The 57,671-nt window shown below is 61.0% G+C and carries 49 protein-coding genes and 1 pseudogene (2 of these 50 cut by a window edge); 30 read left to right on the top strand and 20 right to left on the bottom strand.

The window, feature by feature from the left end:
• A protein-coding gene (locus KW849_RS06450) for a LysE family translocator (RefSeq protein ID WP_218428629.1) crosses the window boundary here: on the top strand, positions 1 to 181 show its 3' end. Its footprint begins 407 nt before the window's first position; the window shows 181 of its 588 coding nt (coding positions 408-588); its start codon lies beyond the left edge, outside the window; the stop codon is at positions 179 to 181.
• A 215-nt stretch (positions 182 to 396) separates the two neighbouring features.
• Here the strand turns inward: KW849_RS06450 and KW849_RS06445 are convergent, their stop codons facing one another.
• Positions 397 to 1,242, bottom strand: coding sequence for an AraC family transcriptional regulator (locus KW849_RS06445; protein WP_218428628.1), 846 nt, complete (start codon positions 1,240 to 1,242; stop codon positions 397 to 399).
• 33 nt (positions 1,243 to 1,275) lie between these two features.
• Entirely contained in the window at positions 1,276 to 1,779 is a 504-nt protein-coding gene (locus KW849_RS06440; RefSeq protein WP_218428627.1) for a VOC family protein, read from the bottom strand.
• A gap of 340 nt (positions 1,780 to 2,119) precedes the next feature.
• Here KW849_RS06440 and KW849_RS06435 point away from each other — a divergent pair, with 340 nt between their 5' ends.
• The 5 genes from KW849_RS06435 to KW849_RS06415 all read left to right on the top strand — a co-directional run bounded on the left by KW849_RS06435 (position 2,120) and on the right by KW849_RS06415 (position 7,315).
• Positions 2,120 to 3,274, top strand: a complete 1,155-nt coding sequence (locus KW849_RS06435; protein WP_218428626.1) for an NnrS family protein — start codon at positions 2,120 to 2,122, stop codon at positions 3,272 to 3,274.
• A 171-nt stretch (positions 3,275 to 3,445) separates the two neighbouring features.
• Positions 3,446 to 3,901: a (2Fe-2S)-binding protein gene (locus KW849_RS06430; protein ID WP_218428625.1), complete on the top strand. Its 456-nt coding sequence runs from the start codon at positions 3,446 to 3,448 to the stop codon at positions 3,899 to 3,901.
• Between the two features lie 7 nt (positions 3,902 to 3,908).
• Positions 3,909 to 6,077 (top strand): xanthine dehydrogenase family protein molybdopterin-binding subunit, encoded by a 2,169-nt coding sequence (locus KW849_RS06425; RefSeq protein ID WP_218428624.1) that lies wholly within the window; start codon positions 3,909 to 3,911, stop codon positions 6,075 to 6,077.
• A gap of 1 nt (position 6,078) precedes the next feature.
• Positions 6,079 to 6,660, top strand: a complete 582-nt coding sequence (locus KW849_RS06420) for a hypothetical protein (RefSeq protein ID WP_218428623.1) — start codon at positions 6,079 to 6,081, stop codon at positions 6,658 to 6,660.
• A 73-nt stretch (positions 6,661 to 6,733) separates the two neighbouring features.
• Positions 6,734 to 7,315, top strand: a complete 582-nt coding sequence (locus KW849_RS06415) for a GGDEF domain-containing protein (RefSeq protein ID WP_218428622.1) — start codon at positions 6,734 to 6,736, stop codon at positions 7,313 to 7,315.
• A gap of 141 nt (positions 7,316 to 7,456) precedes the next feature.
• Here KW849_RS06415 and KW849_RS06410 read toward each other — a convergent pair whose 3' ends face one another.
• On the bottom strand, positions 7,457 to 7,882 hold the full coding sequence (locus KW849_RS06410) for a VOC family protein (RefSeq protein WP_218428621.1): 426 nt from the start codon (positions 7,880 to 7,882) through the stop codon (positions 7,457 to 7,459).
• A 112-nt stretch (positions 7,883 to 7,994) separates the two neighbouring features.
• On the opposite strand from KW849_RS06410, the gene KW849_RS06405 reads away from it, so the two are divergent.
• Positions 7,995 to 8,849, top strand: a complete 855-nt coding sequence (locus tag KW849_RS06405; protein WP_218428620.1) for a LysR family transcriptional regulator — start codon at positions 7,995 to 7,997, stop codon at positions 8,847 to 8,849.
• A gap of 131 nt (positions 8,850 to 8,980) precedes the next feature.
• Here KW849_RS06405 and fabI read toward each other — a convergent pair whose 3' ends face one another.
• The 8 genes from fabI to gloB form a co-directional block, all read right to left on the bottom strand.
• Positions 8,981 to 9,775: an enoyl-ACP reductase gene (gene fabI, locus KW849_RS06400; RefSeq protein ID WP_218428619.1), complete on the bottom strand. Its 795-nt coding sequence runs from the start codon at positions 9,773 to 9,775 to the stop codon at positions 8,981 to 8,983.
• 20 nt (positions 9,776 to 9,795) lie between these two features.
• Complete coding sequence (locus KW849_RS06395; RefSeq protein ID WP_218428618.1) at positions 9,796 to 11,406, bottom strand: ABC transporter ATP-binding protein; 1,611 nt, start codon at positions 11,404 to 11,406, stop codon at positions 9,796 to 9,798.
• Between the two features lies 1 nt (position 11,407).
• Positions 11,408 to 12,427, bottom strand: coding sequence for an ABC transporter permease (locus tag KW849_RS06390; RefSeq protein WP_108215892.1), 1,020 nt, complete (start codon positions 12,425 to 12,427; stop codon positions 11,408 to 11,410).
• Between the two features lies 1 nt (position 12,428).
• Complete coding sequence (locus tag KW849_RS06385) at positions 12,429 to 13,502, bottom strand: microcin C ABC transporter permease YejB (protein WP_008051869.1); 1,074 nt, start codon at positions 13,500 to 13,502, stop codon at positions 12,429 to 12,431.
• A 4-nt stretch (positions 13,503 to 13,506) separates the two neighbouring features.
• Positions 13,507 to 15,348, bottom strand: coding sequence for an extracellular solute-binding protein (locus KW849_RS06380; RefSeq protein WP_218428617.1), 1,842 nt, complete (start codon positions 15,346 to 15,348; stop codon positions 13,507 to 13,509).
• Positions 15,345 to 17,165: an extracellular solute-binding protein gene (locus KW849_RS06375; RefSeq protein ID WP_371319115.1), complete on the bottom strand. Its 1,821-nt coding sequence runs from the start codon at positions 17,163 to 17,165 to the stop codon at positions 15,345 to 15,347. The genes KW849_RS06380 and KW849_RS06375 overlap by 4 nt, the downstream gene beginning before the upstream one ends.
• A gap of 307 nt (positions 17,166 to 17,472) precedes the next feature.
• A complete protein-coding gene (locus tag KW849_RS06370; protein WP_218428615.1) occupies positions 17,473 to 18,903 on the bottom strand; it encodes a transglycosylase SLT domain-containing protein in 1,431 nt (476 codons plus the stop codon).
• Between the two features lie 99 nt (positions 18,904 to 19,002).
• Positions 19,003 to 19,770: a hydroxyacylglutathione hydrolase gene (gloB, locus tag KW849_RS06365; protein WP_218428745.1), complete on the bottom strand. Its 768-nt coding sequence runs from the start codon at positions 19,768 to 19,770 to the stop codon at positions 19,003 to 19,005.
• A gap of 65 nt (positions 19,771 to 19,835) precedes the next feature.
• Between gloB and KW849_RS06360 the strand changes: the two genes are divergently transcribed.
• The 5 genes from KW849_RS06360 (at position 19,836) to KW849_RS06340 (ending at position 25,253) form a co-directional block, all read left to right on the top strand.
• Positions 19,836 to 20,594, top strand: a complete 759-nt coding sequence (locus tag KW849_RS06360) for a class I SAM-dependent methyltransferase (protein WP_218428614.1) — start codon at positions 19,836 to 19,838, stop codon at positions 20,592 to 20,594.
• A gap of 92 nt (positions 20,595 to 20,686) precedes the next feature.
• Positions 20,687 to 21,139 carry a ribonuclease HI gene (gene rnhA, locus KW849_RS06355; RefSeq protein WP_108215886.1) on the top strand — a complete coding sequence of 151 codons (453 nt, stop codon included), beginning with the start codon at positions 20,687 to 20,689 and terminating at the stop codon, positions 21,137 to 21,139.
• Positions 21,140 to 21,358: 219 nt separating this feature from the next.
• The gene (gene dnaQ, locus KW849_RS06350) at positions 21,359 to 22,117 is read left to right on the top strand and encodes a DNA polymerase III subunit epsilon (RefSeq protein ID WP_218428613.1); all 759 of its coding nucleotides are present in this window, start codon (positions 21,359 to 21,361) and stop codon (positions 22,115 to 22,117) included.
• Between the two features lie 251 nt (positions 22,118 to 22,368).
• On the top strand, positions 22,369 to 24,624 hold the full coding sequence (locus KW849_RS06345; RefSeq protein WP_218428612.1) for an Orn/Lys/Arg decarboxylase N-terminal domain-containing protein: 2,256 nt from the start codon (positions 22,369 to 22,371) through the stop codon (positions 24,622 to 24,624).
• 14 nt (positions 24,625 to 24,638) lie between these two features.
• On the top strand, positions 24,639 to 25,253 hold the full coding sequence (locus tag KW849_RS06340; RefSeq protein ID WP_218428611.1) for a GNAT family N-acetyltransferase: 615 nt from the start codon (positions 24,639 to 24,641) through the stop codon (positions 25,251 to 25,253).
• On the opposite strand, the gene KW849_RS06335 is transcribed toward KW849_RS06340, so the two are convergent.
• Entirely contained in the window at positions 25,219 to 26,112 is an 894-nt protein-coding gene (locus KW849_RS06335) for a LysR substrate-binding domain-containing protein (RefSeq protein ID WP_218428610.1), read from the bottom strand. The two genes, KW849_RS06340 and KW849_RS06335, sit on opposite strands and share 35 nt — an antisense overlap.
• An 88-nt stretch (positions 26,113 to 26,200) precedes the next feature.
• A complete protein-coding gene (locus KW849_RS06330) occupies positions 26,201 to 26,428 on the bottom strand; it encodes a hypothetical protein (RefSeq protein WP_108215881.1) in 228 nt (75 codons plus the stop codon).
• A gap of 175 nt (positions 26,429 to 26,603) precedes the next feature.
• On the opposite strand from KW849_RS06330, the gene KW849_RS06325 reads away from it, so the two are divergent.
• Positions 26,604 to 27,164: an NADPH-dependent FMN reductase gene (locus tag KW849_RS06325; protein WP_218428609.1), complete on the top strand. Its 561-nt coding sequence runs from the start codon at positions 26,604 to 26,606 to the stop codon at positions 27,162 to 27,164.
• 75 nt (positions 27,165 to 27,239) lie between these two features.
• Here the strand turns inward: KW849_RS06325 and KW849_RS06320 are convergent, their stop codons facing one another.
• Positions 27,240 to 28,190: a DUF1853 family protein gene (locus KW849_RS06320; protein WP_218428608.1), complete on the bottom strand. Its 951-nt coding sequence runs from the start codon at positions 28,188 to 28,190 to the stop codon at positions 27,240 to 27,242.
• A gap of 117 nt (positions 28,191 to 28,307) precedes the next feature.
• On the opposite strand from KW849_RS06320, the gene KW849_RS06315 reads away from it, so the two are divergent.
• The 8 genes from KW849_RS06315 to KW849_RS06280 all read left to right on the top strand — a co-directional run bounded on the left by KW849_RS06315 (position 28,308) and on the right by KW849_RS06280 (position 40,465).
• Positions 28,308 to 29,198: an NAD(+) kinase gene (locus KW849_RS06315; RefSeq protein WP_218428607.1), complete on the top strand. Its 891-nt coding sequence runs from the start codon at positions 28,308 to 28,310 to the stop codon at positions 29,196 to 29,198.
• Positions 29,198 to 30,169: a metallophosphoesterase gene (locus tag KW849_RS06310; RefSeq protein ID WP_218428606.1), complete on the top strand. Its 972-nt coding sequence runs from the start codon at positions 29,198 to 29,200 to the stop codon at positions 30,167 to 30,169. Before KW849_RS06315 ends, KW849_RS06310 begins: the two co-directional genes overlap by 1 nt.
• On the top strand, positions 30,166 to 31,035 hold the full coding sequence (locus tag KW849_RS06305) for a rhomboid family intramembrane serine protease (protein WP_218428605.1): 870 nt from the start codon (positions 30,166 to 30,168) through the stop codon (positions 31,033 to 31,035). Before KW849_RS06310 ends, KW849_RS06305 begins: the two co-directional genes overlap by 4 nt.
• A 32-nt stretch (positions 31,036 to 31,067) precedes the next feature.
• Complete coding sequence (locus tag KW849_RS06300; RefSeq protein ID WP_218428604.1) at positions 31,068 to 31,328, top strand: YeaC family protein; 261 nt, start codon at positions 31,068 to 31,070, stop codon at positions 31,326 to 31,328.
• Entirely contained in the window at positions 31,325 to 32,155 is an 831-nt protein-coding gene (locus KW849_RS06295; RefSeq protein WP_218428603.1) for a DUF2797 domain-containing protein, read from the top strand. The genes KW849_RS06300 and KW849_RS06295 overlap by 4 nt, the downstream gene beginning before the upstream one ends.
• Before the next feature lie 10 nt (positions 32,156 to 32,165).
• Positions 32,166 to 34,823, top strand: a complete 2,658-nt coding sequence (pepN, locus tag KW849_RS06290) for an aminopeptidase N (protein ID WP_218428602.1) — start codon at positions 32,166 to 32,168, stop codon at positions 34,821 to 34,823.
• 2,162 nt (positions 34,824 to 36,985) lie between these two features.
• On the top strand, positions 36,986 to 38,038 hold the full coding sequence (locus tag KW849_RS06285; RefSeq protein ID WP_218428601.1) for a YCF48-related protein: 1,053 nt from the start codon (positions 36,986 to 36,988) through the stop codon (positions 38,036 to 38,038).
• Between the two features lie 42 nt (positions 38,039 to 38,080).
• The gene (locus tag KW849_RS06280) at positions 38,081 to 40,465 is read left to right on the top strand and encodes an RND family transporter (RefSeq protein ID WP_218428600.1); all 2,385 of its coding nucleotides are present in this window, start codon (positions 38,081 to 38,083) and stop codon (positions 40,463 to 40,465) included.
• Positions 40,466 to 40,667: 202 nt separating this feature from the next.
• Here the strand turns inward: KW849_RS06280 and KW849_RS06275 are convergent, their stop codons facing one another.
• Positions 40,668 to 41,387, bottom strand: coding sequence for a FadR/GntR family transcriptional regulator (locus tag KW849_RS06275; protein WP_156385876.1), 720 nt, complete (start codon positions 41,385 to 41,387; stop codon positions 40,668 to 40,670).
• Positions 41,388 to 41,580: 193 nt separating this feature from the next.
• Positions 41,581 to 43,317, bottom strand: a complete 1,737-nt coding sequence (locus tag KW849_RS06270) for an IlvD/Edd family dehydratase (protein ID WP_218428599.1) — start codon at positions 43,315 to 43,317, stop codon at positions 41,581 to 41,583.
• 193 nt (positions 43,318 to 43,510) lie between these two features.
• Between KW849_RS06270 and KW849_RS06265 the strand changes: the two genes are divergently transcribed.
• From KW849_RS06265 to KW849_RS06230, 9 genes are all read left to right on the top strand, one after another.
• Positions 43,511 to 44,818: an MFS transporter gene (locus tag KW849_RS06265; RefSeq protein WP_218428598.1), complete on the top strand. Its 1,308-nt coding sequence runs from the start codon at positions 43,511 to 43,513 to the stop codon at positions 44,816 to 44,818.
• Between the two features lie 133 nt (positions 44,819 to 44,951).
• The gene (gene araD1 / locus KW849_RS06260; protein ID WP_218428597.1) at positions 44,952 to 45,944 is read left to right on the top strand and encodes an AraD1 family protein; all 993 of its coding nucleotides are present in this window, start codon (positions 44,952 to 44,954) and stop codon (positions 45,942 to 45,944) included.
• A 10-nt stretch (positions 45,945 to 45,954) separates the two neighbouring features.
• On the top strand, positions 45,955 to 47,535 hold the full coding sequence (locus KW849_RS06255) for an aldehyde dehydrogenase (NADP(+)) (protein WP_218428596.1): 1,581 nt from the start codon (positions 45,955 to 45,957) through the stop codon (positions 47,533 to 47,535).
• Positions 47,536 to 47,670: 135 nt separating this feature from the next.
• Positions 47,671 to 48,009, top strand: coding sequence for a DUF5629 family protein (locus KW849_RS06250; protein WP_218428595.1), 339 nt, complete (start codon positions 47,671 to 47,673; stop codon positions 48,007 to 48,009).
• Positions 48,002 to 49,171, top strand: coding sequence for a lactonase family protein (locus KW849_RS06245; RefSeq protein WP_218428744.1), 1,170 nt, complete (start codon positions 48,002 to 48,004; stop codon positions 49,169 to 49,171). The genes KW849_RS06250 and KW849_RS06245 overlap by 8 nt, the downstream gene beginning before the upstream one ends.
• A gap of 156 nt (positions 49,172 to 49,327) precedes the next feature.
• Positions 49,328 to 49,507 (top strand): hypothetical protein, encoded by a 180-nt coding sequence (locus KW849_RS06240; RefSeq protein ID WP_218428594.1) that lies wholly within the window; start codon positions 49,328 to 49,330, stop codon positions 49,505 to 49,507.
• Between the two features lie 204 nt (positions 49,508 to 49,711).
• Entirely contained in the window at positions 49,712 to 49,837 is a 126-nt protein-coding gene (locus KW849_RS31270) for a hypothetical protein (RefSeq protein ID WP_256357088.1), read from the top strand.
• 115 nt (positions 49,838 to 49,952) lie between these two features.
• Positions 49,953 to 50,165 carry a hypothetical protein gene (locus tag KW849_RS06235; protein WP_218428593.1) on the top strand — a complete coding sequence of 71 codons (213 nt, stop codon included), beginning with the start codon at positions 49,953 to 49,955 and terminating at the stop codon, positions 50,163 to 50,165.
• The gene (locus KW849_RS06230; RefSeq protein WP_108215863.1) at positions 50,162 to 50,419 is read left to right on the top strand and encodes a hypothetical protein; all 258 of its coding nucleotides are present in this window, start codon (positions 50,162 to 50,164) and stop codon (positions 50,417 to 50,419) included. The genes KW849_RS06235 and KW849_RS06230 overlap by 4 nt, the downstream gene beginning before the upstream one ends.
• A 168-nt stretch (positions 50,420 to 50,587) precedes the next feature.
• On the opposite strand, the pseudogene KW849_RS06225 reads toward KW849_RS06230, so the two are convergent.
• From KW849_RS06225 to KW849_RS06210, 4 genes and pseudogenes are all read right to left on the bottom strand, one after another.
• A pseudogene (locus KW849_RS06225) lies at positions 50,588 to 51,184 on the bottom strand (glutathione S-transferase).
• Positions 51,181 to 54,822, bottom strand: a complete 3,642-nt coding sequence (locus tag KW849_RS06220) for an AAA family ATPase (protein WP_218428592.1) — start codon at positions 54,820 to 54,822, stop codon at positions 51,181 to 51,183. Before KW849_RS06220 ends, KW849_RS06225 begins: the two are co-directional and overlap by 4 nt.
• Positions 54,819 to 56,063 (bottom strand): exonuclease SbcCD subunit D C-terminal domain-containing protein, encoded by a 1,245-nt coding sequence (locus KW849_RS06215; protein WP_218428591.1) that lies wholly within the window; start codon positions 56,061 to 56,063, stop codon positions 54,819 to 54,821. The genes KW849_RS06220 and KW849_RS06215 overlap by 4 nt, the downstream gene beginning before the upstream one ends.
• A gap of 256 nt (positions 56,064 to 56,319) precedes the next feature.
• Positions 56,320 to 57,671, bottom strand: the 3' portion of a protein-coding gene (locus KW849_RS06210; RefSeq protein WP_218428590.1) for a BatD family protein. Its footprint extends 298 nt past the window's final position; 1,352 of the gene's 1,650 nt are visible here — the last part of the coding sequence; its start codon lies beyond the right edge, outside the window — the gene reads right to left on this strand; the stop codon is at positions 56,320 to 56,322.

Genomic DNA, 57,671 nt, shown 5'->3' with positions numbered 1-57,671 from the left:
GCGGCTGGTGTGGCAGTTCGCGGCGATTTATCTGGTGATCTGCTATGTGTCGGTCGGTTGCTGGGCGTATGCCGGGACGTTTTTGCGCGGTTTTCTGAATAATGCGGCGGGGATGCGTCTGTTCAATCGGCTGATGGCGTTGTTGCTGGTGGTGAGTGCGGTGTATCTGTTGCTGCCGTAACGGCCGGATGCTGTGGCGAAAATGCTTGCAGCACAGCTTTTGTGGCGAGGGGGCTTGCCCCCGTTGGGCGGCGAAGCCGTCGCAAGACCTGTATGCAAGGTTTGTCTGAACAAAAGCGGGGGCCGCTTCGCAGCCCAACGGGGGCAAGCCCCCTCGCCACAGACTCAACCAAGCCACAGACTCAACCAAGCCACAGATTCAGTCAGGCCACAGACTCAGCCAGTGCCACACCCCCGATACTGCCCCGGTGTCGCCGCCAGGTGCTGTTTAAACGCCCGTTGAAAGTGCGCCTGATCGGCGAACCCCGCTTCCAGTGCCACGTCCGCGATCAGCTCGCCGCTGCGCAATTGGTCCTGGGCGAACTGGATGCGCCGGTTTACCAGGAACGCGTGGGGCGTCATGCCGTAATGCTGTTTGAAGGCGCGGATCAGGTAGGACGGTGACAGTTGCGCCGCCTCGCAGATGTCTTCGAGCTTGAGGGTTTGCGTGCAGTGGTCGCGGATGTAATCGGCAGCACGCTCCAGCTTGAAATTGGGTTCACGCAGCGGTGGGTCGATCGGGTTCAATCGCTGCTGCACATCAGTGAAAAACTCCACGGCCGCGCTGTGCTTGCACAAGACATCGTGCTGCGGATCGACCAACACTTCATACAGGCCCGCGAGGCCGGCAAACAGGTCAGTGTCCCGCGTATGGGTCACCGAGAAGCGGCGAAACGCAGCGTCATCGCTGAACCCGAGCTGATGCTGCAAATCGGCCAGCCACGGCGTGTCGACGTACAGCATCAGGTACGACCAGGGTTGGTCTTCGATCGGGTTGCAGGCGTGGACGTCGCCGGGGTTCATCAGCACGACCGTGCCGACGCTGATCTCGAAGGCCGACTGCTCATGGAGATAGGTGCTGCGCCCGGCGGTGATCGCCCCGATGGAAAAGTGCTCGTGGGCGTGCCGGGTGTAGCAGACTTCGCGCCCGTCGGCGATGGAGCGGGCTTCGATGAAGGGCAGGGCGTCATCGCGCCAGAAGCGCGGGGCCTTGTCGGCGTTCTTGGCAACGGCGTGCTTCATGCTCACTCCTGGGCAGGTCAGTGTCCGAGTGTATTAGCTCTCGCCGTCAAAGGCTCGTTGCAGTGCAGCGATATCGAGTTTTTTCATCTGCATCATCGCCTGCATGGCCCGTTGGGATTTTTTCGTGTCGGGGTCTTTGATCATGTCCATCATCGCCACGGGCACGATCTGCCATGACAGCCCGAACTTGTCCTTGAGCCAACCGCATTGCTGGGCCTCGGGCGCGCCACCGGCCGACAGGTTGCCCCAGTAATGGTCGACTTCTTCCTGGGTCAGGCAATTGACCTGAAACGACACCGCCTCACTGAACTTGAATAACGGCCCGCCGTTGAGACCGGTGAAACTCTGCCCGTCGAGTTCGAAGCTGACGGTCATGACCGAACCTTCCGGCCGGCCATGGAGCTCGAAACCGGCATGGCCGTAGTAGGTGACGGCAGTGATTTTCGAATGGTCGAAGATCGAACAATAGAATTTCGCTGCCTCTTCGGCCTGATCGTCGAACCACAGGCAGGGTGTGAGTTTTTGTACGCGTTGCATGGTGCCAACTCCTCTGCAGATTGCGCATGTCCCGGACTTTCAGCGTAGTCAGCCTCTGGTCGCTCGGCCGTACCGTAGATCTAGAAAATTGCCGCAGGGTCGCTAAGGTGTAGTCGAAATGACTTTGTGTTGAGTCAAACAGACTATCTGTGTATCGAGTCTTTATGACTCGTATGAGCGCAAATACCTGGATCTGAAGGGGTAAATACCTGGCACGGGACTTGAACAGATAAACGTACAACTGAACGCCTTCAGGAGTACGCAAAATGTTCAACTTCTTCAGCAACCCTCAGAACGTTCTTCATCTGTCGAGCCGAGGCCTGGCCCGGATGGTGGCTTGATGCGCCGGTTTGCCGTTGCACCGGTTTTCAGTCTGGGCTTTCGACCGTTCTTTCTGGTCGGGGCCGGTTTCGCCGCCATCGCCGTGGCGATCTGGGCCTTGTGGTTGTACGGCCGCTTGCCCGGTGCGCAACCGTTGGGCGGCATGCTCGCCTGGCATCGACATGAAATGCCTTTCGGATTTGCCTCGGCCATCATTGCCGGGTTCCTCCTGACCGCGGTGCCCAACTGGACCGGCCGGCCGGGGCTCAAGGGCTGGCCGCTGATCGGCCTGGTGCTGGTGTGGCTGCTGGCGCGGCTGACCTGGTGGTTGCCCGTGCCGGCGCCCTTGCTGCTGGCCTTGCAAGTCCCGTTTCTGCCGCTGTTGGGGTGGGTGTTGGGATGCGATCTGCTGGCTGCGGGCAAGCGCGAGAATTATCCGATTCTGTTGATGGTGACGCTGCTGGCCGGGTGCCAGGCGCTCACGTTGTTGGGGATCGCCGTCGATGACGCCAATCTGCAACGCCATGGCGTGCTGGCTGCCTTGTGGCTGGTGGGCGCGCTGATGAGCGTGATTGGTGGGCGGGTGATCCCGTTCTTCATTCAGCGCGGCTTGAACCGTTCGGCAACGCCAGCGGCTCATCCGTTGCCGGGCAAGGTGTTGCTGGTCAGCGCCATGTTGGCGGCGGTGTCCTTTGCCGCGGGATTGAACGACGTCCCCCGTGTGTGGCTGGCGCTGTTGTTTGCATTGATCAGCGGTTTGCATCTGCTGCGATTGTGGCGCTGGCATGATCGTGGCCTGTGGCGCGTGCCGCTGCTGTGGTCGCTGTACCTGGCTTACGCCTGGCTCGCGGTGGCGACGCTGGCGATGGCGCTGTGGCACCTGGGCTGGATGCCGCAGCAAAGCCTGGCCACCCATTCGCTGGCCGTCGGCGGTATCGGCGGGTTGATTCTCGCGATGATCGCGCGGGTCAGCCTGGGGCATACCGGGCGAATGTTGCAGCCGTCCAGGGCGATCGTTGCGGGGTTTGTCCTGTTGTTGCTGGCGAGTGCGTGTCGGGTATGGCTGGTGCCTTTTTCCGGTTTCGGATTGGCGCTGTCGGCACTGTTGTGGTGTAGCGCCTTTGCAGTTTTTGTCTGGCGCTACACCGGCATTTTAATGGGGCCAAGGCTCTAGCGAACGTTTCCTGGCCGCCCGTCGAGGCGGCCTTTTGATGACCGGTGGTCGATGCGCCACGGCCTGCCGGTAAATTTGCGCTTAGCTGAAGGGATAGCCCGAGGCGCGCGCAGGTTGTACAAGGCCGCAGCGACGCCCCTTCAGATCACCGTGAGTCTGAGGAATTGCGCCATGCTGACCCTGAACATCAATGGCCAGGATCAGGAGCTGGATGTCCCCGCCGACATGCCGCTGCTCTGGGTCTTGCGCGATGTCGCCCACCTCACCGGCACCAAATTCGGTTGTGGCATAGCCCAATGCGGAGCCTGCACCGTGCACGTCGATGGCGCGCCGCTACGCTCCTGCATCACACCGGCCACCGCCGTGGCCCATGGACAGAAGATTCTCACCATCGAAGGTCTGTCTGCAGACGGTTCGCATCCGGTGCAACAGGCCTGGGCAGAGCTTGACGTGGTCCAGTGCGGTTACTGCCAGTCCGGGCAGATCATGTCGGCGGCGGCGTTGCTGGCGAAAATTCCGCAACCGACCGACAGCGACATCGATCAGGCACTGTCCGGCAACATCTGCCGCTGCGGCACTTACCCGCGGATTCGCGCGGCGGTCAAGCGCGCCGCCGCGCTGGGTTGAGGTGGCCATGAACAGCATCAACGCGTTATCTCGCCGTGGTTTTCTCAAGGGCAGTGCGTTGCTGGGTAGTGGACTGGTGGTCGCCTTTGTCATTCCTGGCGCTCATCGGTTCGCCATGGGCGCAGAGAACCAGGGCAATGTGTTTGCGCCCAACGCCTTCCTGCGCATTGGCAATGATAACAGCGTCACCGTGTTGCTCGGCCATTCGGAAATGGGCCAAGGCATCTGGACCGGCCTGACCATGCTGGTCGCCGAAGAACTCGACGCCGACTGGTCGAAAATCCGCGTCGAGCATTCCCCGGCATCGGCCGCCGATTACGGCATGCCCGGGTTTGGCGGGATGCAGATCACCGGTGGTTCGACCTCGACCTGGATGGAGTTCGACCGCTATCGCCAGGCCGGCGCGGCGGCACGCTTGATGCTGATCGACGCGGCGGCCAAGCGCTTCAACGTCGCTCCATCCGAGATTCATACCGAATCGGGCGTAGTCATTGCCGGTGAGCATCGTGCAACTTATGGCGAGTTGGCCGATGACGCCGGGCAATTGCCACGGCCGGACCCAGCCTCGATCAAGCTCAAGGACGCCAAAGACTGGCGGCTGATCGGTAAACCCACCAAGCGTCTGGACACGCCGGAGAAAATCACCGGCCGGGCGAAATTCGGCATGGACGTGCAGTTTGACGGGCTGATGACTGCGATGGTCGCCCGTTCACCCAGCTTCGGCGGTAGCGTCAAATCCTTCGAAGGCGCCGAAGCGCTGGCGATTCCGGGGGTGCACAAAGTGGTGCAAGTACCGACAGGCATCGCGGTGATCGCCGATCATTTTTGGGCGGCGAAGCTGGGGCGCGATGCGCTGAAAATCGAGTGGAACCCGGGGCCGAATGCCGGGCTCAATAGCCAGGCGCTGCTGGAAAGCTTTCGCAAACTTGCTGCCACCCCCGGCCTGAACGCCGGTCAGGCCGGTGATACCCAGGCTGCGCTGGCGAAAGCGGCCAAGACGATTGACGCTGAATACAGTGTGCCTTATCTGGCGCACGCGCCGATGGAGCCACTGAACTGCACGGTGAGCATCACCAAGGACAAGTGCGAAATCTGGACCGGCACCCAGTTCCAGACCCTGGATCAAATGGTCGCCGGGAAAATCACCGGGCTCAAACCCGAACAGGTCGAAATCCATACCCAGTTTCTCGGTGGCGGCTTCGGGCGTCGGGCCAATCCGACCTCGGACTTCGTCAGCGAAGCGGTGTACGTCGCCAAGACCGCCGGTGCACCGGTGAAAACCGTTTGGGCGCGGGAGGACGACATCCGCGGTGGCTATTACCGCTCGGCGTTCCTGCACCATGCGCGCATCGGGCTGGGTGCCGGCGGCCTGCCGCTGGCCTGGAAACATGTGCTGGTCGGGCAGTCGATCATGGCCGGGACTTCCCTTGAAGCGAGCATGGTCAAGGACGGGATCGACAAGACCTCCGTCGAAGGCGTGGCCGACAGCCCTTACTTTGAAGGACTGGCCAATCACCAGATCGAACTGCACTCACCGAAAACCGGGATCAGCGTGTTGTGGCTGCGTTCGGTGGGGCACACCCACACTGCGTTTGTCATGGAATCGCTGATCGATGAGCTGGCTACGGCGGCCGGCAAGGATCCAGTGGAATATCGACGCACCTTGCTCAAGGACCATCCGCGCCACCTCGGTGTGCTGAACCTCGCGGTGGATAAGGCCAACTGGACCGCGCCGCTGCCGGACGGCCATGCACTGGGTGTGGCGGTGCATGAATCGTTCGGCAGTTACGTGGCCCAGGTGGCCGAGGTGTCCCAGGACAACCTCGCCATCCGCGTGCACCGGGTGGTGTGTGCGGTGGACTGCGGCATTGCGGTCAACCCGCAGAGCATCGCTGCGCAAATGGAGTCGTGCATTACCTTTGGCCTGAGCTTCGCCTTGCACAGCAAGCTGACGCTCAAGGACGGGCAGGTGGTGCAGTCCAACTATCACGACTATCAGGTGCTGCGGCTCAACGAAATGCCGGTGGTCGAAGTGCATATCGTACCCAGCAGCGACAAACCCGGCGGTATCGGCGAAGCCGGTGTGCCACCCACGGCACCGGCGGTGGCCAACGCGGTGTTTGCCCTGACCGGGCAGCGCCTGCGGGAGCTGCCGTTGCAGCTGTCGGGGGTGTGAGATGAAACGACATCATTGGTTGCTTGGGACGGTGATCCTGATCTGTCTCATCGCCTACGCATCGCACGTGTTCGCCGAAGACCGCGAGGCCTTGCAGGCGTTCGACACCGTGCAGAAAGTCTTCCAGAGCCCGCGTTGTCAGAACTGCCACATTCCCGGTGATTCGCCGCTGCAATTCGATGCCGGCGTGCCCCACGCGATGAATGTCGTGCGCGGCATGGACGGCAAGGGCTCGGCCGGGTTGCCCTGTGCAACGTGCCATGCCCAAAGCAATCCGCCCGCCAGTTACGGTCCGCACGCGCCGCCCGGGGCGCCACACTGGAGCCTGCCGCCGGCAGCACAGCGGATGGCCTGGATTGGCCTGCCGGCCGACCGGCTGTGCGCGATGATCAAGGATCGCTCCAGCAACGGCGACCGGGATTTCGCCGCGCTGATCAAACACGTCAGCGACGACAAACTGGTGCTGTGGGGCTGGAGTCCGGGCGGCAATCGCGCGCCGGTGCCGGTACCACACGATATCTTCGTCACCCGGTTCAAGCGCTGGGCCGATGCAGGAGGGCCGTGCCCTGTGGCGGGTAGCTGACCAGCGGCACGCTAACAGGGAGTCAATGCGGGCATGGGCGACTCTAATGAACATATCCGCCAAGGAGTGAACGATGTTGATTTCAGGTAAAGCGGGCAAATCGGGTCGATCCGCAAACCCGTTGCTCACGCCACAGCAAGAACGTGAACGGTTGCGGGATCTGGCGCGTCAGGCCGAGCAAGAGCTGGCGGGCGTGCAAATGGCGAGCATGGACGAGCTGACGCTGCTGTCCAATCGCCATGGCTTCACCGAACTGGCCAGGCTCGGGCTGGATGCTTGCCGGGAGCTGGAGACGTCGGCGACGCTGCTGTTCTTCACCCTCGATGAATTCAAACACATCTGCTATCTGTATGGCCGGGCCAAAGGTGACGATGCGTTGAAGACATTCGCCGATGTCCTGCGTATCGGTTTTCGTGAAAGCGATGTAGTCGGCCGACTCGAAGGCGACCGGTTCGTGGCGTTGCTGACCGGTTCCAGCGTCGTGGAGATTGAGGCGATCAAGGCCCGGCTCAATGAGATTCTCGATGAGCGCAACGCCACGGCGCATCGCAGTTATGACATTCGGTTCAGTGTTACCCAGGTTGAATATGACCCCGTTGTTCATGACTCAATCGAGGAACTGCTGGGTGAGGCCGAGCGGGTGATGAGCCGTTAGGTCGGAGTTGTGTTGGCGGGCCTCATCGCGAGCAGGCTCGCTCCTACAGGGTTTTATAGTGAACCGGCAATTTGCGAACAACGCCGGTCATTGTAGGAGCGGGCTTGCCCGCGAAGGCGGCCTGACAGGCACCGCATATCCTCACTTGGCAAACAACTGCCCAATGTCCTTGAACGCCTTGAACTCCAGCGCATTACCGCAAGGATCAAACAGAAACATCGTCGCCTGCTCACCCACCAGCCCCTGAAAACGAATCCCCGGTTCGATCACGAAGCGAGTCTCCAGCGACTTCAGCCGCTCGGCCAGCGCCTCCCATTCCGCCATCCCGAGCACCACGCCAAAATGCGGCACTGGCACATCGTGACCATCAACGGCATTGGTGTGCGCGGCTATTTGCGCAGGGCTTTTCGGTGCCAGGTGAATCACCAGTTGATGACCGAAGAAATTGAAATCCACCCAATGGTCGCTGGAACGACCTTCTTCCAGACCAAACACTGAACCATAGAAATGTCGGGCGGCCGGCAAGTCGTAGACCGGAATGGCCAAGTGAAAAGGGGACAGTTGCATCAGGCGAACCTCGGTGTGGGTGGGAATGTGTCGAGTTTAGCTCTGTGCTTTTTGATTGAAAGACGATAATTTTTGCGTCGAGCTCAAATTATTTCGATCAATCGAGGCCGCCATGCTGCGAGAACTGAAAACCTTTATCGCGGTGGCGCGTTACGGCACGTTTGCCGCTGCGGGCATGCACATCGGCCTGACGCAATCGGCGGTCAGCGCGCAGATTCGCAACCTGGAACAGGCCCTTGGCATCCGTCTGTTCGACCGCACCGGGCGTCAGGCGCTGCTCAACGCGGCGGGGCAGCGTGCGTTGCCGATGGCCAGGGAAATGCTCGAGACCTTCAGTCGCATGGCCGTCAGTGACGATGTCAGTGAGTACCGTGGCGAACTGAAAATTGGCGCGGTGGCGACCGCCCAGACCGGGCTGCTGCCCCAGGCGCTGGTGCGCTTGCGCCAACAGGCGCCCTTGCTGGAGCCCAAGCTGGTGCCCGGTGTGTCGCTGAATCTGTTGAGTCAGGTGGACACGGGAGAAGTGGACCTGGCGATCCTGATCAAACCGCCGTTCGAGTTGCCCAAGGAATTGTCCGCGCAGGTGATTCGCCGGGAGCCGTTCGTGCTGATCATACCGGCGGATCTGGACGGTGATGATCCGTTGCAACTGCTGGCCCGGCACCCGCATGTGCGCTACGACCGCAATTCGTTTGGCGGGCGGCTGGTGACGCGGTTTCTGCGCGAACAGAAGATTGAGGTGCAGGTGGCCCTGGAGCTGGATGAACTGGAGGCGATTGTGAAAATGGTCGAGTGTGGCTTGGGGGTTTCGCTGCTGCCAGAGGCGGGACTTTGGCTGGAGCATGGGGCGAAGGTCAGGGTGATCCGCTTGGGCGAGTTGACGTTTTACCGGGAGATTGTCTTGTTGCAGCGCTACAGCCAGCGAAATCAGCCGATTCAGCGGTTGTTTGCGAACTGCTTGCCCTGAAGATCAAAAGATCGCAGCCTGCGGCAGCTCCTACAGAGATTAATGTAGGAGCTGCCGCAGGCTGCGATCTTTTGATTGTAGTGCCCATAAAAAACCCGCCAGAGGAGGCGGGTTTTTTGGCTGACCGAAGATTACTCTTCGAGGCTGCCCATGGCCGTGGTGTTGAAGCCACCGTCCACGTACATGATTTCACCGCTGATGCCGGACGCCAGGTCCGAGCACAGGAAGGCGCCGGCGTTGCCGACTTCGTCGATGGTGACATTGCGACGCAGCGGGGTTTGCGCTTCGTTGGCGGCCAGCATCTTGCGGAAGTTCTTGATGCCGGAAGCGGCGAGGGTGCGGATGGGACCTGCCGATACACAGTTGACGCGTGTGCCTTCCGGGCCCAGGGAGCCGGCCAGGTAACGTACGCCGGCTTCCAGGGAAGCCTTGGCCATGCCCATGACGTTGTAGTTCGGCATGGTGCGCTCGGCGCCCAGGTACGACAGGGTCAGCAGGCTGCCGTTGCGGCCTTTCATCATTTCACGGCCAGCCTTGGCCAGGGCCACGAAGCTGTAGGCGCTGATGTCGTGAGCGATGCGGAAACCTTCACGGGTGGTGGCTTCGGTGAAGTCGCCGTCCAGTTGGTCGCCCGGTGCGAAGCCTACGGAGTGCACGATGCAGTCCAGGCCGTCCCACTTCTTGCTCAGTGCTTCGAAGACCTTGGCGATTTCTTCATCGCTGGCCACGTCGCACGGGAAGCACAGCTCAGGGCTCGACCCCCAGCCTTGTGCGAACTCTTCGACACGACCCTTGAGTTTGTCGTTCTGATAAGTGAAGGCAAGCTCAGCGCCCTCGCGATGCATGGCGGCAGCGATGCCGGATGCGATGGACAGCTTGCTGGCGACACCGACGATCAGTACGCGCTTACCGGCGAGAAAACTCATGTGTTGCTCCTCTTTTCAGGTTATTGCGCAGTGGCCGGAGCCAGAAAAGCGGCTTCCAGCAACTGCTGTGTATACGGATGTCGGGGGGCGGCAAAAATGCTTTGCGCGTCCCCCTGTTCGACCACTTGGCCATGCTTGACCACCATCAACTGGTGGCTCAGCGCTTTCACCACAGCCAGGTCATGGCTGATAAACAGATACGTCAGGTTGTACTTGGTTTGCAGCGAACGCAAAAGCTCCACTACCTGGCGTTGTACCGTGCGGTCGAGGGCCGAAGTCGGCTCGTCCAGCAAAATCAACGCCGGTTTTAACACCAATGCCCGGGCAATGGCGATTCTCTGCCGTTGCCCGCCGGAAAATTCGTGGGGGTAGCGGTGCCGGGTTTCCGGATCCAGGCCTACCTCCTTGAGTGCTGCAATGATCGCTTGTTCCTGTTCCGCTCCGGTGCCCATCTTGTGGATCCGCAGGCCTTCGCCAACGATGTCATTCACGCACATCCGTGGGCTCAGGCTGCCGAACGGGTCCTGAAACACCACTTGCATCTCCCGCCGCAGCGGCCGGACCTGTTGCTGCGTCAGGCAGTCTAGCTGCTGGCCTTCAAAACGAATCGCGCCTTTACTGGCGATCAAGCGCAATATCGCCAGGCCCAAGGTCGATTTGCCGGAACCGCTTTCGCCCACGATCCCCAGGGTCTGGCCCTGGAGCAGGTTGAAATTGATGCCGTCGACCGCTTTGACGTAATCCACCGTGCGTTTGAGCAGGCCTTTCTTGATCGGAAACCAGACTTTCAGGTCCTCGACCGCCAGCAACGGCGGGCCGATCACGTTGCTTGCAGGCTTGCCGCCGGGCTCCGCTGCCAGCAGTTCCCGAGTGTACGGATGCTGCGGCGCGCGGAACAGCTCTTCGCACGATGCCTGTTCGACGATGCAACCTTGCTGCATGACACATACGCGATGCGCAATTCTTCGCACAAGGTTCAAATCGTGGCTGATCAGCAGCAGCGCCATGCCTAATCGGGCCTGCAGTTCCTTGAGCAATTCGAGGATTTTCAGCTGTACGGTCACGTCCAGCGCGGTGGTCGGCTCATCGGCGATCAGCAGTTCCGGCTCGTTGGCCAGGGCCATGGCGATCATCACCCGCTGACGCTGGCCGCCGGACAGCTCGTGGGGCAGGGCCTTGAGGCGCATGTACGGCTCGGGAATGCCGACCATCTCCAGCAGCTCCAGGGTGCGTTTGGTCGCGACCTTGCCGGTCAGGCCCTTGTGGATGCCCAGCACCTCGTTGATCTGCTTTTCGATCGAGTGCAGGGGATTGAGCGAGGTCATCGGCTCCTGGAAGATCATCGCAATGCGGTTGCCGCGAATGTGACGGATGGTTTTTTCTTTCAGGTCCAGCAGGTTCTGCCCGGAATATTCGATGGTGCCGGACGGGTGCCGGGCGAGCGGGTAGGGTAGCAGGCGCAGGATCGAATGTGCGGTGACCGATTTACCGGAGCCGCTCTCGCCGACCAACGCCAGGGTTTCACCGCGCTTGATGTCGAAGCTGACGCCTTCGACCGCCCGCTGGCAGCGATTGCCGACGACAAAATCGACGGCCAGGTTGCGCACTTCGATCAGATTGTGCTGATTCATTTCACTTCCTCGGGTCGAAGGCATCGCGAGCTGACTCGCCGATGAACACCAGCAAACTCAACATCAAGGCCAGCACCGCAAAGGCGCTGATGCCCAGCCAGGGCGCCTGCAGGTTGGATTTGCCCTGGGCCACCAGTTCACCCAGGGACGGGCTGCCTGCCGGCAGGCCGAAGCCGAGGAAGTCCAGGGCGGTCAATGTGCCGATGGCGCCGGTGAGGATGAACGGCATGAAGGTCATGGTCGAGACCATCGCGTTGGGCAAAATGTGGCGGAACATGATCGCACCGTTCTGCATGCCCAGGGCGCGGGCGGCGCGTACGTATTCCAGGTTACGCCCGCGCAGGAATTCGGCGCGTACCACGTCCACCAGGCTCATCCACGAGAACAGCAGCATGATCCCCAGCAGCCACCAGAAATTGGGTTGCACGAAACTGGCGAGGATGATCAGCAGGTACAACACCGGCAGCCCGGACCAGATCTCCAGGAAGCGTTGCCCGGCCAGATCCACCCAGCCACCATAGAAACCCTGCAAGGCCCCGGCGAACACACCGATGATCGAACTGAGCACGGTCAGGGTCAGGGCGAACAGCACCGAAATGCGGAAGCCGTAGATCACCCGGGCCAGCACATCGCGGCCCTGATCGTCGGTGCCCAGCAGGTTGTCTGTCGAGGGCGGGGCCGGGGCCGGGACTTTCAGGTCGTAGTTGATGCTCTGGTAGCTGTAGGGAATCGGCGCCCACAGCACCCAGGCGTCCTTGGCCTTGAGCAGTTCGCGGATGTACGGACTCTTGTAATTGGCTTCCAGTGGAAATTCGCCACCGAAGGTGGTTTCCGGGTAACGCTTGAGCGCCGGGAAGTACCAGTTGTTGTCGTAATGCACCGCCAGCGGCTTGTCGTTGGCGATCAGCTCGGCGCCCAGGCTTGCGCCAAACAGGATCAGGAACAGCCACAGCGACCACCAGCCACGCTTGTTGGCCTTGAACAGTTCGAAGCGTCGGCGATTGAGAGGGGACAGGTTCATCTCAATGCTCCCGGCTTTCGAAGTCGATACGCGGATCGACAAAGGTGTAGGTGAGGTCGCCGATCAGTTTCACCACCAGCCCCAGCAAAGTGAAGATGAACAGCGTGCCGAACACCACCGGGTAATCACGGTTGATCGCCGCTTCGAAACTCATCAGGCCGAGGCCGTCGAGGGAGAAGATCACCTCCACCAGCAACGAGCCGGTGAAGAAGATGCCGATCAGGGCCGAGGGGAAACCGGCGATCACCAGCAGCATGGCGTTGCGGAACACGTGGCCGTAAAGCACGCGGTGGTTGGTCAGGCCCTTGGCCCTGGCGGTGATCACGTACTGCTTGTTGATTTCGTCGAGGAAGCTGTTCTTGGTCAGCAGGGTCATGGTCGCGAAGTTGCCGATCACCAGTGCGGTCACCGGCAGCGCCAGGTGCCAGAAGTAGTCGAGGATCTTGCCGCCCATGCTCAGTTCATCGAAGTTGTTCGAGGTCAGCCCGCGCAACGGGAACCAGTCGAGGTAACTGCCACCGGCGAATACCACGATCAACAGGATGGCGAACAGGAATGCCGGGATCGCGTAGCCGACGATGATCGCCGAACTGGTCCAGACGTCGAAGTGGCTGCCGTGCCGCTTGGCCTTGGCGATCCCCAGCGGGATCGACACCAGGTACATGATCAGCGTGCTCCATAGTCCGAGGGAGATCGAGACCGGCATCTTTTCCTTGATCAGGTCGATGACCTTGGCGTCGCGGAAGAAGCTGTCGCCGAAATCCAGCGATGCATAGTTCTTGACCATGATCCACAAACGTTCCGGCGCCGATTTGTCGAAGCCGTACATGTGCTCGATTTCCTTGATCAGCGCCGGGTCCAGGCCCTGGGCGCCGCGATAGGCGGAACCGGCCACCGAGACTTCGGCGCCGCCGCCAGCGATGCGGCTGGTGGCGCCTTCGAAGCCTTCGAGCTTGGCGATCATCTGCTCCACCGGCCCGCCCGGGGCGGCCTGGATGATCACGAAGTTGATCAGCAAGATGCCGAACAGGGTCGGAATGATCAGTAGCAGTCGCCGAAAAATATACGCCAGCATCTGATTACTCCGTGCCTGCAGGATCGGCCTGCAGTGTGGTTTCGACTTCTATCGCCGGCTTGATGTCCGGCTTGACCCACCAGGTGGCCGTGCCGATGTCGTATTTAGGCGAGACCTTTGGATGGCCGATGTGGTTCCAGTACGCCACGCGCCAAGTCTTGATGTGCCAGTTGGGTATTACGTAATAGCCCCATTGCAGCACCCGGTCCAGCGCGCGGGCGTGGGCCACCAGGCTGTTACGCGAATCGGCGTTGATCAGTTGCTCGACCAGTTGGTCGACCACCGGATCTTTCAGGCCCATGGAATTGCGGCTGCCGGGCTTGTCGGCGGCGTCCGACATCCAGAATTCCCGCTGTTCGTTACCTGGCGAGTTGGACTGCGGGAAGCTGCCGACGATCATGTCGAAGTCCCGGGAACGCACGCGGTTGATGTATTGCGAGACGTCGACCCGGCGGATCACCAGATCGATGCCCAGATCACTCAGGTTGCGCTTGAACGGCAGCAGCACCCGTTCGAATTCGGTCTGGGCCAACAGGAACTCGATGACCACCGGTTTGCCGGTGGCGTCGACCATCTTGTCATCGACGATGCGCCAACCGGCCTCCTGCAGCAGTTGATAGGCTTGCCGTTGCTGGGCGCGGATCATGCCGCTGCCGTCGGTGGTCGGGTTCTGGAACGCTTCGCTGAACACTTGCGGCGCCAGCTTGCTGCGCAACGGCTCGAGGATCGCCACCTGTTCGGCATCAGGCAGGCCGGTGGCGGCCATTTCCGAGTTCTCGAAGTAACTGCGGGTACGCACATAGGCACCGTTGAACAGTTGCTTGTTGGTCCATTCGAAGTCCAGCAGCAGCGACAAGGCCTGACGCACGCGCACATCCTGGAACACTGGGCGGCGCAGGTTGAAGACGAATCCTTGCATGCCGGTCGGGTTGCCGTTGGGAATCTGTTCCTTGACCAGTCGACCTTCGGTGACCGCCGGAGTGTTGTAGGCGTTGGCCCAGTTTTTCGCGGTCATTTCCAGCCAGTAGTCGAACTGCCCGGCCTTGAGCGCTTCCAGGGCCACGGTGTTGTCGCGGTAATAGTCGGTGGTCATCACGTCGAAGTTATAGAAACCCCGATTGACCGGCAGGTCCTTGCCCCAGTAATCCTTGACGCGCTCATAGCGCACCGAGCGTCCGGCCTTCACTTCGGCGACCTTGTACGGGCCGCTACCCAGCGGAATTTCCAGGTTGCCCTTGTTGAAGTCGCGGTCGGCCCACCAATGCTTGGGCAGCACCGGCAACTGGCCAAGGATCAGCGGCAGCTCGCGGTTGTTGGTGTGCTTGAACTTGAACAGTACGGTCAGCGGGTCTTCGGCGACCACTTCGGCCACGTCGTTGTAGTAACCGCGGTACATCGGCGCGCCGTCCTTGGTCAGCATCTGGAAGCTGAACACCACGTCCTCGGCGCGTACCGGATGGCCGTCATGGAAGCGTGCTTCGGGGCGCAGGTAGAAGCGCACCCAAGCGTTGTCCGGGGCTTTCTCGATCAGGCGGGCGATCAGGCCGTACTCGGTGAACGGCTCGTCCAGCCCTTGCTTGGCCAGGGTGTCGTAGATCATGCCGATATCGTCCGCCGGCACGCCTTTGCTGATGAACGGGTTGAGGCTGTCGAAACCGCCGAAACCGGCCTGCCGGAAAATCCCGCCCTTGGGCGCGTCGGGATTGACGTAATCGAAGTGTTTGAAGTCGGCCGGGTATTTCGGTGGCTCGTTGTACAGGGTCAAGGCATGTTGCGGGGCGGCGCAGGCCAGCCCGGCGAACAACAGGCCGCTGGCCTGCAAGAGCAGGGTGCGGATGGGTTTCATTGATCTTTCTCCGAAGATTTCAGCCACCACGCGTTCAGGCCCAGGGTATAGGGCGGCGTGGTGACGAAGGCGAGCCGGTTGCGGTACGCCAGGCGGTGATAATTGAGGTACCAGTTGGGAACGATGTAGTGCTGCCACAACAGCACGCGGTCGAGGGCCTTGCCGGCGGCGACTTGCTCATCGCGGGTCCGGGCGGCCAGCAACTGCTCGAGCAGATGGTCGACCACCGGGTTGGTTATGCCGGCGTAGTTTTTGCTGCCCTTGACCCCGGCCTGGCTGGAGTGAAAATACTGCCACTGTTCCAGGCCCGGGCTGAGGGTCTGGTTGAGGGTCATCAGAATCATGTCGAAATCGAATTGGTCCAGGCGCTGCTTGTATTGCGCGCGATCGACGGTGCGCAACCGCGCATCGATGCCGATGCTGGCCAGGTTCTCGACGTAAGGCTGGAGGATGCGTTCCAGATTCGGGTTGACCAGCAGCAACTCCAGCCGCAAGGGTTGCCCGGTGGCGTTTTGCATACGCTGGCCACTGAGCTTCCAGCCGGCTTCGGCGAGCAGGCCAAGGGCTTTGCGCAAGGTCTCCCGGGGGATGGCGTGCCCGTCGGTCTGCGGCAGACTGAACGGCTCGGTAAAGAGCCTGGCTGGCAGCTGTTCACGATAGGACTTGAGCAACAGCCATTCATGTCCGACCGGCAAACCGCTGGCCGAGAACTCGCTGTTGGGGTAGTAGCTCATGGCGCGATGGTAGGCGCCGCTGAACAGCGTGCGGCTGGTCCATTCAAAGTTGAACATCAGCCCCAGCGCTTCACGGACCTTGGCGTCCGAGAATGCCGGGCGACGGCTGTTCATGAACAGGCCCTGGGTCTGGGTCGGGATCTGGTGGGGGATCTGCGCCTTGATCACGTCACCGCGGCGTATGGCCGGGAAGTTGTAGCCAGTGTCCCAGTTCTTCGCCTGATGCTCGATGTAGATGTCGAATTCACCGGCCTTGAACGCCTCGAACGCCACGTCGCTGTCGCGGTAGAACTCGACTTCCATGCGGTCGAAGTTGTACTTGCCGCGATTGACCGGCAGGTCCTTGCCCCAGTAATCCTTGACCCGTTCGAAGACGATCTGTCGTCCTGGCGTGACCGACGTGATGCGATATGGCCCGCTGCCCAACGGCGGCTCGAACGTAGTGGCCTTGAAGTCGCGACCTTCCCAGTAGTGCTGCGCCAGCACCGGCATTTCACCCAGGCGCAGGATCAGTAGCGGATTGCCGGCGCGCTTGAATACGAAACGGATTCGCTGCGAGTTGAGAATGTCGACCCGCAGCACTTCCTGAAGGCTGGTGCGGTACAGCGGATGGCCTTCCTTGAGCAGCACGCGATAGGAGAACGCGACGTCGTAGGCAGTGATCGGCGTACCGTCATGGAAGCGTGCTTCGGGGCGCAGGTTGAACACCACCCAGCTGCGGTCCTCGCTGTACTCCACGGACTGGGCAATCAGGCCATAGCTGGATGCGGGCTCATCACCCGAGGGTGCGTACTGTCCGGTGCCGACCATCAGCGGTTCGTTGAGCTCGTTGATGCCGTATTGCAGGAAGTTCGGTGTGGTGACCGGGCTGGTGCCCTTGAAGGTGTAGGGGTTGAGCGTATCGAAGGTGCCAAACGCCATGACCCGCAACGTACCGCCCTTGGGCGCTTGCGGGTTGACCCAGTCGAAGTGGGTAAATCGGGCCGGGTACTTGAGCGTGCCGAATTGCGCATAACCATGGCTTTCGCTGATCGTCGCGCTTGCGGTGGAACTCAACGCCAGGCTGATCAGGAGCAGGGGCAGGGGACGCTTCAAATAGGAGATCCGATCCAGGCGGCTTGGGCTTTGTGGACCGTACAGTAACAGCTTGTATGGACAGGAAAAAGACGGGGGGTTAATGAGCGGTTAATTGCTGCGGGCAGGTTTGGTCGAGCACGAAACCTGTGGCGAGGGAGCTTGCTCCCGTTCGACTGCGAAGCAGTCGCAAAACCATTGCGCGCGGGGGTGCTGAGGCACCGAGATGCAGGTTTTAGGGGTGCTTCGCACCCCAGCGGGAGCAAGCTCCCTCGCCACAGAAGATAAAAACAGCCCCTGGATTCAGGGGCTTTTTTTAATGCGGATTGGCCACCGTCAACATCTGACCGGGCTTCAGCGCCTGGCCGACACGCGGGTTCCAGCGCTTGAGGTGCTGCATCTCCACGTTGAAGCGCTTGGCCACGATGTACAGCGAGTCGCCTTGCTGGACCTTGTACGTGGTCTGCTGTTTTTTGGTATTGGCTGCAATCACGGTGTTGACGCGCCCGGAGCTGCGTTTGCTGTTGTCCTGCATGACCAGGGTCTGGCCGGGCTTGAGGTTCTTGCCAGTCAGCTTGTTCCAGCGTTGCAGGTCCTTCACGTCAACGTTGTTGGCCTTGGCAATGGAGCCGAGGTTGTCACCCCGCTTGACCCGGTAGGAGCGCTTGACGCTGGCGACCTGAGTGTCGTCGGCACCTTCGAAGACCGGCTTGAGCGATTTCTTGCTGATCAACTCTTCAGGACGCATGGTCTGCAGGCTGCTGGTCAGCAGTTGCGCCTTGGACGTCGGCACCAGCAGGTGCTGCGGGCCGTCGATGGTGGTGCGCTGCTTGAAGGCCGGGTTGAGCTGGAACAGTTCGTCTTCATCGATGTTGGCGACTTCAGCAACTTTGGACAGGTCCATGCGCTGGTTGATTTCGACGACCTGGAAGTAGGGTTCGTTGGCGATCGGGTTGAGGTTCACGCCGTAGGCTTCCGGCGCCATCACCACTTGCGAGAGTGCCAGCAGCTTTGGCACGTAGGCCTGGGTTTCGGCGGGCAGCGGCAGGTTCCAGTAGTCGGTCGGCAGGCCCAGACGCTCGTTGCGCTCGATGGCCCGGCTGACGGTGCCTTCGCCGGCGTTGTAGGCCGCCAGGGCCAGCAACCAGTCGCCATTGAACATGTCGTGCAGGCGGCTCAGGTAATCCATCGCGGCGGTGGTCGAGGCGGTGATGTCGCGACGGCCATCATAGAAACGGGTTTGACGCAGGTTGAAGTAACGCCCGGTGGAGGGGATGAATTGCCAAAGACCCACCGCGTCGGCCCGGGAATAGGCCATCGGGTTATAGGCACTTTCAATCACTGGCAGTAGTGCCAGTTCCAGCGGCATGTTGCGCTCTTCAAGGCGTTCGACGATGTAATGAATGTAGAGGCTGCCACGTTCGCCGGCGTTTTCGAGGAAAGATGGATTGCTGGCGAACCAAAGGCGCTGTTGCTCGATGCGCGGGTTGACGCCCAGCCCGTCCTGCAACTGGAAGCCCTGGCGCATACGCTCCCAGACGTCCTGCGGAATTTGCGGGCTGGGTTTTTCGCTGAGCCAGATCGGCTTCTGCTTGGCGCGCGCGGCGATGTTCTGCGCGTGCGCCGCATCGGTCTGCGGCGCATGGCTGGAACAGCCCGCCAGGGTGGCGGACACAGCCACCGCAATGGCTTGAGCCAAGCGGGTCAATGCGTCTGAACTGATGGCTTTGCGAATAGGTGACGACATTGGCTGGAAGTAAGTTCCGGGCAAAAATGTCGGGCGATTCTAGAAAGGGCACCCTGCGCGGTCAACCTTTCAGAATTGTTGCAACCTGGCCAGATCCCTTTAGAACGTGTCTTTCCACGCTCGAATAGCAGCAAAAACCATATCGGGCGCCGAGTTATCGGTGCCGGTCCGTTCGTCCGCTTTTTCTTTAACGGATGTTTCACCGGAGCGCAAAAACGGGTTTGTGAGCTTTTCCAGTGCCAGTGTCGACGGCAGCGTCATGATCCCGGATTCCCGTTGGCGGGTAACTTTGGCCAGGCGCTCGGCGGTGCCCTGATTGTTCGGTTCGACGGCCGCCGCAAACTTCAGATTGCTGAGGGTATATTCGTGGGTGCAGTAGACCAGTGTGTCTTCCGGCAACGCAGCGAGGCGCATCAGCGAGCTGTACATTTGCTGTGGCGTGCCTTCGAACAACCGCCCGCAGCCGGCGGCAAACAAGGTGTCGCCGCAGAACAGCAAGCCGTGATGGTAATAGGCGATATGCCCCAGGGTGTGGCCAGGGACCGTGAAGATATCGAAGTCCAGGCCGAGCACACTGACCTTGTCGTTGTCCTTGAGCGCAACGTCCCGCGCCGGGATCGTTTCGCTGGCCGGACCATAGACTTTCGCGTCCGTCGCTTTTTTCAGCAACTCGACGCCGCCGACGTGGTCATGATGGTGATGAGTGATCAAAATATCACTCAGTACCCAGCCCGGATTGGCACCGAGCCAGGCCTGCACGGGGGCGGCATCACCCGGATCGACGACCGCGCAGCGCTTGCTGCCGTGGTCTTGTAACAACCAGATGTAGTTGTCGGTGAAGGCGGGCAGGGCAGTGATCTGTATCATCGTCGGATTCGCCAAGCGGAAAACATTGGCGCATCTTAGAACTTCCTGGCGCGTTGGAGAATGCAATGACTGATAAAGCGTTCGCACAAGCCGATCCTGACTGGCTGGCGTTGATCAGCGCGGCCCGCGAGTGGCTGGCCGGTCCCATCGGGCAATTTCTGCTGGACGAAGAGCGGCGCATGCTCGAAGACGAGCTCGGGCGGTTCTTTGGTGGTTATCTGGTGCATTACGGCCCCTCGGCCCAGACCCCGCCGTCAGCCCCGCAGGTGCAGCGTAATGTGCGCCTTGGCGCGCCGTTGCCGGGGGTCGAGATCGTCTGCGAGGAACAGGCCTGGCCGTTGAGCGAGCATGCTGCCGACGTGGTGGTGCTGCAGCATGGCCTGGATTTCTGCCTGTCGCCTCACGGTCTGCTTCGCGAGGCGGCAAGCAGCGTGCGGCCCGGGGGGCATTTGCTGATCATCGGCATCAATCCCTGGAGCACTTGGGGGCTGCGGCATGTATTCGCCCAGGATGCGCTGCGCAAGGCGCGCTGCATTTCGCCGTCACGGGTCGCGGACTGGCTGAACCTGCTGGGCTTCGCGCTGGAGAAACGCCGCTTCGGGTGCTATCGTCCGCCGCTTGCGTCACCGGCATGGCAGACCCGCCTGGCCGGGTGGGAGCGCAAGGCAGGTGACTGGCAACTGTCGGGCGGCGGCTTCTATCTGTTGGTGGCGCGCAAGATCGTGGTGGGCCTGCGACCGGTCCGTCAGGAGCGGCGCGAGCCGATGGGCAAGCTGATTCCTTTGCCGATGGCCAAGGTCAACCGGCGCAACATCGAACCGTAATACATACTTTTTATTTGCGGCCGGGCCTGTCCCGGCTTCGGCCGTTGTCGATCAGCGATCGGCGGGCCAGCGCATTTTCTGGATAGATTGGCATGAGCGATAGCGTAGAACTGTTCACCGACGGCGCCTGCAAGGGCAACCCTGGCCCTGGCGGCTGGGGCGCGCTGCTGGTGTGCAAGGGCGTCGAAAAGGAACTCTGGGGCGGCGAAGCCAATACCACCAACAACCGCATGGAGCTGATGGGCGCGATCCGCGGCCTGGAAGAGCTCAAGCGTCCCTGCGATGTGCTGCTGGTGACCGACTCCCAGTACGTGATGAAAGGCATCAACGAGTGGATGGACAACTGGAAGAAGCGCGGCTGGAAAACCGCGGCGAAGGAGCCGGTGAAGAATGCTGACCTGTGGAAGTTGCTCGACGAGCAGGTCAACCGCCACAAGGTCACCTGGAAATGGGTGCGCGGGCACATCGGCCATCACGGCAACGAACGGGCCGACCAGTTGGCCAACCGTGGCGTGGATGAAGTGCGCGGGTACAAGCAGGGCTGACCCACTTCACGTAGGAGCTGCCGAAGGCTCGGGCCGCGATCGGACGATCTTTTGATCTTGATCTTTTTCAGGCCGCAAAAAATCAAAAGCCAGATCAAAAGATCGCAGCCTTCGGCAGCTCCTACAAGGATTGTGTTCACAGCAGCGCAATGGCGATGGCCCGCGAGCATGTTAATATTCGCGTTTTTGCACGATTGACCGATTGAGAGCTGAGCACTGATGGCCACCAGATCCGTTGTACTCGACACCGAAACCACCGGCATGCCGGTGACCGACGGCCACCGGATTATCGAAATCGGCTGTGTCGAGTTGATCGGCCGACGCCTGACGGGCCGGCACTTTCACGTATACCTGCAACCCGATCGCGAAAGCGACGAGGGCGCCATTGGCGTCCACGGCATCACCAACGAATTCCTCGTGGGCAAGCCGCGTTTTGCCGAGGTGGCCGAAGAGTTCTTCGAGTTCATCAAGGGCGCGCAGCTGATCATCCATAACGCGGCGTTCGACGTTGGCTTCATCAACAACGAATTCGCCCTGATGGGGCAGCAGGACCGCGCGGACATCACGCAGCACTGCTCGATCCTCGATACCCTGATGATGGCCCGGGAACGTCACCCGGGGCAGCGCAACAGCCTCGACGCCTTGTGCAAGCGCTATGGCGTCGACAACTCCGGCCGTGAACTGCACGGCGCCTTGCTCGACTCCGAGATTCTCGCCGACGTCTACCTGACCATGACCGGGGGGCAGACCAGTCTGTCCCTGGCCGGTAACGCCTCCGATGGCAATGGCTCCGGTGAAGGGGCGGACAATTCGGCCACCGAGATTCGCCGTTTGCCAGCAGATCGCCAGCCGACGCGCATCATCCGCGCCAGCGAAGACGACCTGGCCCGCCACGCGGCGCGCCTGGAAATCATCGCCAAATCCGCGGGTGCTCCGGCGTTGTGGGTGCAGTTGGTCGAGGCTGAAGCGCAGGCGTAGTTCCTCATTTCCATTGAGTACTCTTTGTGGCGAGGGAGCTTGCTCCCGCTGGGTTGCGAAGCGACCCCGGTTTTTTGCAGTCAATGCAAATTTTGTGAGTGCTGCGCACTCAAGCGGGAGCAAGCTCCCTCGCCACAGGGAAGATCCCCCGTCGCCACAAGTTGGTGCATCCCGCTCGCCACATCCGCTGCAACACTCTACCCTGAGATGATTGGCAGGCTCTGGTCTGCCGCCTCAGGACACTGAGCCTCATGTATAAAGATTTGAAATTCCCGGTCCTGATTGTCCATCGCGACATCAAGTCCGACAGCGTTGCCGGCGACCGTGTGCGGGGAATTGCCCGGGAACTGGAACAGGAAGGGTTCAGCGTCGTTTCGGCGGTGGACTACACCGAAGGACGATTGGTGGCGTCGACCTACCATGGCCTGTCCTGCATGTTGATTGCCTCTGAGGACGCCAGCGCCCATTCCCATTTATTGCAAAACATGGCCGAACTGATTGGTCTGGCGCGGGTGCGTGCACCGGATCTGCCGATCTTCGCCCTGGGCGAAACAGTGACCCTGGAAAATGCGCCTGCCGACGCCATGGCCGAGCTCAATCAGTTGCGCGGCATTCTTTACCTGTTTGAAGACACGGTGCCCTTTCTCGCCCGACAGGTGGCCCGCGCCGCGCGCAAATACCTCGATGGCCTGTTGCCGCCGTTTTTCAAAGCGTTGGTGCAACACACGGCGGATTCCAACTATTCGTGGCACACCCCCGGTCACGGCGGTGGCGTGGCGTATCACAAAAGTCCGGTCGGGCAGGCGTTTCACCAGTTTTTCGGGGAAAATACCCTGCGCTCGGATCTTTCGGTGTCGGTGCCTGAGCTCGGCTCTTTACTTGATCACACCGGTCCCCTGGCTGAAGCCGAGGCCCGTGCAGCACGTAATTTCGGCGCCGATCACACCTTTTTCGTGATCAATGGCACGTCCACGGCCAACAAGATTGTCTGGCATTCGGTGGTCGCCCGTGATGACCTGGTGCTGGTGGATCGCAATTGCCACAAGTCGGTGCTGCACTCGATCATCATGACCGGCGCGATCCCGCTGTACTTGTGTCCGGAGCGTAATGAACTGGGGATCATTGGCCCGATTCCCCTGAGCGAGTTCAGCCGCGAATCGATCCAGGCCAAGATCGACGCCAGTCCGCTGACCAAGGGGCGTTCGCCGAAGGTCAAGCTCGCTGTAGTGACCAATTCGACCTATGACGGCCTCTGCTACAACGCAGAGCTGATCAGGCAGCAACTGGGCAACAGTGTTGAGGTGCTGCACTTCGACGAGGCCTGGTACGCCTATGCGGCGTTTCATGAGTTTTTTTCCGGGCGCTACGGCATGGGTACGTCCCGTGATGAAGACAGCCCGTTGGTGTTTACCACCCACTCCACCCACAAGTTGCTGGCGGCTTTCAGTCAGGCGTCGATGATTCACGTGCGCGATGGCGGCGCGCGGCAACTGGACCGGGATCGCTTCAACGAAGCGTTCATGATGCACATCTCGACCTCGCCGCAGTACGGCATCATCGCCTCGCTGGATGTGGCTTCGGCGATGATGGAAGGGCCGGCCGGGCGTTCTCTGTTGCAGGAGATGTTCGACGAAGCCCTGAGTTTTCGCCGGGCGCTGGCTAACTTGCGCCAGCACATTGCCGCGGATGACTGGTGGTTTTCGATCTGGCAACCGCCGTCGGCGGAGGGCATCGAGCGGGTCGTCACCGAGGACTGGTTGCTGCAGCCCGATGCCGACTGGCACGGCTTTGGCGGCGTGACCGACGATTATGTGCTGCTCGACCCGATCAAGGTCACGCTGGTGATGCCGGGGCTGACGGCCGGTGGCGCCCTCAGCGAGCACGGGATTCCGGCGGCAGTGGTCAGCAAGTTCCTTTGGGAGCGTGGCCTGGTGGTCGAGAAGACCGGGCTGTATTCGTTCCTGGTGTTGTTCTCCATGGGCATCACCAAGGGCAAGTGGAGCACGCTGCTCACCGAATTGCTGGAGTTCAAGCGCAGCTATGACGCCAACGTCAGTCTGGCCAGTTGCCTGCCTTGCGTGGCGCAAGAGAATGTCGCGCGCTATCAGGACATGGGCCTGCGTGATTTATGCGATCAGTTGCATGCCTGTTATCGCAGCAATGCTACCGCCAGGCACCTCAAGCGCATGTACACCGTACTGCCGGAAGTCGCGATGAAACCGGCGGACGCCTATGATCAATTGGTGCGGGGTGAAGTCGAAGCGGTGTCGATCGATGCGCTGGACGGGCGGATTGCCGCCGTCATGCTGGTGCCGTACCCGCCCGGCATTCCGTTGATCATGCCGGGTGAGCGATTTACCGAATCGACCCGCTCGATCATCGATTACCTGTCGTTTGCCCGCACGTTCGATAGCAGTTTTCCGGGGTTCGTCGCTGATGTGCACGGATTGCAACACGAAGATCAGAGCGGTGGGCGGTGCTACACCGTCGATTGCATCAAGGAATGAGGACCTTTCCCAGTATGCAACCGGTAATAAATCCGAATTATCCAGGGTTGTCGGTACGGGTTGCCGACGAGGGTTTTGCCGCCTATATCTGGGGCAGTGATTTCAGTTTTGAAGTCGCGGCCTATGGTGCGGCCGAAATAGGCAAGCCGGTGGCACAGTGGCCGGTCACCCCGATCACGCCTTATCGCAAGTGCTACGGCATCGACCCCGAGGAATTCAGCAGCTTTCGCGATGGTGCCGACAGCGCGATTTTCATGGCCTATCTGGATGACCAGCCCGTGGGACACCTGGTGGTCAGTACCAACTGGAACGGTTTTGCCCATATCGACGAACTGGCGGTGCATGCACCGGCCCGACGGCATGGAGTGGCCAAGGCCCTGCTGGATGTGGCGCAATTCTGGAGCCGCAAGAAAAGGCTCCCGGGCATCATGCTCGAAACCCAGAACAACAACCTGGGGGCCTGCCGGCTCTATGAGCGTTGCGGTTACGTGATGGGCGGGATCGACCAGCTGCGCTATCGCGGCATTGACCCGAACACTGCCGAAGTGGCGCTGTTCTGGTATCGACTGTTCGAAAATCCGTTGGAAAACCCGTTCAGTTCGTCAGCATCGCCGCGGCTTGTTCCGTGACGATGGCCAACAGTGCCTGAACCGCCGGAGACGGTTCGGCGTTTTTCAGCGACAAGGCGTAGAGAGTGATCGGCACGGCTGGCGCCAACGGGCAGGTGTCCAGTCCCGAGGCTTTGGCGCCGAGGGCGGTGAAGGGGTCGACGATGGCCAGACCTTCGCCGGCCTCGACCATGCTGCGCATCATCTGATGCGTCTGGACCCGGGTTTGAATCACCGGGGCAGGGCGCAAGCCGTGCAGTTTGTTTTCCAGTGCCGGGCTCAGCGGGTCTTGCCCCTCCAGGCCGATCATCGATTGACCGGCCAGATCCTGCAGTGAAATGTATTTCTGTTTCGGTTGCAGCCAGCCATGGGGTGCGAGCAACTGAAGTTTGCCCTGGGCAATCGCCTGGCAATCGAGGTCGGCGTGATCAGGGTCGTGCAGGCTCAGCCCCAGATCGCTTTCACGCAGCAGCAGGCTTCTGACGATGTCGCGGGTGGGCTGGCTCAGCAGTGTGCAAGGCGCGTCGGGCAGGCGTCGGCGCAGGGCCGCGATGCTGTGTGGTAACAATTGGTTAGCCAGCGGCGGGGTGCAGATGATGCGCAGCGGCGGCGCCAGGTATTGCCTGAGGCTGTTGGCCAGGCGCTGCACGGGTTCGAGCGCGTCGTAGACCCGGGCAATTTCCACTTGCAGTTCCCGAGCCTCGCGAGTGGCCTGCAAACGCCCGCGAACGCTGGCGAACAGCATGAAACCCAACTGATCCTCGGCGTCGCGCAGCAAGCGCTCGACTTCGGTCACGGGCAACTGCAGCCATTCGGCGGCGGTGCCCAGGTGACCGGTCTGCAAGAGCGCCTGGATCACTTCGATATGGCGTAAGCGCATGCGTGAAGTCCATGTTCAGCAGGTGGAGGAGTCAGTGTCTGAATCCTACCCCAAGTCCGCGCATATGACTTCTGCTCATAACGATGGGTTATGAAACGCTGGCGGTTTGCGGTTCGCGGGTAATGGTCACGCCGGTTTGCACCAGCATGAATTGATTGTCGTCGACCTTGTTGACACGGTCGCCAATGGCCAGCTTGTAGGTGGTGACAGGGCCTGATCCGTCTACCGCCGGGGTGGAGTCCTGGAACTCGTGCACCGAATAAATACGGCCTTGCGCATCTCTTGCATGGAACTGACCGACGAGTACTGCTGCCATCTGCTTGGAACCTCTGGAGATAAATCACTCAATTTGCGGCACTGTAGACCGTGCTTGGGCGAGGTAAGTTTTCTTACAGGAAAAAAATAGTCAGGGACGGCGTTTTCAGTCGCCCGCTGCTTGAATCGTCATCTATAACTACAAGCTCTTCCTATCGGACAGTCGAGAAACTCTTATGAGCAACGTCTATACGATCGCCGTCCTGGTCGGCAGCTTGAGAAAGGAATCGATCAACCGCAAGGTCGCACGGGCCCTGATAGAGCTGGCGCCGGCCAATCTCAAGCTCAACATCGTCGAAATTGGCGACCTGCCGCTCTATAACGAAGACATCGATGGCGCTTCACCGCCGGCAGCCTACAGCACTTTCCGACAACAGGTGAGCTCATCCGACGCGGTGTTGTTCGTGACCCCGGAATACAACCGTTCGGTGCCGGCGCCGTTGAAAAATGCGATTGACGTCGGTTCTCGCCCTTATGGCAAGAGTTCGTGGAATGGCAAGCCCGGCGCCGTTATCAGTGCTTCGCCGGGGGCCGTCGGCGGGTTTGGCGCCAATCACAACCTGCGTCAATCCATGGTGTTTCTGAATGTGCCGATGATGCAGCAGCCGGAGGCCTATCTGGGGAACGCCGGTTCGGCGTTCGACGAGGCGGGCAAGTTGTCCGAGTCGGTCAAGCCGTTCCTGCAAAAATTCATCAATGCCTATGGGCAATGGGTCGAGCAGCACAAGAAAGTTTGATGTTCATTGATTAGCGTTTTGTCCTGCCAAGCGCTGGGCGGTTATCTCTTTAGGCCGGCTCAGGCAATACAAGACTCAACCCTGTCCCGGCACATTCGGCCAAAGGTCCGACACCAGAAACAATCGCTCGGCTTCTTCCCAGTCGCCATTGGCATTTTCCGTCAGGCGCACCAGCAATTGTGCCGGTGCCAGCGGGTCCAGGTCATTGAGCCATGCCTGCATCTGTTCAGGGGTCCAGGTGTGTTCCGCCGAGTAATGCGCCGGCGCCAGCCAGGCATGGCGGGGTAGAGGTTGCCAGCGACCGGGCGCGCTCTGGGCTACTAGTGCCGGCCAATCCTTTTGATGCAACCAGCGTCCGCGCAAATGCTGCGGATGTGCACCCAGCGGCGCAGCGGCCTGTCCCGGCCACGGGTACAGCAAATACCCCCCCAGCCACAAATGCGCGCTGAACGCCTGGATATCCAGCGCCGCGAGCACTTCACGGCACTCGGGGCGAGCGGAAATCGGCAATTGATGCTGGCTCAGGTGCGCCAGTTTGCGGTCGAGCCGGTCGTGGCATCCCGGACCCAGCCATTGGGCAGTGTCATGCCCGTCGCCGGATTGCGGGCCGAGGTAGAGCTTGATCGCCAGTTCCAAGTGATGTACGCCGTCGCGGTCGCGCAACAGCATGTCCAGTTCACCCAGGGTGTGCCCCTCGCGGCGAATCGGCATGTTGGCGGCAATCAGTTCAATGCCGGGCGCATGCTGCACGGCGAATTGCCAGAGGCGTTCGTAATACAGTCCCAGGCGCCGGGTCCGGGACTGGGCCAGCCAGTGCAGCAAGCCATAACTGTCCCGGTCCAGCTGCCGCAGCCAATGCTCCAGGCGCTCCGGTGCCTGCACCCAGTCGCTGCCGGCCAGCGGGTGACGCTGCGGCCACCGGGTGCCGTCCAGCATGGGCGGCGCGAGGATGACCCACGCCAGGTCACGCACTTCGGGATGGCGTAACTGATGGGGCAGGTGGAGCAAATCGGGAAATAGCATCATCTTGCGAGCATAGCCCGAAACCCGGGCACGCCCTTGAAGCTGAAAGGATTTTGTCTACGGGCGGCTTTCGCCCATAATCGTGGTTTTCGCCGCCACACAGATCCCCGCAGGAGCCCCATGGAGCAATTTCGCAATATCGGCATCATCGGTCGCCTGGGCAGTTCCCAGGTGCTGGATACCGTCCGCCGACTGAAACGGTTTCTGCTCGATCGTCACCTGCACGTGATCCTCGAAGACACCATCGCCGAAGTGCTGCCAGGGCACGGCCTGCAAACCTCGTCGCGCAAGATGCTCGGCGAAGTCTGCGACATGGTCATTGTGGTCGGTGGTGACGGCAGCCTGCTCGGTGCCGCCCGGGCACTGGCCAAACACAATATTCCGGTGCTCGGCATCAACCGCGGCAGCCTGGGTTTCCTCACCGACATTCGCCCCGATGAACTGGAAACCAAGGTCGCCGAAGTGCTGGATGGCCACTTTCTGGTGGAAAACCGCTTCCTGCTGCAAGCCGAAGTCCGCCGCCACGGCGAGGCCATCGGCCAGGGCGATGCACTGAACGATGTGGTACTGCACCCTGGCAAATCCACCCGAATGATCGAATTCGAGCTGTACATCGACGGCCAGTTCGTCTGCAGCCAGAAGGCCGATGGCCTGATCGTCGCCACGCCGACCGGTTCCACCGCGTATGCACTGTCTGCCGGCGGGCCGATCATGCATCCCAAGCTCGACGCTATTGTGATTGTGCCGATGTACCCCCATACCTTGTCAGGTAGACCGATCGTGGTCGATGGCAACAGTGAGCTGAAAATCGTCGTGTCCAAGGATATGCAGATTTACCCGCAAGTCTCGTGTGACGGGCAGAACCACTTTACCTGCGCGCCCGGCGACACCATTACCGTGAGCAAGAAAGCCCAGAAACTGCGGCTGATTCACCCGCTCGACCACAACTACTATGAAGTCTGCCGGACCAAGCTCGGCTGGGGCAGCAAGTTGGGGGGTGGAGGCGACTGATGCTCGATCCCGCGCGTAGCTACGACCTGATCGGTGACGTGCACGGTTGCGCTCTGACCCTGGAGCACTTGCTCGACCGACTCGGTTATCACAAACAGGCTGGCGTCTGGCGACACGCCTCGCGCATGGCGGTGTTCGTCGGCGATATCATCGATCGCGGCCCGCGGATTCGCGAGGCGCTACATATCGTCCACGACATGGTCGAAGCCGGTCAGGCGCTGTGCATCATGGGCAACCACGAGTTCAATGCGCTGGGCTGGAGCACGCCGGCGCTGCCCGGCAGCGGCAAGCAATTCGTGCGCGAGCACACGCCGCGCCATGCCCGCCTGTTGCATGAAACCCTGACCCAGTTCGAACACCATCCGGGTGACTGGCACGACTTCCAGCAATGGTTCTATAAGCTGCCATTGTTCGTCGATGCCGGGCGTTTTCGCGTGGTCCACGCCTGCTGGGATGCCGGGCTGATCGAGCCGCTGCGGGCGTTGTTCCCCAACGGTTGCGTCGACGAGCCTTTTCTCCAGGCTTCGGCGGAATCGGGATCTTTTGCCTGCACCGTATTCGATCGCCTGTTGCGCGGCACGGACATGCGCTTGCCCCATGGCCTGACCATGACCAGCGGCGATGGGCTGGTGCGTTCGTTCTTTCGCACCAAGTTCTGGGAAGACGATCCGAAAACCTACGGCGACATCGTGTTCCAGCCCGATGCATTGCCGGAACCTGTGGCCCGGACGCCGCTGACGTCCACAGAGAAGAACAGTTTGCTGCGCTATGGCATCGATGAGCCGTTGTTGTTCGTCGGTCATTACTGGCGCAGCGGCAAGCCGGCACCGATTCGGCCGAACCTGGCCTGTCTGGATTACAGCGCGGTGCTGTACGGCAAGCTGGTTGCTTATCGCCTGGATCAGGAAACCCGCCTGGATCCGCATAAATTCGTCTGGGTCGATGTCGAGCGGCCGGAGGTGCTGCAATGAGTGCTGTAGCGGTATTGCGTCTGCCCCTGGCGGTGGACTTGAGCGGGTTCGTCACCTTGCTCAAGCGCATGCAAGTGCCCCATCGGGTCAGCGAAGAAGCTGGCGAGCAGGTGCTGTGGGTGCCGCAGAACATCAGCGAAGACGTGCGTGCGCTGTACGAACGCTTTCCGGCGGGCGATCCCGATCAGCAACTGGACATTCCGCTGGCGCAGACCATCAAGCGTCCGGGGTTCGTCGAGCAATTGAAATACGCCAGGGCCACCGCGCTGGTGCTGTTGCTGAGCGTGATTGTCGGTGCTGTGACCCTGCTCGGCGACAACCTTGAAACGATGCGCTGGCTGACCTTCCTCGAATTCCGCGTGGTCGGCGAGTACCTCCACTTCACGCCACTGGCCGACAGCCTGGCGGCGGGTCAGTGGTGGCGCCTGTTCACGCCGATGCTGATTCACTTCGGCATCCTGCACCTGGCGATGAACGGCATGTGGTACTGGGAACTGGGGCGGCGCATCGAGTCGCGTCAGGGCAGTATCAACCTGATCGGCCTGACCCTGCTGTTCAGCCTGGTGTCCAACTACGCCCAGTATTACTACAGCGGCCCGACCTTGTTCGGTGGTTTGTCCGGTGTACTGTACGGCCTGCTCGGGCATTGCTGGATTTTCCAGCTGCTGGCGCCGAACCTGGCTTATCGCCTGCCGCGAGGCGTGCTGGTGATGATGCTGGTGTGGTTGCTGCTGTGCCTGTCCGGACTGGTCTCGATGATCGGCTTCGGCGAAATCGCCAACGCGGCCCATGTCAGCGGGTTACTCATCGGATGCTTCACCGGTTTGTTGGGCGGGTTGTATAACCGCCGTAAACTGGCCGCCTAATTCAGAACCTGCAATGAAGAGACGGAGACTCAATGTCCTCTTTTAACGAAATGATCAACAACATCACCGCCGATATCTACGAGAGCCTGAAACTGGCCGTGGAAATCGGCAAATGGTCCGACGGTGGCAAACTCACCGCCGAGCAACGCGAGCTGTCGCTGCAGGCGATGATCGCCTGGGAAGTCCAGAACCTGCCCGAGGACCAGCGTACCGGCTACATGGGGCCGCAGGAATGCGCTTCGAAGTCGATCGAAGTACCGAACATTCTGTTCAAGTCGGATGCCATCCATTGATCGAGATTGGCCGCGGTGCAATCAGCAAGATGTCGGCGCGCCTGGACGGGCCGAACGTGCAATACGCTTTGCGTCTGGGCGAAACCGAGGTCCCGGTCAATCCGTTGATCGGCACCACGGTGCGTCTGGAATACCTGGGTGCGATCCACTGCATCCATTGCGGACGCAAGACCAAGACCAGTTTCAGCCAGGGCTACTGCTACCCGTGCATGACCAAACTGGCCCAGTGCGACGTCTGCATCATGAGCCCGGAGCGTTGCCACTACGACGCCGGCACCTGCCGCGAGCCGGAATGGGGCGAGAAGTTCTGCATGACCGATCACGTGGTGTACCTGGCCAACTCGTCAGGGGTGAAAGTCGGAATTACCCGCGCCACCCAGTTGCCGACCCGCTGGCTCGACCAAGGTGCGAGCCAGGCCTTGCCGATCATGCGCGTATCGACCCGCCAGCAGTCCGGTTTCGTCGAGGACCTGTTCCGCAGCCAGGTGGCCGACAAGACCAACTGGCGTGCTTTACTCAAGGGCGATGCGGTGGCCGTGAACCTGGCCGAGGTCCGCGATCAACTGTTCGACAGCTGCGCTGAAGGTCTGCTGGGGTTGCAGCAGCGATTTGGCTTGCAGGCGATCCAGCCGGTGACCGATGTCGAACCGCTGGAAATCCGCTACCCGGTCGAGCAATACCCGGCGAAAATCGTCAGCTTCAACCTGGACAAGAACCCGATTGCCGAAGGCACGCTGATGGGGGTCAAGGGTCAATACCTGATCTTCGACACCGGCGTGATCAACATTCGTAAATACACGGCTTACCAGCTCGCCGTGCATCAGTAAGGACTCCAGCATGCGCACCGAACAACCGAAGATGATCTACCTCAAGGACTATCAGGCGCCCGAGTACCTGATCGACGAAACGCACCTGACCTTCGAGTTGTACGAGGACCACAGCCTGGTCCATGCGCAACTGGTGATGCGCCGCAACCCCGAGCGTGGCCCGGGGCTGCCGCCGCTGGTGCTGGACGGCCAGCAGCTGGAACTGCTGTCGGTCACTATGGCCGACCAGGAGCTTTCCGAGGCGCAGTATCAGCTGACCGAGAATCACCTGACCCTGCACCCGACCAGCACCAACTTCACGGTCGATACCTGCGTCAGGATCCACCCGGAAACCAACACCGCGCTGGAAGGCCTGTACAAGTCCGGCACGATGTTCTGCACCCAGTGCGAGGCCGAAGGCTTTCGCAAGATCACCTATTACCTCGACCGCCCGGACGTGATGAGCACCTTCACCACCACGGTGGTGGCCGAGCAGCACAGCTATCCGGTGCTGCTGTCCAACGGCAACCCGATCGCCTCCGGTCCTGGTGAAGAAGGCCGGCACTGGGCGACCTGGGAAGACCCGTTCAAGAAACCGGCGTACCTGTTTGCGCTGGTGGCCGGCGACCTGTGGTGCGTCGAAGACAGCTTCACCACCATGAGCGAGCGCAACGTGGCGCTGCGCATTTACGTCGAGCCGGAAAACATCGACAAGTGCCAGCACGCCATGAACAGCCTGAAGAAATCCATGCGCTGGGACGAAGAGGTCTACGGTCGCGAGTACGACCTGGACATCTTCATGATCGTCGCCGTGAATGACTTCAACATGGGCGCCATGGAAAACAAGGGCCTCAACATCTTCAACTCCAGCGCCGTGCTGGCCAAGGCCGAAACCGCCACCGACGCCGCGCACCAACGGGTCGAAGCGATCGTCGCCCACGAATACTTCCACAACTGGTCGGGCAACCGCGTGACCTGCCGCGACTGGTTCCAGCTGTCGCTCAAGGAAGGCTTCACCGTGTTCCGCGATGCCGGTTTCTCCTCGGACATGAACTCGGCCACGGTCAAGCGCATCCAGGACGTGGCGTACCTGCGCACCCACCAGTTCGCCGAAGACGCCGGCCCCATGGCCCACGCGGTGCGCCCGGACAGCTTCATCGAGATTTCCAACTTCTACACCCTGACTGTGTACGAGAAGGGCTCGGAAGTGGTCGGCATGATTCACACCCTGCTCGGTGCCGAAGGTTTCCGCAAAGGCAGCGACCTGTACTTCGAACGCCACGACGGCCAGGCAGTGACCTGCGATGACTTCATCAAGGCCATGGAAGATGCCAATGGCGTTGACCTGACCCAGTTCAAGCGCTGGTACAGCCAGGCGGGTACACCGCGCCTGGCGGTGAGCGAGTCCTTTGATGCGACGGCGAAAACCTACAGCCTGACCTTCCGCCAGAGCTGCCCGGAAACTCCGGACAAGGTTGAAAAACTGCCGTTCGTGATCCCGGTCGAACTGGGGCTGCTGGACAGCAAGGGCGGCGAGATTGCCCTGCGTCTTGCCGGTGAAGCCGCCGCCCAAGGCACGACCCGCGTGATCTCGGTAACCGAGGCCGAGCAGACCTTCACCTTCGTCGACATTGCCGAACAACCGTTGCCATCGTTGCTGCGCGGCTTCTCGGCGCCGGTGAAGCTGAGCTTCCCGTACAACCGTGATCAGCTGATGTTCCTGATGCAGCACGACAGCGACGGCTTCAATCGCTGGGATGCCGGCCAGCAACTGTCGGTTCAGGTGCTGCAAGAGTTGATCGGCCAGCAGCAGAAGGGCGAAGCGCTGGTACTCGATCAGCGGCTGGTGTCGGCACTGCGTACTGTGCTCTCGGACGAGTCGCTGGATCAGGCCATGGTCGCCGAAATGCTCTCGCTGCCAAGCGAGGCGTACCTGACCGAGATCAGCGAAATAGCGGACGTCGAGTCGATCCATGTCGCCCGCGAGTTTGCCCGCAAGCAACTGGCTGACGCGTTGTTCGATGGCCTGTGGCTGCGTTATCAGGCCAATCGCGAATTGTCGAAGCAGACTCTGTATGTGGCCGAAGCCGAGCATTTCGCCCGCCGTGCGTTGCAGAACATCGCGTTGTCCTACCTGATGCTCAGCGGCAAGCCGCAAGTCCTGGCGGCGACCCTGGAGCAGTTCGACGCGTGCGACAACATGACCGAGCGCCTGACCGCACTCGCCGTGTTGGTCAATTCGCCGTTCGAGGCCGAGAAGGCCAAGGCGCTGGCCAGCTTCGCCGAACACTTCAAGGACAACCCGCTGGTCATGGATCAGTGGTTCAGCGTCCAGGCCGGCAGCGTGTTGCCCGGTGGTCTGGAGAGAGTCAAGGCGTTGATGCAGCACCCGGCGTTCAACATCAAGAACCCGAACAAGGTGCGGGCACTGGTTGGTGCGTTTGCCGGGCAGAACCTGATCAACTTCCACGCGGCCGACGGTTCCGGGTATCGCTTCCTGGCGGATCTGGTGATCGAGTTGAATGGCTTTAACCCGCAGATTGCTTCTCGCCAATTGGCGCCTTTGACTCGCTGGCGCAAGTACGACAGCGCTCGTCAAGCTTTGATGAAGGGGGAACTGGAGCGGATTCGGGCTTCGGGGCAGTTGTCCAGTGATGTGTTTGAAGTGGTCAGCAAGAGTTTGGCTTGATCTTGGCTTTTGAACTTGGCGGCCTTCGGGCCGACCAGGTTCGTGGGTTGATTGAGTACATATCCGTTGCTGCGGTAACGGCGGCCTATGGTTCCGCTCTTACAGCGGGTCACTTTGGCAAACGCCCCAAAGTAACCAAAGGTCTCGCCCCTTACGTACGGCCCCTCGCTTAGGCTCGGGGTTCCTTCGCTGCGGTATTCATCCGGGGGCATTGCCCTCCGGTCGGCTTCGCTTCGACCTACATGCAATGAGTTCGACTGCGTCGAACGGCGCTGCGCGCCAGTCCCCGGATGAACACCTCCGCTCAGCCTGCCGAGGGGGCGGGTGGATCAAGATCAAGAGCTGCAGGCGAGCTAACGCTCGGCCTGTTGAGTGGTGAGAAGCGTGGGTGTACGCCGATCTGCCTTTGCTCTTTTGTAGGAGCTGGCTTGCCAGCGAAGGCGGCCTGCCAGCCGACCCGGTTTTTGCAGATGTTCCCAATCCCTGTAGGAGCTGCCGAAGGCTGCGATCTTTTGATCTTGTTGGTCAGTAATACAGCCAAAAGATCGCAGCCTCGTTGCACTCGACAGCTCCTACGGGGAAATGCGCACGGATGAAGAACCAGGCCGGCCATCCGACCTGATTTCGCGGATGGATCACTGCGTAGGAGCTGCCGAAGGCTGCGATCTTTTGATCTTGTTTGTCAGCAATACAGCCAACAGATCGCAGCCTCGTTGCACTCGACAGCTCCTACAGGGCAATGCGCACGCCTGAAGAACCAGGCCTGACAGCCGACCTGATTTCGCGGATGGATCACTGCGTAGGAGCTGCCGAAGGCTGCGATCTTTTGATCTTGTTGGTCAGTAATACAGCCAACAGATCGCAGCCTCGTTGCACTCGACAGCGCCTACAGGGAAACACGCACGCATCAGAACCAGGCCGGCCATCCGACCTGATTTCGCGGATGGATCACTGCGTAGGAGCTGCCGAAGGCTGCGATCTTTTGATCTTGTTTGTCAGTAATACAGCCAACAGATCGCAGCCTCGTTGCACTCGGCAGCTCCTACGGGGAAATGCGCACGCATGAAGAACCAGGCCGGCCGGTCGACCTGATTTCGCGGATGTATCACTGCGTAGGAGCTGCCGAAGGCTGCGATCTTTTGATCTTGTTGGTCAGTAATACAGCCAAAAGATCGCAGCCTCGTTGCACTCGACAGCTCCTACGGGGAAATGCGCACGGATGAAGAACCAGGCCGGCCAGCCGACCTGATTTCGCGGATGGATCACGCCGTAGGCGCTGCCGAAGGCTGCGATCTTTTGATCTTGTTGGCCAGTAATAACGCCAAAAGATCGCAGCCTCGTTGCACTCGACAGCTCCTACGGGGAAATGCGCACGGATGAAGAACCAGGCCGGCCATCCGACCTGATTTCGCGGATGTATCACTGCGTAGGAGCTGCCGAAGGCTGCGATCTTTTGATCTTGTTGGTCAGTAATAAAGCCAACAGATCGCAGCCTCGTTGCACTCGGCAGCTCCTACGGGGAAATGCGCAGGCATGAAGAACCAGGCCGGCCGGTAGGCCGCCTCGGGCGCTGTTGCGGTACACGCCCCCTCGTGAGGCCGAGTGGAGGTTCTGCGCAGTGGGCAACCCGGCATGGATGCCGGGTTAGCCGCGTACGGCCATGGATAGCCGATCGCGGCGGGCCCACGGAGCAGGACCGGAGCGAGGGCATGCCGAGCCACAGCGAGGCACCGAATGTCAGGGGCAAGAGCGTTTGGTTACTTTGCGCTTTTCAAAGTGACCCGCTGTAAGAGCGGAACCGCCAGAGGCCGTTACCACAGAAACGGATATGTACACTCACAAAACAATCATCGCCTGACACAAAGCCATCGCGAGCAAGCTCGCTCCCACAGGTGGTCGTGACCGCAGCAATGGATATGTACACCAATCACCCCACCTGATACCCAACCATTCAGAACAACCCCCCATCCCCCCCCGGTTAACAAAACATAACGTGGCGTCGATTGTCAGACATGAAAAAACACCGATAGGATAAGCCAGCTTCCGAAGGGGCTCTGGATTGCGGGTTTCAGGACTATGCTCTGAAGCAGTCGGTCCAGACACGCACCCTTGCGGCGCCCAGAAAGGTTGAACGACCTAACAATAATAATGGGAGAAGGTCTATGAGTGAGCCTGTCATGGGTGTGGGTATCTGCCGCCCGCCGGCACTGCGCAAATTCGCGTTGCTGGCCACAGCGCTCTCGCTGTTGGGCTCTGCCATGTTGTCGGCACCTGCGCTGGCTTCGGCGGCGTCAGCATCCGACGTTGTTTATTCCATTGAATCGGCCAAGGCCGCCAAAAGCCTGATGCTCGATGTCGTCCACGCCGGCAAGCGCCTGGTGGCGGTCGGGGATCGTGGGCACATCCTGTATTCCGATGACCAGGGCGCGAACTGGACCCAGGCCAAGGTTCCGACCCGGGCCCTGCTGACGTCGGTGTTCTTTGTCGACGACAAGCACGGCTGGGCCGTCGGCCATGACGCGCAGATCCTCGCCAGCGAGGACGGCGGCGCAACCTGGACCAAACAATTCGAAGATCTGACGCGCGAATCGCCGCTGCTCGATGTCTGGTTCAAGGACGTCGACAGCGGCTTTGCCGTGGGCGCCTACGGCTCGCTGATGGAAACCACCGACGGTGGCAAACATTGGGAAGACGCCAGCGACCGCCTCGACAATGAAGACCAGTACCACCTGAACGCGATCGCCGCGGTCAAGGACGCCGGGCTGTTCATCGTCGGCGAGCAGGGCAGCATGTTCCGCTCCGCCGACTGGGGCCAGACCTGGGAAAAACTCGAAGGTCCGTACGAAGGCTCGCTGTTTGGCGTGATCGGTACGGCGCAGCCTAATACGCTGCTGGCCTACGGCTTGCGTGGCAACCTCTATCGCTCCGCGGACTTCGGCAGCACCTGGGAGCAGGTCGAGCTCAAGGCAGAACGTGGCGACCTGGAGTTCGGGCTGTCCGGCGGCACGCTGCTCGACGATGGCTCGATCGTGATCGTCGGCAACGGCGGTTCGGTGATTCGCAGCAGCGACGATGGCGAAACTTTCAAGGTGGTCAATCGTGCGGACCGTATTTCCGTCTCGGCAGTGACTGCGGCAGGCAATGGCAATCTGGTTCTGGCCGGGCAGGGCGGCGTTCGCGTCACCTCGCCAAGCGGCACCGAGCTTGGCAAATAAAAGCGGGCAAATGAGCCGGGTTAATAACAAGAAGGCGGAGCTATGACTTCCTTGAGTACTCATCACCAGGACAAGGCGACGTTCCTCGAGCGCCTGATCTTCAACAACCGCCCGGCAGTGATTACGATCTGCCTGCTGGTCAGTATTTTCCTGTTCTGGCAGGCGACGCTGATCCGTCCGTCCACCAGTTTCGAAAAAATGATCCCGCTGGAGCATCCCTTCATCCAGAAGATGATGGAGCACCGCAACGATCTGGCGAACCTGGGCAACACCGTACGGATCTCGGTGGAAGCCACCAATGGCGACATCTTTTCCAAGGAGTACATGGAGACCCTGCGTCAGATCAACGATGAGGTGTTCTACATCTCCGGTGTCGACCGTTCCGGCCTCAAGTCGCTGTGGAGCCCGAGCGTACGCTGGACCGAAGTGACCGAAGAGGGCTTCGCTGGCGGTGAGGTGATCCCGCAGAGCTACAACGGCTCCCAGGCCAGCCTCGATTTGCTGCGCAACAACGTGCTCAAGTCCGGCCAGGTCGGGCGGCTGGTGTCCAACGATTTCAAGTCGAGCATCGTCGACATACCGTTGCTGGAGTCCTTCCCGGACCCGCAGGACCAGGGCAAGTTGCTGGCGCTGGACTACCGCCAGTTCTCCCACGAACTTGAAGACAAGATCCGCACCAAGTTCGAAGTACAGAACCCGAATGTGAAGATCCACATCGTCGGTTTCGCCAAGAAAGTCGGTGACCTGATCGATGGCCTGGTGATGGTTGTGATGTTCTTCGGTGTCGCCTTCGTCATCACCCTGATCCTCTTGCTGTGGTTCACCAACTGCCTGCGCAGCACCGTCGCGGTGTTGAGCACGACATTGGTGGCGGTGGTCTGGCAACTGGGGTTGATGCACTTCTTCGGCTTCGGGCTCGATCCTTACTCGATGCTGGTACCGTTCCTGATCTTCGCCATCGGTATTTCCCACGGCGTGCAGAAGATCAACGGGATCGCCCTGCAATCGAGTGAGGCGGACAACGCCCTGACGGCGGCGCGTCGTACTTTCCGTCAATTGTTCCTGCCGGGGATGATCGCGATCCTCGCCGATGCCGTGGGTTTCATCACGCTGCTGATCATCGATATCGGCGTGATCCGTGAACTGGCCATCGGCGCATCCATCGGCGTGGCAGTGATCGTGTTCACCAACCTGATCCTGCTGCCGGTGGCGATTTCCTATGTCGGCATCAGCAAGCGTGCGGTCGAACGCAGCAAAAAGGACGCGCATCGCGAACATCCGTTCTGGCGCCTGCTGGCGAATTTCGCCAGCGCCAAAGTCGCACCGGTGTCCATCCTGCTGGCGCTGATCGCCTTTGGCGGCGGCCTGTGGTACAGCCAGAACCTGAAAATCGGCGACCTCGACCAGGGTGCCCCGGAGCTGCGTCCGGACTCGCGCTACAACAAGGACAACAACTTCATCATCAACAACTACTCCACCAGTTCCGATGTGTTGGTGGTGATGGTCAAGACCAAGGCCGAAGGGTGCTCGCGCTACGAAGCCATGGCGCCGATCGACGAGCTGATGTGGAAAATGCAGAACACCGAGGGCGTGCAGTCGGCGATTTCCCTGGTGACCGTATCCAAGCAAATGATCAAGGGCATGAACGAAGGCAACCTGAAATGGGAAACCCTGTCGCGTAACCCTGATGTGCTGAACAACTCGATCGCCCGCGCTGACGGTCTGTACAACAACAGCTGTTCCCTGGCGCCGGTACTGGTGTTCCTCAACGATCACAAGGCCGAGACCCTGGATCGCGCGGTGCATGCGGTGCAGGCGTTCGCCAGGGAAAACAATAAGGAAGGTCTGGAGTTCATCCTCGCGGCCGGTAACGCCGGGATCGAGGCGGCCACTAACGAGGTGATCAAGAAGTCCGAGCTGACCATCCTGATCCTTGTGTACATCTGCGTCGCGACCATGTGCATGATCACCTTCCGTTCGTGGGCGGCGACCTTGTGCATCGTGCTGCCGCTGGTGCTGACGTCGGTACTCGGCAACGCCCTGATGGCCTTCATGGGCATTGGTGTGAAGGTGGCGACCCTGCCGGTCGTGGCGCTCGGGGTAGGGATTGGCGTGGACTATGGCATCTACATCTACAGCCGCCTGGAAAGCTTCCTGCGTGCCGGCCTGCCGCTGCAAGAAGCGTACTACCAGACGCTGAAGTCCACCGGCAAGGCCGTGCTGTTCACCGGTCTGTGTCTGGCCATCGGCGTGTGCACCTGGATCTTCTCGGCCATCAAGTTCCAGGCCGACATGGGTCTGATGCTGACTTTCATGCTGTTGTGGAACATGTTCGGTGCGCTGTGGCTGTTGCCGGCACTGGCGCGGTTCCTGATCAAGCCTTCGAGTCTGGCGGGGCAGAAGGGCAACTCGTTGTTCGCCCATTGATCGATCGCTGAATCAAAAAAGCCGCAACCTCAGGTTGCGGCTTTTTTATTTGGGCGAAGATCAAAAGATCGTCCGAACGCGGCCCGAGCCTTCGGCAGCTCCTACATTGATCGAATACACCCACAATTAATCGGTGTAGGCAATCCCGCGTAGGAGCTGCCGAAGGCTCGGGCCGCGTTCGGACGATCTTTTGACTTTGCCATTACGAAGGATCGCTACCCAAAACCACATTCAACGCACTGCGCGCATCATCGAGTTGCACCAGCGTCGCATGCCGGGCCCCGAGGGCATCACGATTCTCGATGGCGGTCAGGATCGCCTTGTGCCGTGGCAGCGCCAGTTCATGCAGGTTCGGTCGCTGGTTGGAATGTTTCAAGGCTTCGGCGATGGCCACCGAGAGCATGTTGCACAGGTTGGCCAGCAAGTCGTTGTGCGTGGCATCGGCGATGCGACTGTGGAAGTCCAGGTCCGGCTGCAACAGTGCCTCCGGCGTCGGTGCGGCTTCCATGCGCTGGTAAGCCTCACCGATGGAGGCAATGTCCGCCTCGGTGGCGAATTGCGCGGCGAGGGCGGCGGCGGCCGGTTCGATGATGCTGCGCACACTGGTCAGCAGGTCGAAAAACTGATTCTGCGGACTGCTCTGCATCAACCAGTGCAGCACGTCCGGATCGAGCATGTGCCAGTCCTTGCGCGGCTTGACCACGGTCCCGACCCGCGGACGGGAATACACCAGGCCTTTGGCAACCAGGACCCGGGTGGCTTCACGCAGCACCGGCCGGCTGACCGCATATTCTTCGCACAACAGCGCTTCGGCGGGCAGTTTGTCGTCCGGCAGGAAACGTCCCGAGACGATCTGCATGCCCAGTTCCTGGACGATGCGCGAGTGCATGCTTTTGCGGTCGGAGGGTTTGCGGTAATCCATGGGGAACGACGCGGTCCTGTGCGAATAGGTGTCGCGCATGATAGCAGGCGCGGCACAAAGAACTGTAGGAGCGAGCTTGCTCCGGGCGGCGTTCCGACGATGGACGTGAACGATAACGCGTGCTGTCTGGAAGCAAGCGTCGCCTTCAAGTCAATCGCGAGCAAGCTCGCTCCTACAAGGGGGAAGGGTGGTGTTAGTGGGAGTGACGCGGCACTTCAGCCCCGCGGCAACCGACCAGGAAGTCGAAGTCGCAACCCTGGTCCGCTTGCAGCACATGATCGATGTACAGCTGACGATACCCACCGACGATCAGGTTCTGTGGCGGTTGCAGGTCAGCCATGCGCGCGGCCAGTTCGGCATCCGGAATATCCAGGTGCAAACGGCCGCTGGCGCAATCGAGTTCGATCCAGTCGCCTTCTTTCACTGCGGCCAATGGTCCGCCGGCGGCGGCTTCCGGGGCGACGTGCAGGACAACGGTGCCGTACGCCGTGCCACTCATGCGCGCATCGGAAATACGCACCATGTCGGTCACGCCCTGGGCCAGCAGCTTGGCCGGCAGGCCCATGTTGCCCACTTCGGCCATGCCTGGATAACCCTTCGGCCCGCAGTTTTTCATCACCAGGATAGAGTTGGCATCCACGTCCAGTTCCGGATCGTTGATCCGTGCCTTGTACATGTCGAAGTTCTCGAACACCACCGCGCGACCGCGATGCTGCATCAGTTCGGGCGTGGCGGCGGACGGCTTGAGTACCGCGCCGAGCGGCGCCAGGTTGCCGCGCAACACACAGATGCCGCCATCGGCGCGGATCGGGTTGTCGAGGGTGCGGATCACTTCGTCCTCGCCATAGATCGGCGCGTCTTTGGTGTTCTCGCCGATGGACTTGCCGTTGACGGTCAAGGCATTCGGGTTCGGGATCAGGTTGGCTTCACCGAGGCGACGCAGCACCGCCGGCAAGCCGCCGGCGTAATAGAACTCTTCCATCAGGAAGCGCCCGGACGGTTGCAGGTCGACGATGGTCGGCATGCCGCGACCGATGCGGGTCCAGTCATCCAGGTCCAGTTCCACGCCAATGCGCCCGGCAATGGCCTTCAGATGGATCACGGCGTTGGTCGAACCGCCGATGGCGGCATTGACGCGAATGGCGTTCTCGAAGGCCTCTTTGGTCAGGATCTTTGACAACTTCAAGTCTTCGCGCACCATCTCCACGGCCCGCATGCCAGACATGTGTGCCAACACATAACGGCGCGCATCCACGGCCGGGATCGCCGCGTTGTGGGGCAGGGAAGTGCCCAGCGCTTCGGCCATGCAGGCCATGGTCGAGGCGGTGCCCATGGTGTTGCAGGTGCCGGCCGAGCGGGACATGCCGCCCTCGGCCGCGAGGAAATCGTCGATGCTGATGGTGCCGGCCTTGACCTGTTCGCTGAGCTGCCAGACCACGGTGCCGGAGCCGATGTCCTTGCCCTTGTGCTTGCCGTTGAGCATCGGCCCGCCGGTGACCACGATGGCCGGCACGTCGCAACTGGCGGCGCCCATCAGCAAGGCCGGGGTGGTTTTGTCGCAACCGGTCAGCAGCACCACGCCATCGATCGGGTTGCCGCGAATGGCTTCTTCGACATCCATGCTCGCCAGGTTGCGGGTGAGCATGGCGGTCGGGCGCAGGTTCGATTCGCCGTTGGAGAACACCGGAAACTCCACCGGAAAACCCCCGGCCTCGATCACCCCACGTTTGACGTGCTCGGCAATCTGGCGGAAATGCGCGTTGCACGGAGTCAGTTCCGACCAGGTGTTGCAGATGCCGATGATCGGTTTGCCATGGAACTGGTGGTCGGCGATACCCTGATTCTTCATCCAGCTGCGGTACATGAAGCCGTTCTTGTCGGCCGTGCCAAACCATTGGGCGGAGCGCAGGGTGGGTTTCTTATCAGACATGATCGATACTCTTATTGTATGACTATATTGTTCGAGCTGAGGCCTAACATAAGCGCAAATTGGGCGGTTTGGAAGTGTTGTTGATTAAATAGTATTACTATATAGTCGGCTCAAACGGAGGGATGGCCCTGGCGATTTTTCGCGAGAGGCGTCCCCCGAGGTTCCATAACAACAACAATCGGAGACCGATCTCATGAGCCAGGAACTGCGGCTTATCCGTCGCATCACGCTAAAACTGATTCCCTTCCTGATCCTGCTGTACCTGATCGCCTATGTGGACCGCTCCGCGGTGGGCTTCGCCAAACTGCACATGGGCGCCGACATCGGCCTGGGCGATGCCGCCTACGGTCTTGGCGCCGGGCTGTTCTTCATCGGCTACTTCCTGCTGGAAATCCCCAGCAACCTGATGCTCGACCGCTTCGGCGCACGGCGCTGGTTCGCGCGGATCATGGTCACCTGGGGTGCCATCACCATCGGCATGGCCTTCGTCCAGGGGCCGAACAGCTTCTATGTGATGCGCTTTTTGCTCGGCGCCGCCGAAGCCGGGTTCTTCCCGGGCGTTCTGTACTACATCACCCAATGGTTTCCGGTGCGCCATCGCGGCAAGATCCTCGGGTTGTTCATCCTGTCGCAACCCATCGCAATGATGATCACCGGCCCGCTGTCCGGTGGCTTGCTGGGCATGGACGGCGTGTTGGGGCTGCACGGCTGGCAGTGGCTGTTCATCGTCATCGGTTGCCCGGCGATCCTGCTGACCTGGCCGGTGCTGCGCTACCTGCCGGACGGCCCGCAACAAGTGAAGTGGATGGACCAGGCAGAAAAGGACTGGCTGAGCACCGAACTGAAAAAGGACCTGGACGCGTACGGCCAGACCCGCCACGGCAATCCGCTGCACGCCCTCAAGGACAAACGCGTCCTGCTGCTGGCGCTGTTCTACCTGCCGGTGACCCTGAGTATCTATGGCCTGGGCTTGTGGCTGCCGACCCTGATCAAGCAATTCGGTGGCAGCGACCTGGTGACCGGTTTCGTTTCCGCGGTGCCGTACATCTTCGGGATCGTCGGCCTGCTGATCATTCCACGCAGTTCCGACCGCTTGAATGACCGCTACGGCCATCTCGCCGTGCTTTACGTGCTGGGTGCGATTGGCCTGTTCCTCAGCGCCTGGCTGTCGGTGCCGGTGCTGCAACTGGCGGCGCTGTGCCTGGTGGCGTTTGCACTGTTTTCCTGCACGGCGGTGTTCTGGACTTTGCCGGGCCGCTTCTTTGCCGGCGCGAGTGCGGCGGCGGGGATCGCCTTGATCAACTCGGTGGGTAACCTCGGTGGTTACCTCGGTCCATTCGTGATCGGCGCACTCAAGGAATACACCGGCAACCTGGCGTCCGGCTTGTATTTCCTCTCCGGGGTGATGGTGTTTGGCCTGATTCTGACTGGCGTCGTCTATCGCCTGCTGGAGCGCAAACACGTCCTGCCAGTCGATCAATTTGCAGCAAGTGCACGCTAATGCAATGTAGGAGTGAGCCTGCTCGCGATAGCGTCGGCACATCCAATGTTGTCGGCGACTGATACATCGCTATCACGAGCAGGCTCACTCCTACAGGGATCTGCGGTGTTTTTGAAGGAATAGGAGAAATTTCATGCGTTTGGTTCAGTTCGAATTGAGTAACGGAGAACGCCGTGTCGGCGTGGTCGAGGCGGGGCTGGTCCGTGAAGTGCAGGACGCGCGCAGCGTTCGCGATCTGGCATTGGCGGCGATCGAGGCGGGCGACAATCTGGAGCAACAGGTGCAAAGCCTGGGGCTGGGCATCAGCCACGACTATGCCGAACTGCTGACGCAACGGCGCATCCTGCCGCCCCTGGATCATCCGGACCCGGCGCACATGCTGGTCAGTGGCACGGGCCTGACCCATCTGGGCAGTGCATCGGCCCGGGACAAGATGCACCAGCAAAGTGGCGACGAATCGGCGATGACCGACACCATGCGCATCTTCAAATGGGGCGTGGAGGGTGGCAAACCGGCAGCAGATCAAGCCGGGGTGCAGCCGGAATGGTTCTACAAAGGCGATGGCAGCATCGTCGTCAGGCCGGGTCAGCCGTTTCCCCTGCCGCCGTTTGCCGAAGATGCTGGCGAAGAGCCGGAGATCGCCGGCCTGTACGTCATCGGTCGCAACGGTAAGCCGTATCGCCTGGGTTTTGCCGTGGGCAACGAGTTCTCCGACCACGTCATGGAACGCAAGAACTACCTGTATCTGGCCCATTCGAAGCTGCGCAGCTGCAGCTATGGCCCGGAACTGCGGGTCGGCGAACTGCCGCAGCATCTGGCGGGCACCAGCCGCATCCTGCGCGACGGCGAGGTGCTATGGCAGAACGAGTTTCTCAGCGGCGAGGCGAACATGTGCCACAGCCTCGCCAACCTCGAATTCCATCATTTCAAGTACAGCCAGTTCCTGCGTCCCGGGGATGTTCACATTCACTTCTTCGGCACCGCGACCCTGTCCTTTGCCGACGGCATTCGCACGCAACCGGGTGATGTGTTCGAGATCACCCAGGCCGAATTCGGCGCGCCATTGATCAATGGCATCGCACCGGTCGTAGCGGCTTTCGAACCCGGCACCGTCGGCACACTTTGAGGACTTACCCATGACCCGGATTCTTGGTCACAACTACATTGGCGGCCAACGCAGCGCCGCCGGCAGCGTCAAGTTGCAGAGTTTCGATGCGACAACGGGCGAGGCCTTGCCCCAGGATTTTTCTCAGGCGACAGCGCAGGAAGTCGATGCGGCGGCCAACGCGGCGGCGGCCGCGTACGCGGCCTATCGCAGCTTGAGCGCGGAGCGACGGGCGCAATTTCTTGAAGCCATTGCCGATGAACTGGATGCCCTCGGTGATGATTTTGTCGCCGTGGTCTGCCGCGAAACGGCGTTGCCGGCGGGTCGAATTCAAGGCGAGCGTGGACGTACCAGCGGGCAGATGCGCTTGTTTGCCAAAGTGCTGCGTCGTGGTGATTTCTACGGTGCGCGGATCGACCGGGCATTACCGGAGCGGCAACCGTTGCCGCGCCCGGATCTGCGTCAATACCGCATTGGCCTTGGGCCGGTGGCCGTATTTGGTGCGAGCAACTTTCCGCTGGCGTTCTCTACCGCTGGCGGCGATACCGCCTCGGCGCTGGCCGCCGGGTGCCCGGTGGTGTTCAAGGCCCACAGCGGTCACATGGCCACGGCTGAACGGGTGGCGGATGCGATCATTCGCGCTGCCGAGAAAACCGGCATGCCGGCCGGCGTGTTCAACATGATCTACGGCGCTGGCGTCGGCGAGGCGCTGGTCAAGCATCCGGCGATTCAGGCGGTGGGTTTCACCGGCTCGCTCAAGGGCGGTCGGGCCTTGTGCGACATGGCCGCGGCGCGTGCGCAACCGATTCCGGTGTTCGCCGAAATGTCGAGCATCAACCCGGTGATCCTGTTGCCCCAGGCCCTGGAAGTGCGCGCAGAAAGCATCGCCCGTGACCTGACCGCGTCGGTGGTCCAGGGCTGCGGTCAGTTCTGCACCAACCCAGGCCTGGTGATCGGTATTCGCTCGCCGCAGTTCAGTGCGTTCGTGCAGCAGGTCGCCGGGCTGATGGGTGATCAGCCAGCGCAAACCATGCTCAATGCCGGAACCTTGAGTAGCTATGGCAAAGGTCTGCAAAAACTGCTCGCTCATCCGGGCATCGAGCACCTCGCCGGCAGCCCGCAGCAAGGCAATCAGGCCCAGCCGCAGCTGTTCAAGGCAGATGTCAGCCTGTTGCTCGACGGCGATGAAGTCTTGCAGGAAGAAGTCTTCGGCCCGACCACCGTGTTCGTCGAAGTCGCTGACCAGGCACAACTCAGTGCCGCATTGAACGCGCTGCACGGCCAGTTGACCGCCACCCTCATCGGCGAGCCGGAAGACTTCGAACAGTTCGCCGGGCTGACAGCGTTGCTGGAACAGAAGGTCGGACGGATCCTGCTCAATGGCTATCCGACGGGCGTGGAAGTCTGCGACTCGATGGTCCACGGCGGGCCTTACCCGGCAACGTCCGATGCGCGCGGTACATCGGTGGGCACCCTGGCGATCGATCGTTTCCTGCGCCCGGTGTGCTTCCAGAACTACCCGGACAATTTGCTGCCGGATGCGCTGAAGAACGGCAATCCGCTGCGTATCCAGCGTCTGGTGGATGGCCAACCATCGCGCGAGGCACTCTAGCGGCCGACCACAATCCCTGTAGGAGCGAGCCTGCTCGCGATAGCGGAACAGCAGTCAACATTTAAATCGACTGGACTGCCGCCATCGCGAGCAGGTCGGATCGCCGCACCGTCGCTCCTACAGGGGAGGTGGTGCATGAGCTATCATTGCGTCTTTCCCATTCAAAGATTGACTGCCATGACTTCCCCAACCGACACCTTGCTCAATGCCCTCGAACACTGCGGAATGGTGGAGATCGACGGGCTGCATGCCTTCGAATTCGCCCTCGACGAGGACGATAACCTGCACATCGAATGCATGGATGGCCGTGCGGCCAAACACTGGGAGTTCACCCCGGCGCAGATCCAGGCCGCGACCTTCGACACCTCGCTGCAAAGCTGGTTGATCACCAGTGACTCGGGTGAACACCGTTTGGTGTGCCTGGGCGATGTCGTCAGCGGTGACAACGATGATGATGACCAAGGCGATGCGTAACCTCTGGCCACTGTTGATGGCCGGCAGCATCGGCGCCATGGGCGTCCAGGTCGCATCCGCCGACGACTATCAACTGCTGGTGGGCTCCTACACCGCCGGTCAAAGCCAGGGCATCTACCGCCTGGCTTTCGACAGTGGCACCGGGCAGATCGATGCCCGGCCCCTGCAAGTGATCAACAGCGAAAACCCGTCGTGGCTGACCCTGTCGAAGGACCAGCGACACTTGTTCGTGGTCAACGAAAACGGTCCGGGCCAGACCGATCCGGTAGGGCGCGTCAGCAGTTACGCCATCGATCCCAAGAGCCATGCGCTGATCCTGATCAGCCAGGTACAAAGCCTGGGCAACGAGCCGACCCATTCCAGCCTCAGCACCGATGGCAGCCATTTGTTTGTCAGTAATTACTCGGTGGCCGAGGACCCGGGCGGCACCCTCGCGGTGATGCCGGTGGCGGCCGATGGCACGCTCAAACCGGTGGTGCAGATGAGCAGCCACCCGGCGAGCCGGGTCAACCCCGAGCGTCAGGCCTCGGCCCACGTGCATTCGGCCATCCCGTCACTGGATGGCCAATACGTGTTCGCAATCGATCTTGGTGCCGATAAGGTGTTTGCCTACCGCTTCGACCCCAAGGCCAACCCCGAACTGCCACTGACTCCGGTGACCCCGGCATTCGTGCAACTGCCGCCCGGTAGCGGACCACGTCATCTGCTGTTCAGCGCTGACGGCAAACACGCCTGGCTGACCATGGAAATGAGCGCGCAAGTGGCGGTGTTCGATCACCACGACGGCCGACTCGAACAGACGCAGATGGTCGACCTGGCTGCCGGGCAACCGGTCTCGGACAAGGCTGCAGCGGCGTTGCATGCCTCGGCTGACGGCAAGTTCCTCTACGTCAGCAACCGTGGCACGGCCAATCAACTGCTGGTGTTTGCCATCGATCCTGTCACCGGCCACCTCAACGAGCTGCAACGCCGGGCGGTGGACGGCGATCACCCGCGGGAATTCAGCCTCGATCCGAGTGGCAAATTCCTGCTGATCGCCAATCAGAAGAGCAACCAGATTGTCGTCGTCGAACGCGATGCCAGGACCGGTTTGCTGGGCAAGACCGTGCAAAAACTACCGATGGACGCCCCGAGCGACCTCAGGTTTCTGCTGCGTCAATAAGCCGCAGGCCCCGGTTGATGGGGCCTGCCTGCTTTTATCAATGGCGCTGATATCTGGTACTGCTACAAAGCATTTCAAGGCACGAACCCTCGAGGGTTAAGTTTGCTTCACGGCCCCACCGGGCAAGCAAGCCAACTGAATCCGAGGAATACCGCCATGAACTTCAACATCTTCTCTGTCATCGCCGCTTCCGCCATTTCTGCCACCGTTGCACTGCCAGCCAGTGCCAACATTGAAATCAGCGACAAAAAAGCCCACACCCAGAGCTACACACAAAAGTACCTGCAACAGAGCGCCAACTTCTACGCCGCGCTGGATCACAAGACCCAGGCCTGAGCGTTTACCCCCTGCCTTTATGCAGGAGCGAAGTCACTGATGATCGAAGACAATTGTGTTGAAAACGATCAGAGTGATGTCGCTCCTGCATAACGCATTTGCGACAGTATCAATTTGCCATCAATGTCGCGCTTGATATCACATAGCCATACGTTTAAATTGACGCTGATTTTTTGACTCCTCCTCACGGCAAGGATCGGCAGCATGGTGACGCGTCTGGCATTGGTTGTTCTGTTTCTCTATTCCACCCCCATTCTGTCGGCAGCCGAGCCTGTTCCGGGTGAACCGGATGCTGCCCGCGAGCGCTTGATTAGTTTTATTGAAGACTGAAATAGTCTGGCTTAATGATCAACGAAGCTGATGGTCACTATGGATAACCCTGAGTGGTTACCCAGGCTTTTTTGATCGATTCTGTGGGCATTGAAACATGCCTGCGGAGAACATCATGGCCAGCACAATTCTCACTTCTGCCAAATACGGCGCCTATGTGGCGATCGGTCTTTACCTTGCCATGGTACTGCTGGTCAGCCTTTCGCCGCAGTCGCAATCCACTTTCGAAGCACCGATCCAGGTCGCCCATCCCGGCATCCAGTTTGAACACCGTGCGCAAAACGCGGGCGTCCATCAGGCTGAACTCGCGGGAGTCATCGGCGCATGAAAGGGCACAGACTCTGGGTCATCGCCTTCCTGGCGTTCATGACCAACGGATCCTCCTTGCTGGGCATCGGCCAGGGTTCGGCAGGCTCGGTGGCACGGACCATCGAAGCCAACCACAACATTGCCCGCAACATCGAAAACGCCAGTGCCCAGGGCATGTTGACCGGCAATCCGCCGGTCAGGACAGAAGGGGTGGTGTTCGGGCCGTTCCAGGTGGATTGCTCGGCGATCGGGATGTGTGAGGTGTTGGCCTGAATCCCACTGTCGATGAAAGGCTTTTGTGGCGAGGGAGCTTGCTCCCGCTCGGCTGCGCAGCAGTCGTCAATCGGTTGATGTGGTTTACCTGAAGAATTGGGTGCACAGGATTTGGGGCTGCTTCGCAGCCCAGCGGGAGCAAGCTCCCTCGCCACAGTGGCGGTGTTCTTACTTGCGCATCACACCGGTAAACAAATCCGACTCCAGAAACCGCTGCAACCAATCCTGCAAGCGCCGATACGGCGTCTGCGCAAACCAGTCGCGGTCGACATGGGCGAACTGGCGCACGAAGGGCATCAACGCCACATCGGCCAGGCTCGGATGATCAGCCAGCAAGTAATCGCGTCCTTCCAGCAAGACCTACAGCCTTTGCAAAAATACCTCGCCTTCACCGCGATAAATTTCCATCGGCTGTTCGGGATAACGCTCGGCATACTTGTAGCGATTCAAGTGCACCTTGAACTCCTGATCGTTCTGTTCGATCAGAGGGGCGATTTGCGCTGCTGCGACAGGATCAGCCTTGAGCAACCAGTCGTGGGGATCGTTCTGGGCCAGGGCCCAGCGCATGATGTCGAGGCTTTCGTCGATCACCCGGCCATCGGCGCTCAGCACCGGCACCGTGCCTTTGCCCGACAGCGCGAGCATTTCGGCGGGCTTGGCCTTCAGGCTGACTTCGACGATGTCCACGGCCACTCCCGCATAACGCAGGGCCATGCGCGCGCGCATGGCGTACGGGCAGCGGCGGAAGGAATACAACGTGTTCATTTCACCTCCAGGGTACTCAGGCCGTTGCCCTGGCGTTGGACCTGAATTTGCACGGGAATGCGTTCATGCATTTCCTGCACGTGGGAAATCACCGCGACCTTGCGGCCCTGGGCCTGCAAGCCGTCAAGGGCGTCCATGGCCAGTTGCAGGGATTCCGGATCGAGGCTGCCGAAGCCTTCGTCGATGAACAGCGACTCGATTTTCAGCGTGCTCGACGCCATCGATGCCAGACCAAGGGCCAGCGCCAGCGACACCAGGAAGGTCTCGCCACCGGACAGCGAATGCACCGAACGCAGTTCGTCGCCCATTTCGGTGTCCATCACCAGCAACCCGAGCATGCTGCCGCCGCGTTTGAGGCGATAGCGGCGCACCAGTTGGCGCAATTGCACGTTGGCGTGGTGCACCAGCAGGTCGAGGTTGTAGGCCTGGGCGATCTTGCGGAAAGTGTCGCCGGTGGCGGAGCCGATCAATGCATTCAGGCGCGCCCAGCGTTGATACTCGCTGTAGGCGTCGGCAATCTGCTGCGCCAGGGCCTGATTGGCGTTTTGCCGGCGCTGGTCCTCGGTCTGTTCGGCGCGCAGTTCGGCGCAATGTTGCTCGCTATTGGCGGCCTGGGTTTGCAGATCAACCAGCGCGGCAGCCAGTTGTCCGGCGTCGAGGTTGCCGTTGTGTTGCGCTTGATGATCGAGCAGGCGCTTGTCGCGCTCCTGCACCAGGACGCGGGCTTGCTCGATGGCTTTTTCACTGTGTTGCAAGCGCTGGCGCAGTTCGCTGACCTGAGTGTCGTCAACCCGCAGAAGGTCTTCGAGGCCATCGTCATCCAACTCGGGATGGCGGGCACGCCAGTCGCCGATCTTGCCGGCGAGTTCTCGCTCTTCACCCTCCAGTGCGTGCAAGCGTTCTTGCTGGGCCTTGAGCTCGGCGGCGATTTGCACTGACTGCGTGAGGACACTTTGCAGCGTCTGCGCGGTGCTGGTTTCGGCGCTGCGCGCCTGTTCCACGGCCTGTTCCAGTTGCTGCTGCCAATGCTCGGCGCTGCTGTGTTCGCCGAGTAATTGCCCGAGTGTCTGCTGGCTCGCCTGTTGTTGCTCGGCCAGCCCGGTGAACTGCTGTTCGGCGGCCTGCAATTGCTGCACGCGGCTCTGTTGGCGATCCTGTTCCTTCTCCAGGTTTTGCTGACGTTGTCGCTGCTCGGCCAGTTCTTCCTTTTGTTGTTCCAGTTGCGCCAGGCGTTCGGCGATCTGCCGGTCGAGCTGCATGAAGGTCGCGGCCGGTTCGACGCGCAGCGCTTGCAGGGTCTCGGCTGGCAGCAGATTGGCGAATGAGCTGAGTTCTTCGTCCAGACGCTGGCGGTCGTTGCCCAGTTCGCGTTGCTGGTTGCCCAGGTGCTGGGCTGCTTGCTGGTGCGCGGTTTCGGCATGACGCAGTTGTTGGGTCAGGCGTGCGGCATCCTGTTGCAGGGTGAGCAGTGCGCTCTGCCGTTGCTCGTCCTGGCTGATGCTCTGGTTGAGCTGGCTGTTTTGCTGGGTGAGCCAGGCGTCGCGTTTGAGGGCGTCCTGATTCAGCAGTTGGGCAGCCAGCGGATGCGCTTGCAGACTTGGGGCAAGGGCTTGCTGTTGGGTCGCCAGATGCTCCTGCTGTTGCAGCAGTTCCTTTTGCTGGGCGATCAACCCGCCGACTTCGGCACGCAGGTCGGTGAGTTTTTCCTTGAGCAGGTCAACGGCCTTCTGGGCGTTGGCCTGTTCGCTTTCATCAAAACGGCCGAGGCTCTGCAGCAGGGCTTCGGGCTGATGATACGGATGCTCGTTGCTGCCGCACACCGGACATGGCTGGCCATCCTGCAACTGCGCGCGCAGCTCTTCGACACTGGCACTGCGCGCCAGACGCTGCCGCTCCAGCAGTTCGCGCGTGACGTTGAGGGTCTGTTCGGCAACGCTCAGATCAGCCTTGGCCTTGACCCCGTCCTGAGTCAGGCGTTCACGTTCCTGCTGCGCGGTGAGCTGGCGTTGTTGCAGCTCGGCACTGCGCTGGTCCAGGTCCTGCTGGCTGGCCCACAGGCGCGCCAGGTCTTCGACGGCACGCAATTGCTTGCGGTTGTCCTGCAACAGGCTGCCCAGGATGCCGATCTGCTCGGCGACGGCATCCGGCTCGGCACCGGCCTCCTTGAACAGCACCTCCAGTTGTTGCTTCTGCGCAGTAAGCGCTTGTTCGGCGATCGCGGCGTTTTGTTCGAGGCTGGACAGTTCGGCCTGGCCCTGATTCAACCGGTTACCGATCAACATCAACTGTTGCAGGCGATCGCGGTAGGCATTCCAGGCATCGCTCAACGGTGCCAGATGAGTGCTTTGTTCCAGCTCGGTGGCGATGCGCTGCAAGTCCTCGGCGCCACGGGTTTGCTGATCGAGCAAAGTCTGAATCGTGCTCTGGCCCTGGCTGCAGGCCTGCTCGGCATTTTGCTTTGCCTCGGCACTGAGGGCGGTGTCCTTGGCGAGGCGGGCGAGAGTGCTTTGCGCTTCGAAGGCCTGGCGCAGCAACGGCGCGCTGGCGGTTTGCCGTTGTTGCGCTTCGTTCAACGCGATCCGGGCGGCGCTAAGCTGTTGCTCGAGCTGCGTCTGACGCTCGCCGAGTTCGCCATGCTGCTGCGTGTGCAAGGCAATCTGCGCCGCCAAGGGTGTCAGCAGCGCGTCGACCTCGGCCTTACGGGCGAACTGGTGCCGTTGCGGGGCCAGCTGTTCGAGGCGGGTGAGCCTCAAGCGTTCATTGGCCAAGGCTTCCCAGTGAGTCTGCGCCGATTGCCGTTGTTCGCTGGCGGCCAGATGCTCGTCCTGCAAGCGACGCAGGTCCTTGAGCCAGGTGTCCTGCAGTTCAAGCTGTTTGAGCTGCGCCTGTTGGGTCTTGAGTTGTTGCTGCGCTTCGTTGAAGCGCTCATCCAGTTCCGTGCGGGCTTCGGGTGACAGCGGCGTCACCCCGCTGGCCTGATCCTGCAGCAGTTTGTGCGCCTCGCGAGCCTCCTTGGTCTTGTCGAAGGCCCGACGACCGAGGCGGGTGTAGAGCGCCGTGTCGGTGAGTTTTTCCAGCAGTTCGCTGCGGTCGTTGTCATCGGCCTTGAGGAAGGCGCTGAACTCGCTTTGCGCCAACATCACCGCGCGGGTGAACTGTTCGAAATTCAGCCCCAGCGCGGCTTCGAGCTGAGCCTTGTATTCGCCTTTCTGGCTGGCGAGCAATTGATCCTGATCGATGTCACGCAAGCTCTGGCGGCTGGCCTGCAACTTGCCGGCGGCCTTGTCCCGGGCGCGATTGGCTTCCCAGCGGGCGCGGTAACGACGGCCGTCGACACCGACGAAATCCACTTCTGCATAGCCTTCGCCCGTGCCGCGACGCAGCAGGGTGCGTGGGTCGCCGGTAGCGATTTCGCCGTCGGCGTCCGGTACCTTGGCGTCGCGGCCGGTATTGTTCAGGCGCGGTACGGCGCCAAACAGCGCCAGGCACAGGGCATCGAGCAAGGTGCTTTTGCCGGCGCCGGTGGGGCCGGTGATGGCGAACAGTCCGGCACTGGCCAGGGGTTCGGCGGTGAAGTCGATTTCAAAAGGCCCGGCCAGGGAGGCGAGGTTTTTCAGGCGGATCGCGAGGATCTTCATGGTTGTTCGCTCTCCATCTGCACGTCCTGCAACAGCTCGGCAAAGTCCTTGAGGGTCTGCTCGTCGACCTCGCTGCCGTAGTTGTCCTGCCAGGCGCGGCTGAACAGCTCCTGAGGTGTGAGTTGATCCAGTTCGATCAGCGTGTTGCCATCCTCGACGCCGTCACGGCTACCGTTTCCGGCGTATTCAGCGGCGATGCGCACCAGGCGCACAGCCTTGCCTTGCAGGGCGATTTCCACTTGATTACGCAGGTCGGGCTGCGGCTCGTCGAGGCGCACCCGCACTTCCAGCCATGGCTGACGCTGGATGTCGGCCAACAGGTCGATGTTTGGCAAGTCCGCCAGTTGCAGCAGGATCTCGCTCAATGGCGCCGGGCCGATGCGCTGCAGGTTGACCGCGCGGGGGATCAGCTTCGGCTCGACGCTGAGCAGGGTTTCGCCGTCGAGCTTGATGTCGAGAATCTGGTGCTGATAGCTGATCTCGGAGAACGACAGCGGGATCGGCGAGCCGCTGTAGCGGATGCGCTCCTCGCCATTGACCTTCTGCGGCTTGTGCAAGTGGCCGAGAGCGACATAGCTGATGCTCGGCCCGAACAGGTTGGCGGGCAGGGCTTCGGCATTGCCGATGATCAGGCTGCGCTCGGAATCTTCCGACACCGAGCCGCCGGCCATGTGCGCGTGGCTGATGGCGATCAGTGCCTGCCCCGGCTGGCGCTTGGCATTGGCCGCCTCAATCAGCCACTCGTGCACCTGACCGATCCCGCGCAGGTAGTTGTCGCCCAAATGCGCGCCGGTGACTTCCGCCGGGCGCAGGAATGGCAGCGCCAGGCACCAGCCGGCGACTTCACCACTGGCATCCGGCAAGGGCAGCAACAGGCGTTCGGCATCCAGTTGCCCGTCGTCGAGCCACAGCACGCGGCCCAACGCATGAGTACGCAGGCGCCGCATCAACGGCGCCGGCAGTTCAATCCGCGAACCGGAATCGTGGTTGCCGGCAATCATCACGATGGTCAGCAACGGCTGCTGCTCGTGGGCGCTGACGATGAAGTCGTAGAGGCGCTCCTGGGCTTTGACCGGCGGATTGACCGTGTCGAAGATATCGCCGGCGATCAACAGTACATCCGGTTGATCCAGTTTCAGCTGGCGCAACAGCCACTCGAGAAAACAGCCGTGTTCAAAATCGCGATCCTGGCCGTGCAGGTTCTGCCCGAGGTGCCAGTCGGAGGTGTGAAACAAGCGCAAGGCAGACTCCGCTACAAAAATAGGTAATGGCCGCGGGGAAAATGAAGGCGGCGAAAGGACAGGGAGTTTACTGGTAAACAGCTCGGGAGTGGTTGCACGTCGAACTTCTTGCGGCAGGGAGCTTTGTGGCGAGGGGGCTTGCCCCCGTTGGGCCGCGAAGCGGCCCCCTAATTCCTTCAGGCACACCGAGCTGCCCGGATTTACGGCCGCTTCGCGACCGAACGGGGGCAAGCCCCCTCGCCACAAGGATCGGTGTTTACTTCGGATAAAGCGGCGGCAACCCACTGTCACCGGCCGGGTCCTGCACTCGCTCGGCCATCGGGATCGCCTTGATCACCCGCCACAACTCGTCACCTTGCCAGTACTGGCCGGTTTCGCTGTACAGCGCGCCGTTCAGGCCGTCGAGGGCGTTGGACAGTGGCACGAAGCGGGCGGCCATGTCGGCCAGGGTTTCCGGTTGTTGACGGGCCCAGGCGTCGAGGGCCTGGCGGGTGGCGTGGGAGTCGTTGGCCTGGCAGGCGCGCTTGAGGTCGTCGAGTACGGTGCGCGGGCTCGGGCCGGTTTGAGCGACACGCGCCACCGCCGGTTGCCAGCGGCCACGCCACCAGAGGCCGAAGCCGAGCAGGGTGGTGCAGGCGAGAATCAAGGTGCTGAGCTTCCAGCGCCAGAGCGCTTCGCTGTCGGCTCCGGCATCGATCGGTGAGGCGCCGGCAGGCGTGTCGACCACCAGGCTCGGATTGGCCGCCACGTGCAGCGTGCGAGCGGGCAGGCTGCTGCGTTCCAGATGGTCTTCGAAGGTGTTCCACCAGACCACGTCGACGGTGGGCAACTCGATGGTGCCGGTCCGTGTCGGCACCAGGGCCTCGCGGTCTTCACGACTGCCGACCAGGCCGCGTTCGCTGTTCTGGTTGCCGAGCACCGGTTGATCCGGGTAGCGGCGCAGGCCGCCGACATCGGTGCCGGGCAGCGGTGGCAGTTGGGTGCTGGACAAGCCTTCGGCCGTCACTGTCAGGCTGCGGGTCAGTGAATCACCGACCTGGGTGTGATCCGGCTCCGGGTTCCAGCTTTCGCTCAGGCTCAGGCTGCGCGCAGGCAGCCAGGGTGCGTCGGCCGGATAGGTGATGGGTTTGGCCTTGACCGTCAACAGCAGTTCGGTCGAGGTAACGGGCATCAACTTGCCGGATTTCGGCCCTTGGGTGGCGTCCTGTGCCGGTTGCGCATCGACCAGCGCGGCGTTGAAGACCTGTGCCGGAATGATCAGTTCGCCGCTGTGTTGCGGGTAGATCGCGTAGCGCATTTCGATCACGCCGTGGCGCTGACCATCGATGTCTTTTTCGTAGGTGCGTGAGTCGCCCAATTGCTCGATGCGCGCATCAGGTACCTGCAAGGGCGGCAGGCTGCTGTCGTCGTACAGCGACACCGAATGGTAGATACGCAGGGTCAGGACTGCCTGGGCCTGTACGTACACGCTGGTTTGATCGAGGCTGGCATCGATGAACACCGGGGCCCGGTTGTTCGGGTTGTCCGGTGTTTCGCTCTCGACCACTTGCAGGGTGATCGGCTGGCTCTGGAGTTCGCCCAGTTGCAGTGCCGGAATCACCACGCTGC

This window comes from Pseudomonas sp. PDM26 (assembly GCF_019219185.1).
GTDB lineage: Bacteria > Pseudomonadota > Gammaproteobacteria > Pseudomonadales > Pseudomonadaceae > Aquipseudomonas.
This window is presented reverse-complemented; position numbering and strand designations above follow the sequence as displayed.

Coding starts and splice junctions, on each gene's coding strand:
- rnhA (WP_108215886.1), top strand. CDS start 20,687: ATGAGCGATAGCGTAGAACTGTTCACCGACGGCGCCTGCAAGGGCAAC.
- KW849_RS31270 (WP_256357088.1), top strand. CDS start 49,712: ATGGTGACGCGTCTGGCATTGGTTGTTCTGTTTCTCTATTCCACCCCC.
- KW849_RS06415 (WP_218428622.1), top strand. CDS start 6,734: ATGTTGATTTCAGGTAAAGCGGGCAAATCGGGTCGATCCGCAAACCCG.
- araD1 (WP_218428597.1), top strand. CDS start 44,952: ATGCGTTTGGTTCAGTTCGAATTGAGTAACGGAGAACGCCGTGTCGGC.
- KW849_RS06395 (WP_218428618.1), bottom strand. CDS start 11,406: ATGAATCAGCACAATCTGATCGAAGTGCGCAACCTGGCCGTCGATTTT.
- fabI (WP_218428619.1), bottom strand. CDS start 9,775: ATGAGTTTTCTCGCCGGTAAGCGCGTACTGATCGTCGGTGTCGCCAGC.
- KW849_RS06385 (WP_008051869.1), bottom strand. CDS start 13,502: ATGCTGGCGTATATTTTTCGGCGACTGCTACTGATCATTCCGACCCTG.
- KW849_RS06410 (WP_218428621.1), bottom strand. CDS start 7,882: ATGCAACTGTCCCCTTTTCACTTGGCCATTCCGGTCTACGACTTGCCG.
- pepN (WP_218428602.1), top strand. CDS start 32,166: ATGCGCACCGAACAACCGAAGATGATCTACCTCAAGGACTATCAGGCG.
- KW849_RS06220 (WP_218428592.1), bottom strand. CDS start 54,822: ATGAAGATCCTCGCGATCCGCCTGAAAAACCTCGCCTCCCTGGCCGGG.
- KW849_RS06275 (WP_156385876.1), bottom strand. CDS start 41,387: ATGGATTACCGCAAACCCTCCGACCGCAAAAGCATGCACTCGCGCATC.
- KW849_RS06340 (WP_218428611.1), top strand. CDS start 24,639: ATGCAACCGGTAATAAATCCGAATTATCCAGGGTTGTCGGTACGGGTT.
- KW849_RS06420 (WP_218428623.1), top strand. CDS start 6,079: ATGAAACGACATCATTGGTTGCTTGGGACGGTGATCCTGATCTGTCTC.
- KW849_RS06380 (WP_218428617.1), bottom strand. CDS start 15,348: ATGAAACCCATCCGCACCCTGCTCTTGCAGGCCAGCGGCCTGTTGTTC.
- KW849_RS06405 (WP_218428620.1), top strand. CDS start 7,995: ATGCTGCGAGAACTGAAAACCTTTATCGCGGTGGCGCGTTACGGCACG.
- KW849_RS06360 (WP_218428614.1), top strand. CDS start 19,836: ATGACTGATAAAGCGTTCGCACAAGCCGATCCTGACTGGCTGGCGTTG.
- KW849_RS06285 (WP_218428601.1), top strand. CDS start 36,986: ATGAGTGAGCCTGTCATGGGTGTGGGTATCTGCCGCCCGCCGGCACTG.
- KW849_RS06280 (WP_218428600.1), top strand. CDS start 38,081: ATGACTTCCTTGAGTACTCATCACCAGGACAAGGCGACGTTCCTCGAG.
- KW849_RS06445 (WP_218428628.1), bottom strand. CDS start 1,242: ATGAAGCACGCCGTTGCCAAGAACGCCGACAAGGCCCCGCGCTTCTGG.
- KW849_RS06440 (WP_218428627.1), bottom strand. CDS start 1,779: ATGCAACGCGTACAAAAACTCACACCCTGCCTGTGGTTCGACGATCAG.
- KW849_RS06345 (WP_218428612.1), top strand. CDS start 22,369: ATGTATAAAGATTTGAAATTCCCGGTCCTGATTGTCCATCGCGACATC.
- KW849_RS06240 (WP_218428594.1), top strand. CDS start 49,328: ATGAACTTCAACATCTTCTCTGTCATCGCCGCTTCCGCCATTTCTGCC.
- KW849_RS06245 (WP_218428744.1), top strand. CDS start 48,002: ATGCGTAACCTCTGGCCACTGTTGATGGCCGGCAGCATCGGCGCCATG.
- KW849_RS06230 (WP_108215863.1), top strand. CDS start 50,162: ATGAAAGGGCACAGACTCTGGGTCATCGCCTTCCTGGCGTTCATGACC.
- KW849_RS06390 (WP_108215892.1), bottom strand. CDS start 12,427: ATGAACCTGTCCCCTCTCAATCGCCGACGCTTCGAACTGTTCAAGGCC.
- KW849_RS06255 (WP_218428596.1), top strand. CDS start 45,955: ATGACCCGGATTCTTGGTCACAACTACATTGGCGGCCAACGCAGCGCC.
- KW849_RS06330 (WP_108215881.1), bottom strand. CDS start 26,428: ATGGCAGCAGTACTCGTCGGTCAGTTCCATGCAAGAGATGCGCAAGGC.
- KW849_RS06305 (WP_218428605.1), top strand. CDS start 30,166: ATGAGTGCTGTAGCGGTATTGCGTCTGCCCCTGGCGGTGGACTTGAGC.
- KW849_RS06300 (WP_218428604.1), top strand. CDS start 31,068: ATGTCCTCTTTTAACGAAATGATCAACAACATCACCGCCGATATCTAC.
- KW849_RS06265 (WP_218428598.1), top strand. CDS start 43,511: ATGAGCCAGGAACTGCGGCTTATCCGTCGCATCACGCTAAAACTGATT.
- KW849_RS06270 (WP_218428599.1), bottom strand. CDS start 43,317: ATGTCTGATAAGAAACCCACCCTGCGCTCCGCCCAATGGTTTGGCACG.
- gloB (WP_218428745.1), bottom strand. CDS start 19,770: ATGATACAGATCACTGCCCTGCCCGCCTTCACCGACAACTACATCTGG.
- KW849_RS06235 (WP_218428593.1), top strand. CDS start 49,953: ATGGCCAGCACAATTCTCACTTCTGCCAAATACGGCGCCTATGTGGCG.
- KW849_RS06435 (WP_218428626.1), top strand. CDS start 2,120: ATGCGCCGGTTTGCCGTTGCACCGGTTTTCAGTCTGGGCTTTCGACCG.
- KW849_RS06325 (WP_218428609.1), top strand. CDS start 26,604: ATGAGCAACGTCTATACGATCGCCGTCCTGGTCGGCAGCTTGAGAAAG.
- KW849_RS06315 (WP_218428607.1), top strand. CDS start 28,308: ATGGAGCAATTTCGCAATATCGGCATCATCGGTCGCCTGGGCAGTTCC.
- KW849_RS06425 (WP_218428624.1), top strand. CDS start 3,909: ATGAACAGCATCAACGCGTTATCTCGCCGTGGTTTTCTCAAGGGCAGT.
- KW849_RS06335 (WP_218428610.1), bottom strand. CDS start 26,112: ATGCGCTTACGCCATATCGAAGTGATCCAGGCGCTCTTGCAGACCGGT.
- KW849_RS06370 (WP_218428615.1), bottom strand. CDS start 18,903: ATGTCGTCACCTATTCGCAAAGCCATCAGTTCAGACGCATTGACCCGC.
- KW849_RS06310 (WP_218428606.1), top strand. CDS start 29,198: ATGCTCGATCCCGCGCGTAGCTACGACCTGATCGGTGACGTGCACGGT.
- dnaQ (WP_218428613.1), top strand. CDS start 21,359: ATGGCCACCAGATCCGTTGTACTCGACACCGAAACCACCGGCATGCCG.
- KW849_RS06430 (WP_218428625.1), top strand. CDS start 3,446: ATGCTGACCCTGAACATCAATGGCCAGGATCAGGAGCTGGATGTCCCC.
- KW849_RS06320 (WP_218428608.1), bottom strand. CDS start 28,190: ATGATGCTATTTCCCGATTTGCTCCACCTGCCCCATCAGTTACGCCAT.
- KW849_RS06250 (WP_218428595.1), top strand. CDS start 47,671: ATGAGCTATCATTGCGTCTTTCCCATTCAAAGATTGACTGCCATGACT.